At 37.6% G+C, this 57,671-nt stretch carries 52 protein-coding genes and 1 tRNA gene (1 of these 53 running past the window's edge); 28 read left to right on the forward strand and 25 right to left on the reverse strand.

Going from position 1 to position 57,671, the window contains the following annotated elements; translation table 11 throughout:
- Window positions 1–372 precede the first annotated feature (372 nt).
- The gene (locus EHQ70_RS10415) at window positions 373–1,776 is read left to right on the forward strand and encodes an SH3 domain-containing protein (protein WP_244288298.1); all 1,404 of its coding nucleotides are present in this window, start codon (window positions 373–375) and stop codon (window positions 1,774–1,776) included.
- Between the two features lie 60 nt (window positions 1,777–1,836).
- Here the strand turns inward: EHQ70_RS10415 and EHQ70_RS10420 are convergent, their stop codons facing one another.
- Together EHQ70_RS10420 and EHQ70_RS10425 are read right to left on the reverse strand one after the other, a co-directional pair.
- On the reverse strand, window positions 1,837–2,424 hold the full coding sequence (locus tag EHQ70_RS10420) for a DJ-1/PfpI family protein (protein ID WP_135586167.1): 588 nt from the start codon (window positions 2,422–2,424) through the stop codon (window positions 1,837–1,839).
- 104 nt (window positions 2,425–2,528) lie between these two features.
- Window positions 2,529–3,707 carry an acyltransferase family protein gene (locus EHQ70_RS10425; protein WP_135586169.1) on the reverse strand — a complete coding sequence of 393 codons (1,179 nt, stop codon included), beginning with the start codon at window positions 3,705–3,707 and terminating at the stop codon, window positions 2,529–2,531.
- A gap of 240 nt (window positions 3,708–3,947) precedes the next feature.
- On the opposite strand from EHQ70_RS10425, the gene EHQ70_RS10430 reads away from it, so the two are divergent.
- Entirely contained in the window at window positions 3,948–4,247 is a 300-nt protein-coding gene (locus EHQ70_RS10430) for a DUF805 domain-containing protein (protein ID WP_135586171.1), read from the forward strand.
- Between the two features lie 167 nt (window positions 4,248–4,414).
- Here EHQ70_RS10430 and EHQ70_RS10435 read toward each other — a convergent pair whose 3' ends face one another.
- Both EHQ70_RS10435 and EHQ70_RS10440 read right to left on the reverse strand, forming a co-directional pair.
- Window positions 4,415–5,308, reverse strand: coding sequence for a hypothetical protein (locus EHQ70_RS10435; RefSeq protein WP_135586173.1), 894 nt, complete (start codon window positions 5,306–5,308; stop codon window positions 4,415–4,417).
- 147 nt (window positions 5,309–5,455) lie between these two features.
- A complete protein-coding gene (locus EHQ70_RS10440; RefSeq protein WP_135586175.1) occupies window positions 5,456–6,577 on the reverse strand; it encodes a tyrosine-type recombinase/integrase in 1,122 nt (373 codons plus the stop codon).
- Window positions 6,578–6,859: 282 nt separating this feature from the next.
- Here EHQ70_RS10440 and EHQ70_RS10445 point away from each other — a divergent pair, with 282 nt between their 5' ends.
- On the forward strand, window positions 6,860–7,075 hold the full coding sequence (locus EHQ70_RS10445) for a hypothetical protein (RefSeq protein WP_135586177.1): 216 nt from the start codon (window positions 6,860–6,862) through the stop codon (window positions 7,073–7,075).
- 187 nt (window positions 7,076–7,262) lie between these two features.
- On the opposite strand, the gene nadB is transcribed toward EHQ70_RS10445, so the two are convergent.
- Together nadB and EHQ70_RS10455 are read right to left on the reverse strand one after the other, a co-directional pair.
- Window positions 7,263–8,864 carry an L-aspartate oxidase gene (gene nadB, locus EHQ70_RS10450; RefSeq protein ID WP_135587174.1) on the reverse strand — a complete coding sequence of 534 codons (1,602 nt, stop codon included), beginning with the start codon at window positions 8,862–8,864 and terminating at the stop codon, window positions 7,263–7,265.
- A gap of 48 nt (window positions 8,865–8,912) precedes the next feature.
- Complete coding sequence (locus tag EHQ70_RS10455) at window positions 8,913–10,751, reverse strand: S41 family peptidase (protein WP_135586180.1); 1,839 nt, start codon at window positions 10,749–10,751, stop codon at window positions 8,913–8,915.
- A 112-nt stretch (window positions 10,752–10,863) separates the two neighbouring features.
- On the opposite strand from EHQ70_RS10455, the gene EHQ70_RS10460 reads away from it, so the two are divergent.
- The gene (locus EHQ70_RS10460; protein WP_135586182.1) at window positions 10,864–11,871 is read left to right on the forward strand and encodes a tetratricopeptide repeat protein; all 1,008 of its coding nucleotides are present in this window, start codon (window positions 10,864–10,866) and stop codon (window positions 11,869–11,871) included.
- Here EHQ70_RS10460 and EHQ70_RS10465 read toward each other — a convergent pair.
- On the reverse strand, window positions 11,840–12,619 hold the full coding sequence (locus tag EHQ70_RS10465; RefSeq protein ID WP_208729535.1) for a pyridoxine 5'-phosphate synthase: 780 nt from the start codon (window positions 12,617–12,619) through the stop codon (window positions 11,840–11,842). The two genes, EHQ70_RS10460 and EHQ70_RS10465, sit on opposite strands and share 32 nt — an antisense overlap.
- A 104-nt stretch (window positions 12,620–12,723) precedes the next feature.
- Between EHQ70_RS10465 and EHQ70_RS10470 the strand changes: the two genes are divergently transcribed.
- From EHQ70_RS10470 to EHQ70_RS10505, 8 genes are all read left to right on the forward strand, one after another.
- Complete coding sequence (locus tag EHQ70_RS10470; protein WP_135586186.1) at window positions 12,724–13,230, forward strand: FYDLN acid domain-containing protein; 507 nt, start codon at window positions 12,724–12,726, stop codon at window positions 13,228–13,230.
- Entirely contained in the window at window positions 13,227–14,117 is an 891-nt protein-coding gene (gene miaA, locus EHQ70_RS10475; protein WP_135586188.1) for a tRNA (adenosine(37)-N6)-dimethylallyltransferase MiaA, read from the forward strand. Before EHQ70_RS10470 ends, miaA begins: the two co-directional genes overlap by 4 nt.
- Window positions 14,118–14,138: 21 nt before the next feature.
- A complete protein-coding gene (gene hfq / locus EHQ70_RS10480; RefSeq protein WP_135571899.1) occupies window positions 14,139–14,390 on the forward strand; it encodes an RNA chaperone Hfq in 252 nt (83 codons plus the stop codon).
- A 52-nt stretch (window positions 14,391–14,442) separates the two neighbouring features.
- On the forward strand, window positions 14,443–15,513 hold the full coding sequence (locus EHQ70_RS10485) for a mannose-1-phosphate guanylyltransferase (RefSeq protein WP_135586190.1): 1,071 nt from the start codon (window positions 14,443–14,445) through the stop codon (window positions 15,511–15,513).
- A gap of 231 nt (window positions 15,514–15,744) precedes the next feature.
- The gene (locus EHQ70_RS10490; protein ID WP_244288299.1) at window positions 15,745–16,422 is read left to right on the forward strand and encodes a hypothetical protein; all 678 of its coding nucleotides are present in this window, start codon (window positions 15,745–15,747) and stop codon (window positions 16,420–16,422) included.
- A gap of 27 nt (window positions 16,423–16,449) precedes the next feature.
- Window positions 16,450–16,926 carry a chemotaxis protein CheW gene (locus tag EHQ70_RS10495; protein ID WP_135586194.1) on the forward strand — a complete coding sequence of 159 codons (477 nt, stop codon included), beginning with the start codon at window positions 16,450–16,452 and terminating at the stop codon, window positions 16,924–16,926.
- Window positions 16,927–16,959: 33 nt separating this feature from the next.
- The gene (locus tag EHQ70_RS10500; RefSeq protein WP_208729536.1) at window positions 16,960–17,676 is read left to right on the forward strand and encodes a phosphate signaling complex PhoU family protein; all 717 of its coding nucleotides are present in this window, start codon (window positions 16,960–16,962) and stop codon (window positions 17,674–17,676) included.
- Window positions 17,677–17,924: 248 nt separating this feature from the next.
- Window positions 17,925–18,242: a hypothetical protein gene (locus tag EHQ70_RS10505; protein WP_135586198.1), complete on the forward strand. Its 318-nt coding sequence runs from the start codon at window positions 17,925–17,927 to the stop codon at window positions 18,240–18,242.
- Window positions 18,243–18,294: 52 nt separating this feature from the next.
- Here the strand turns inward: EHQ70_RS10505 and EHQ70_RS10510 are convergent, their stop codons facing one another.
- A complete protein-coding gene (locus EHQ70_RS10510) occupies window positions 18,295–20,757 on the reverse strand; it encodes a PAS domain-containing hybrid sensor histidine kinase/response regulator (protein ID WP_135586200.1) in 2,463 nt (820 codons plus the stop codon).
- 163 nt (window positions 20,758–20,920) lie between these two features.
- Complete coding sequence (locus EHQ70_RS10515; protein WP_135586202.1) at window positions 20,921–21,598, reverse strand: hypothetical protein; 678 nt, start codon at window positions 21,596–21,598, stop codon at window positions 20,921–20,923.
- Window positions 21,599–21,770: 172 nt separating this feature from the next.
- Between EHQ70_RS10515 and EHQ70_RS10520 the strand changes: the two genes are divergently transcribed.
- Complete coding sequence (locus EHQ70_RS10520) at window positions 21,771–23,870, forward strand: tetratricopeptide repeat protein (RefSeq protein ID WP_244288300.1); 2,100 nt, start codon at window positions 21,771–21,773, stop codon at window positions 23,868–23,870.
- Here EHQ70_RS10520 and EHQ70_RS10525 read toward each other — a convergent pair.
- The 5 genes from EHQ70_RS10525 to pgsB are packed head-to-tail and all read right to left on the reverse strand — an operon-like array spanning window position 23,854 to window position 27,428.
- Window positions 23,854–24,396 carry an LIC_12238 family plasminogen-binding lipoprotein gene (locus EHQ70_RS10525; protein ID WP_135586206.1) on the reverse strand — a complete coding sequence of 181 codons (543 nt, stop codon included), beginning with the start codon at window positions 24,394–24,396 and terminating at the stop codon, window positions 23,854–23,856. The two genes, EHQ70_RS10520 and EHQ70_RS10525, sit on opposite strands and share 17 nt — an antisense overlap.
- A gap of 53 nt (window positions 24,397–24,449) precedes the next feature.
- Window positions 24,450–24,638 carry a hypothetical protein gene (locus tag EHQ70_RS10530; protein ID WP_135586208.1) on the reverse strand — a complete coding sequence of 63 codons (189 nt, stop codon included), beginning with the start codon at window positions 24,636–24,638 and terminating at the stop codon, window positions 24,450–24,452.
- A gap of 6 nt (window positions 24,639–24,644) precedes the next feature.
- Window positions 24,645–25,775, reverse strand: coding sequence for a poly-gamma-glutamate system protein (pgsW, locus tag EHQ70_RS10535; RefSeq protein WP_135587176.1), 1,131 nt, complete (start codon window positions 25,773–25,775; stop codon window positions 24,645–24,647).
- Window positions 25,775–26,239 (reverse strand): poly-gamma-glutamate biosynthesis protein PgsC, encoded by a 465-nt coding sequence (gene pgsC, locus EHQ70_RS10540; protein WP_135586210.1) that lies wholly within the window; start codon window positions 26,237–26,239, stop codon window positions 25,775–25,777. The genes pgsW and pgsC overlap by 1 nt, the downstream gene beginning before the upstream one ends.
- Complete coding sequence (pgsB, locus tag EHQ70_RS10545; protein ID WP_135586212.1) at window positions 26,232–27,428, reverse strand: poly-gamma-glutamate synthase PgsB; 1,197 nt, start codon at window positions 27,426–27,428, stop codon at window positions 26,232–26,234. Before pgsB ends, pgsC begins: the two co-directional genes overlap by 8 nt.
- A gap of 84 nt (window positions 27,429–27,512) precedes the next feature.
- Here pgsB and EHQ70_RS10550 point away from each other — a divergent pair, with 84 nt between their 5' ends.
- The gene (locus EHQ70_RS10550) at window positions 27,513–29,909 is read left to right on the forward strand and encodes a SpoIIE family protein phosphatase (protein ID WP_135586214.1); all 2,397 of its coding nucleotides are present in this window, start codon (window positions 27,513–27,515) and stop codon (window positions 29,907–29,909) included.
- A 1-nt stretch (window position 29,910) separates the two neighbouring features.
- On the opposite strand, the gene EHQ70_RS10555 is transcribed toward EHQ70_RS10550, so the two are convergent.
- From EHQ70_RS10555 to EHQ70_RS10575, 5 genes are all read right to left on the reverse strand, one after another.
- Complete coding sequence (locus EHQ70_RS10555) at window positions 29,911–30,246, reverse strand: STAS domain-containing protein (RefSeq protein WP_084764875.1); 336 nt, start codon at window positions 30,244–30,246, stop codon at window positions 29,911–29,913.
- Between the two features lie 44 nt (window positions 30,247–30,290).
- Window positions 30,291–32,339: a serine hydrolase domain-containing protein gene (locus tag EHQ70_RS10560; RefSeq protein WP_135586216.1), complete on the reverse strand. Its 2,049-nt coding sequence runs from the start codon at window positions 32,337–32,339 to the stop codon at window positions 30,291–30,293.
- 7 nt (window positions 32,340–32,346) lie between these two features.
- Window positions 32,347–33,999, reverse strand: coding sequence for a 2,3-bisphosphoglycerate-independent phosphoglycerate mutase (gpmI, locus tag EHQ70_RS10565; RefSeq protein WP_135586218.1), 1,653 nt, complete (start codon window positions 33,997–33,999; stop codon window positions 32,347–32,349).
- A gap of 35 nt (window positions 34,000–34,034) precedes the next feature.
- Window positions 34,035–35,195: a hypothetical protein gene (locus EHQ70_RS10570; protein WP_135586220.1), complete on the reverse strand. Its 1,161-nt coding sequence runs from the start codon at window positions 35,193–35,195 to the stop codon at window positions 34,035–34,037.
- Between the two features lie 215 nt (window positions 35,196–35,410).
- Window positions 35,411–37,480 (reverse strand): TonB-dependent receptor, encoded by a 2,070-nt coding sequence (locus EHQ70_RS10575; RefSeq protein WP_135586222.1) that lies wholly within the window; start codon window positions 37,478–37,480, stop codon window positions 35,411–35,413.
- 82 nt (window positions 37,481–37,562) lie between these two features.
- On the opposite strand from EHQ70_RS10575, the gene EHQ70_RS10580 reads away from it, so the two are divergent.
- The gene (locus EHQ70_RS10580) at window positions 37,563–38,564 is read left to right on the forward strand and encodes an adenosine kinase (RefSeq protein WP_135586224.1); all 1,002 of its coding nucleotides are present in this window, start codon (window positions 37,563–37,565) and stop codon (window positions 38,562–38,564) included.
- A gap of 3 nt (window positions 38,565–38,567) precedes the next feature.
- Here EHQ70_RS10580 and EHQ70_RS10585 read toward each other — a convergent pair whose 3' ends face one another.
- Both EHQ70_RS10585 and EHQ70_RS10590 read right to left on the reverse strand, forming a co-directional pair.
- Entirely contained in the window at window positions 38,568–38,966 is a 399-nt protein-coding gene (locus tag EHQ70_RS10585; RefSeq protein ID WP_135586226.1) for a response regulator, read from the reverse strand.
- The gene (locus EHQ70_RS10590; protein ID WP_135586228.1) at window positions 38,963–40,477 is read right to left on the reverse strand and encodes a PAS domain-containing sensor histidine kinase; all 1,515 of its coding nucleotides are present in this window, start codon (window positions 40,475–40,477) and stop codon (window positions 38,963–38,965) included. The genes EHQ70_RS10585 and EHQ70_RS10590 overlap by 4 nt, the downstream gene beginning before the upstream one ends.
- A gap of 32 nt (window positions 40,478–40,509) precedes the next feature.
- Between EHQ70_RS10590 and EHQ70_RS10595 the strand changes: the two genes are divergently transcribed.
- The 7 genes from EHQ70_RS10595 to pheS are packed head-to-tail and all read left to right on the forward strand — an operon-like array spanning window position 40,510 to window position 48,141.
- Window positions 40,510–41,439, forward strand: coding sequence for an ABC transporter ATP-binding protein (locus tag EHQ70_RS10595; protein ID WP_135586230.1), 930 nt, complete (start codon window positions 40,510–40,512; stop codon window positions 41,437–41,439).
- A complete protein-coding gene (locus EHQ70_RS10600) occupies window positions 41,436–42,167 on the forward strand; it encodes an ABC transporter permease (RefSeq protein WP_135586232.1) in 732 nt (243 codons plus the stop codon). Before EHQ70_RS10595 ends, EHQ70_RS10600 begins: the two co-directional genes overlap by 4 nt.
- 3 nt (window positions 42,168–42,170) lie before the next feature.
- Complete coding sequence (locus EHQ70_RS10605; RefSeq protein WP_135586234.1) at window positions 42,171–44,042, forward strand: motility-associated ABC transporter substrate-binding family protein; 1,872 nt, start codon at window positions 42,171–42,173, stop codon at window positions 44,040–44,042.
- On the forward strand, window positions 44,039–45,112 hold the full coding sequence (locus EHQ70_RS10610) for a hypothetical protein (protein ID WP_135586236.1): 1,074 nt from the start codon (window positions 44,039–44,041) through the stop codon (window positions 45,110–45,112). The genes EHQ70_RS10605 and EHQ70_RS10610 overlap by 4 nt, the downstream gene beginning before the upstream one ends.
- Before the next feature lie 37 nt (window positions 45,113–45,149).
- Window positions 45,150–45,728 carry a hypothetical protein gene (locus EHQ70_RS10615; protein ID WP_244288302.1) on the forward strand — a complete coding sequence of 193 codons (579 nt, stop codon included), beginning with the start codon at window positions 45,150–45,152 and terminating at the stop codon, window positions 45,726–45,728.
- Complete coding sequence (locus EHQ70_RS10620; protein ID WP_135586240.1) at window positions 45,725–47,119, forward strand: UDP-N-acetylmuramate--L-alanine ligase; 1,395 nt, start codon at window positions 45,725–45,727, stop codon at window positions 47,117–47,119. Before EHQ70_RS10615 ends, EHQ70_RS10620 begins: the two co-directional genes overlap by 4 nt.
- A complete protein-coding gene (gene pheS / locus EHQ70_RS10625) occupies window positions 47,116–48,141 on the forward strand; it encodes a phenylalanine--tRNA ligase subunit alpha (protein ID WP_135586242.1) in 1,026 nt (341 codons plus the stop codon). Before EHQ70_RS10620 ends, pheS begins: the two co-directional genes overlap by 4 nt.
- Before the next feature lie 81 nt (window positions 48,142–48,222).
- Here pheS and EHQ70_RS10630 read toward each other — a convergent pair whose 3' ends face one another.
- From EHQ70_RS10630 to EHQ70_RS10645, 4 genes are read right to left on the reverse strand one after another with little or no spacing between them, the layout of a single operon-like run.
- Window positions 48,223–49,746: a thiolase C-terminal domain-containing protein gene (locus tag EHQ70_RS10630; protein ID WP_135586244.1), complete on the reverse strand. Its 1,524-nt coding sequence runs from the start codon at window positions 49,744–49,746 to the stop codon at window positions 48,223–48,225.
- Between the two features lie 15 nt (window positions 49,747–49,761).
- A complete protein-coding gene (locus EHQ70_RS10635) occupies window positions 49,762–50,556 on the reverse strand; it encodes a hypothetical protein (protein WP_135586246.1) in 795 nt (264 codons plus the stop codon).
- Window positions 50,553–51,695 carry an LIC_10450 family protein gene (locus EHQ70_RS10640; RefSeq protein WP_135586248.1) on the reverse strand — a complete coding sequence of 381 codons (1,143 nt, stop codon included), beginning with the start codon at window positions 51,693–51,695 and terminating at the stop codon, window positions 50,553–50,555. The genes EHQ70_RS10635 and EHQ70_RS10640 overlap by 4 nt, the downstream gene beginning before the upstream one ends.
- A complete protein-coding gene (locus EHQ70_RS10645) occupies window positions 51,692–51,976 on the reverse strand; it encodes a hypothetical protein (protein WP_135586249.1) in 285 nt (94 codons plus the stop codon). Before EHQ70_RS10645 ends, EHQ70_RS10640 begins: the two co-directional genes overlap by 4 nt.
- 121 nt (window positions 51,977–52,097) lie before the next feature.
- Here EHQ70_RS10645 and rpsT point away from each other — a divergent pair, with 121 nt between their 5' ends.
- The 6 genes from rpsT to EHQ70_RS10675 all read left to right on the forward strand — a co-directional run.
- The gene (gene rpsT, locus EHQ70_RS10650) at window positions 52,098–52,373 is read left to right on the forward strand and encodes a 30S ribosomal protein S20 (protein ID WP_135586250.1); all 276 of its coding nucleotides are present in this window, start codon (window positions 52,098–52,100) and stop codon (window positions 52,371–52,373) included.
- Between the two features lie 104 nt (window positions 52,374–52,477).
- A tRNA-Val gene (locus EHQ70_RS10655) sits at window positions 52,478–52,550 on the forward strand.
- A gap of 105 nt (window positions 52,551–52,655) precedes the next feature.
- Window positions 52,656–54,032, forward strand: a complete 1,377-nt coding sequence (glmM, locus tag EHQ70_RS10660; RefSeq protein WP_167481705.1) for a phosphoglucosamine mutase — start codon at window positions 52,656–52,658, stop codon at window positions 54,030–54,032.
- The gene (gene glmS / locus EHQ70_RS10665) at window positions 54,017–55,852 is read left to right on the forward strand and encodes a glutamine--fructose-6-phosphate transaminase (isomerizing) (protein WP_135586251.1); all 1,836 of its coding nucleotides are present in this window, start codon (window positions 54,017–54,019) and stop codon (window positions 55,850–55,852) included. Before glmM ends, glmS begins: the two co-directional genes overlap by 16 nt.
- A gap of 3 nt (window positions 55,853–55,855) precedes the next feature.
- Entirely contained in the window at window positions 55,856–56,887 is a 1,032-nt protein-coding gene (locus EHQ70_RS10670; RefSeq protein WP_135586252.1) for a GlmU family protein, read from the forward strand.
- Window positions 56,888–56,889: 2 nt separating this feature from the next.
- Window positions 56,890–57,671 carry the 5' portion of an alpha/beta fold hydrolase gene (locus EHQ70_RS10675; protein WP_135586253.1) on the forward strand. 124 nt of this gene lie beyond the right edge of the window, so only the first 782 of its 906 coding nucleotides appear in the window; it begins with the start codon at window positions 56,890–56,892; the stop codon falls past the right edge of the window.

The following is a 57,671-nucleotide window of genomic DNA, read 5'->3' on the forward strand; positions in this document are numbered from 1 at the left end:
TCAATTGGGCAAGACACCTTCCACTTATTATTTCCCATTCAGCGTTAATACTTTCTTCAACATGCCTAGGGCGCCTCGCGTTCGCCTGGCCCTCCGTGGCCAGAGCTCTCGCACGCATACATCCATGTATGCTGTTCGGCGCCCTAGGCATGTTGAAGAAAGAAATCGAATTCATTAGGGAAATTTGGTACAAGTAAAGAGTTTTATAAGACTGAAGTGTATTGGGATTCGAAGTTATAGGGAGTAATGATATGAATTTTATGGATTGTTACTTTGTAAAAATATGTATGAAACCCTAATATATCAAAACTGGTTTCTGTTAAATGATAGGGCCTAATAAGTATAAAGAAGTCCTTAGGCCTGTAAAAATACTTGAATGAGATAAAAGAAACCTTTCTTTTTTACTATATGAAAAAAGCCCTTTGTTTGGTTTTACTTCTTATCATTTCTTTTGAATGCAAAAAAATACAATCTTTCAATGAAGAACAAAACGTAATCAGCGGATTTGCTTTCACAATTCGGAATTCTCCCTTATATAAAAATACTGATGTAAAGAGTGAGATTCTCTTAACCATACCAGAGGGTTCCAAGTTGGATGTAATAGATCATCCAAATCGAAATTTTTGGAAAGTTTCTTTTAATGGTAAAGTAGGTTTTCTTCCTAGAACTTTTAATACTGATATAAAAGATAATTTTATCTCTGTATTCTATAATTTAGAAGAAAGCGATTACAACAGTGTTTACGCGAGGAAAGAAAATCTGAGATTACGAGATAGACCTTTTTTAGATGCAAAGGTTATCACTTTGTTGCCGCAAAATAAGGAAGTTTTTGTCCTTGCTATCGGAAAACTATTTCAGCAGATCGATTCTAGCTTTGATATATGGTATTTAGTCAAAACTGAAAAAGGTGAAAAAGGTTTTATCTATGGGGGTTTTACTTATAAACATTCACATTATATAAATGACCCCATATTAAAAAAAAATAAACTTTGGATGGATATACGTAACCTGGATGGTTTTGTGGCATACCCTGGTGCCGATGAAGATACCGAACGTCTTCCTTCTTATTGTGGCAGCAGAGAAAATGGATATAATTCAAACATTCATGGTGGCATCGAACTCATCTCGGGGATTGCTAATCATAAAGGGATCAATTACTATTTAGTAGATGAACTTTATAATAACATGGAAGGATGCGATGCAATGACTCTTTGGATCTCAGAGAAAGATGTTATATTGGTAGAGAATGTAAAAGCATATACAGAAAAAAAATACGCCAAATTATATGATCCGAAACTATTAAAAATACTAAATGTAGAAAACTACAAAGCCCTTTCCGTGGAAAAGGTGCAAGACAAGGAGAAATATAAATTCAATTTTTTCCAAGTTGAATATGAGACTCGAGAAAATAACCTAGGGCACTCCATTTTTGTTTACCAAAACCAAAATAAAGATTATTTCCACTTAGTAGATGCATCTCAATTGTATTTTGTGGATATAAACAAGGATCAAATCCCTGAAATTTTTGTTTGTTATACGGATGGATTGAATAGTTTTATGGGTGATCTTTTTGTTTATCAAAATGGTGATTATCAGAAAGTATTAAGTTTCTCGCCAAAGGATGATTTTAGCGGGGTAAGATTTATAGACGACAGAGTGGAATTTGCTTTCGATGGAAGCCTTGATGGTTGTCGTATAGATGAAAATTTCTCTCAAAAATCCAAAAAAGTAAGCAAATACAAGTTTATCAACGGAACTTTGCAAAAAACAAAATAATTTGTTAATGTTTGTTTTGCCACGCACGAGTTGACTAATTGGCTTTTCTTTTAATCTATCTCAACTTGGATTCCAATCGTATTCCACACGTTTGGCGGTTCTTAAGGCGACTTCTAGTCCGAACTGTTTTTGGAGGAGATAAAAACTCATGTGGATGCCGGAAGAAATTCCTCCAGAAGTTAGAATTTTTCCATTGTCTGTGTATCGAACGTTTTCTTTTACATTTAACATTGGATAGTTGTTTTTGAGAGTTTCAATGTCCATCCAGTGGGTGGTGACTTCTAATCCATCTAAAACTCCAATTTCTGCCAATAGAAAAGCACCTGTACAGATAGAAGCTAAATGCTTAACTTTTAAGTAATTCGCTTTGATCCAACTAAGTGTTGTTTTGTTTTTGATTTCTAATTCTTCTGCCCCGTATCCACCTGGGACAATGAGAATGTCCATGTCAGGACAGTTTGTATAATTAAAATTGGGTAAAACGAAAAGTCCATTTCTAGCGCGAATGGGAGTTGTTTTTTCCGCGACAAGAAATACATTACATAGTTTTTCGCGGTTGTTTGTTTCTGCGAGTGAAAAGACTTCGAAGGAACCTGCAAAGTCCATCACTTCCACTTCAGGAAATACAAGGATTCCTATTTGTAACATGGGTAAGTTTTCCTCTATTATTTTGAATGGTGATCGGTAGAAGGACTCTGAATTTGTTTTTTATTAAATTTATAATTTGTCGAATGGTTTGGTAGTTAGTATCATCATTTCGTTTCTAATTTGGATTTCCATTTTAAAAACGGATATTCGATCAAAACATATAGAATCATACTAAAAACAAACGTATAAACAAAAAATTGAAGTGTGACCATACCAAATTGAATTGGTGTCACAAAACCATTTTGTTTTAGAGGTTTAGCCAACGATTGAAAAGCAACTGGTGCCAGTAATAAATTCCAAAGATACATAGTGTAACTTAATCTTGCAATAGGACGGAAGAATCCAATACTCATAATTTTTTGAAATTGATTTTTTCCAAGGATGGCAACTACCAGAAAAAGAGCAAAGGAGAGATTGTATAAATTGTAAGAAAAAATAGATTTATAGAATGAATTTTCGGAAACCAATAGAATGAAATTGGATACATAGATTAAAAAAGCAAAACCCAAAAGATGATATTTGAATTCTTCTAGTTTTTTTCGTATTTTTTGATTATTTGTTATTTCCATTACGATGATACCTGCAATCAGGTCATCGATTCTCATATGAAATTGGTGAAAGGCCTCTATGTTTGGACCATACGAAACATAATAAAAAACTCTGAAGACCAAAGGTAATAAATAAAGAAAAAGAAGGGTGAATCCTTGGTTTTTTCCTTTCAAAGAAAAAAGTAATAAACCAGCTACAAATGGAAAAAACAAGTAAAACTTTTCTTCAATAGCAAGAGACCATGTATGTATATTATAACTTGCAAAATAATCAGATAAGTAAATTAAATCATATTTAAAATTTTGATAAGACATCAATAAAGAACTGTTCGGGTCTGATTGGTTGCCACTTAGAGAAAAGTTTTCTCCTCCTTTTTGGAGGATGGCTGTAACCACTAAATAGGTTATGATTAAATAAAAATAATAGGCAGGAAAAATTCTCAAACTACGTTTTATAAAAAATTGTTTATAATCAATCTTTTGGTTGAGCAACCATTCTCTTTTAAGTCCATTTGAAATCAAATAACCACTTAATACAAAAAATAAAGCAACACCAGAATCTAAAGTATGTAAGAATTTTGTGAAATACGTATTTTCCCAACCAATCATTCCGATACTGGGCACTGTGTGGAAAAAAAGAACACTTAGAATCGCAATCGCTCGTAAACCATTTAGGGCTTCGTTTTCTCCATGTTTACGTATCCATGTTGATTGTAGTGCTTTCCATAAAAACATTTGTCTTTTAACCCTTTTGCATATTAGAAAACAAACAACCTCTTCGTCGAGTGGATTTTTTGGATTCTATAACGCTTGGTAGTTGTTTAGAATGGCTTCGTTTTTTGGAATGTTTTTGTATTTAAAGATTCAAAAGAAGAAGGATTTGCCTTTTTTTACTTTACATTATAAATAATTAATTTCTAATTTGCCTCGTTTGTAACGAAACAAAATAAGTGATTCACTGGAAGGTAAAACTATATGTCATTCCAAGATGCGATTAAGGTATGTTTACAAAAGTATGCTGATTTTAGCGGCAAAGCAAAGCGACCAGAGTTCTGGTGGTGGGTTGTTGCCTCTATCATTATCAGTGCTGCTCTCAACATGATCTTTCCTCTTATTGGAGGAATTTTTTCTTTAGCAATCCTGTTGCCAAGTTTGAGTGTGGGTTCAAGACGCTTGCATGATGTAGGAATGAGTGGTTGGTGGCAATTGATTGGACTTACGGGAATTGGACTTCTTGTGCTGATTTTCTTTTGGGCTCAAAAAGGAAAAGGTTAGAAATTTAATTCAAAATTTTGTTTCCCTTCCAGCGTTAGGGAGACAAAGGGCTTGGTCACCTGCTATCGTTAGATGGTGGGTGACGGGAGCGAAAAGCGGACCCCGGAGTGGCCCGACCCTTTACCTTTAAGATCTAAAAATTGTTTGGATTGGGAACGCACCGAATCTTATTTTTCTTTTTCTAAAATGGTAAGATAAGTTTCACGTAATTGTTTGGAGACTTTTCCTGTTTGGTTTGCGAAGGTAAACATTGTTGAGTTTGATTGGTTAGAGATCATGCGAGTGATTTCAGTGGATGCAGGCCAACCGTTACATCCTTGGTGTGACCATTCGTAGATGATTTCATTTGGCGATTCTGTGATGGTGTTAAAAACAAGACTAGGGCAGTTTTCGGAAAGACCATCTTTGACCGCATTCATAAAGTTAGTTCTATTGGATGTACCAATTGTTTTTAAAAGGTTCAATCGATAGATTTCGGTCCATGTTTCTATTTTTGTGCCTTCTGGAATCATTTCAATTAACACCTGTTCGTTGTTTTCACCTGAATTTCCTACATACCAACGCCTGCCATCTAAGTTGCGGAGAAAGGGAACTTTAACAGTTTCTTTTTTGATATTCAGATTTTTTTCCATAAACAGACGAAGGGTTTCTTTACTTTTTTCTGAAAAGTTAATAGGAACATTCAAAGTCTTTTTTTCGCCTTTAGAATTTGTGATTTCGAAGGTAAAGAATAGACTTGTATTTCCTAATTCGTAAATCCACTGGTATTCTTTTTCTAAAAGTGGTTCACTCGATAGAAAAAGATCTCCTGGATTTATTTTATTTGTTTCTGAGATATATTTGGTTTTTTCCGGCCATTTGACTTCATAACCATGGATACTTTCTAAGTTGTCTACTTTGATCTCGGCGATAAAGTTCCAGCGAATGGCGGATTTATCGATAACCGGTCCTAAACTTTTGGATCGAATCCAGTCGTTTTCTAACTCTGGTTTGAGTTGGGCAAAAATTTGAGAAGAAAGAAAAAGTAAAAATAAGGCAGTGGTTAGGTGTCGCTGTTTCATTGTTATGCTCTGGTTTTTGATACAAGGGAGAATGGATTGTAATGTAAAGGAAGATTGGATTTCGTCAACAAATTGTTTGGAAGATCAGTTCTTATCAGGATTAGAAAGTTTATTTATTTTTTATTTGTGAATGTGTTTTTATTAGTTTTACGTTTTATCTCCACTCGGATTGTTTTTATCCGTTGTGGTCGGAATTCGATCTAAGGGACTAACAATATTTTCTAACCGAGTTCTTGCCACTTTTGTATAAATCTGAGTGGTTCGGACACTTGTGTGCCCGAGTAAAGTTTGGATCATTCGTAAATCCGTTCCCAGTTCTAAGAGATGGGTGGCAAAGGCATGTCGCAAACTATGAAAACTCACCTTCTTTTGGATTTTTGCTTTTTTAGCAGCATTTGTGAATATCATTTCCGCCGTACGGATATGAAGTGGTCTATTTTTAGCACCAGGAAACAACCAAGGATTGGCACGTACTTCATTATAACTTTGTCGTAAGAGTAAGTTGTATTCCCTTACTTTTAAATATTCTTTTAGTTCCTCGATTAGTGATGAAGCAAGCACTGTGTATCGATCTTTTTTTCCTTTACCTTGTGTGACTCGAACCATATTTCGTTTCAAATCGATATCGGTTATTTTTAGGTGGATCACTTCGCTGACTCTGAGACCAGAGGAATAACTGATAAGAAGTAATATTTTATGTTTTCTATTGGGAAGTGCATCGAAGATTGCCCTTGTTTCTTCTGCTGATAAAACCTCTGGAAGTTTTGATTCAACTTTCATTCGTGGAAATTTTAAATGAGTGAATTGTTTTCTCACTTCACGAAAATAAAAGATAAATGCTTGTCTCGAGGATCTGATACTTGCGGCTTTTGCTTTGCGTTCTGTTACCAAATAATCTAAATAAGTTTCTAAATCTAACATTCTAATGTTTGAAGGTAATTTTTCTGTGAAAGTTAACAATCGAAGCAGATGAGAATAATATGTTTTGGTCGTACAAAAGGTAAAGTTTCTATCCCTTGTTGCTTTGAAAAAATCTTCTAGAATTCCACATTTTTTTGGAATTTCTTTTGGTAATATTCGGATATCATGAGGTTCAAATGCACTTAGTAATTGTTTTAGGATGATTGGATCGTTGGGATATGACCAAGACTTATCCTTTGGATGGTAACAACCATTAGGAATGGTTTTTGCAATGGTGAAAAAGATTTTTGAAAATCGAAATCGTAAATGAAATCGACTGTCCTCGAGAGAAAAACGAAGTTTGATCATATAGCACCTAACCTTGTGTTGGTAGTTGATTAGGTGGTTTCTTTTCTGTTTGGTTCTTAAATTTTGGGAGGAGCGGAGTTTTTATTCGAATTTCGAGTATTCGCCGGTTGGTGTGTGAGAATCTAGTATCCCCGCCCTGATTAGGGAGGGGTTCTAGACCCGCCACCCAATGCCTTCTCTTTACCACAACCTCACTTCATTTGATACCCAAATCTTCTCCTAACGATTTTTTTTCTTGGAAAGTTCGTATTCTCGCACAAGATACGATAATCAAGGTAACTTATGAACTTAATCACGGTAGGACTCGGTATATTTTTTATCCTTTATGGAACTACAACGTACATCTTACGCATCTACAAACCTGGCATCTTTTGGAAATTAGAACCTATGAAACAAAAATGGGGCGAAAAAAGAGGACACTTCATTCATGTGTTTAGTTATTCGATCCTTCCCATCATTTTTGGAATCGTTTATACCATTCTGGGGCTAAAAGGATAGCGACTGTTTGGTGAAATCCACTGACTTCTTTAGCTTTGAATGCGTCAAATCTAAGTTATGTGGGCGCCTCCAATTTGGTTTTGGATTTGTATTTGATTCTTAAAAGGACCGGGCCCTCCGCTGCAATCTTTCTCTTGCGAGAAAGGATTTTCGCTAGGGTCCCTGGCGCTTAATATTTGTTTGTTGTTTAAAGTTTGTGAGAAAGGATGGTATCTTGTCTAGAAGGCGTTCTGTCTTCTGGATAGTCCGTACTATAGTGAAGGCCACGACTTTCTTTTCTTAGAAGAGCAGAGCGAACAATCAGTTCAGCCACTTTCACCAAGTTACGAAGTTCGAGTAATCCAAGAGATACAGTAGTCCGATTGTAATAGTCTTTCACTTCTTCTGAGATTAGTTTCAATCGTCGGAGGGCTCTTTCTAGTCGCATATCGGAGCGGACAATTCCCACATAATTACTCATAATGGTTCGAATTTCTACCAAATCATGGGAAATCAAAACCCATTCTTCTGTGTTTGTAGTTCCTTCTTTGTTCCAATCAGGAATGAGATCTGTTTCTGCGGAATAACTGAGTTTACCCTGGTCACGAATATCTCCCGCGATTCGGTGTGAAAACACAAGGCATTCGAGTAGGCTATTCGACGCCAATCGGTTACCCCCATGAACTCCTGTACAAGTGGTTTCTCCACAAGCATACAAATCAGCAATATTGGTTCTTCCGAGAAGATCCGTCGCCACACCACCACACATATAGTGAGCCGCAGGCACAACGGGAATGGGATCTGTTGTGATATCTATCCCTAGTTTTTTACAACGTTCATAAATTGATGGGAAGTGGTTGATGATATCGTTTGCAGGTCTATGAGTGATATCGAGAAGGACATGAGGTTCTCCTCTTTTTTTCATCGTATCATCGATGGCACGAGCCACAATGTCACGTGGTGCCAATTCACCCATATCGTGGTAGTCTTTCATAAAAGGTCTACCACCTATCTCTCGTAAGATGCCACCATGACCCCGAACAGCTTCGGATATTAAAAAACTATTTCCTTGTTCGTGAAAAAGGGAAGTTGGATGGAATTGATAGAATTCCATATTTTTTACAATAGCACCTGCACGGTAAGCGCTGGCAACACCGTCGCCAGTTGCAATATTGGGATTGGTAGTATGCAGATAAACTTGGCCCGCCCCACCGGTTGCCAAAATTGTTTTTTTCGCCAAAACAGGGAAAACCTCTCCTGTTTCTGTATCCACAATATAGGCTCCATAACACCTTAAAGGAAGATTGTCTTTGTCCTTTAAATGGTGTTTGGTGATTAGATCCACACAGGCATGGTTCTCTAAAATTTGAATGTTTTTGTTTGCATGAACATGGTCAAGTAGCGACTGTTCTACTGCACTACCGGTTCTATCCAAAGAGTGGATGATTCGATTTTTGCTATGTCCACCTTCACGGGCAAGGTCCAGTTCTCCCGTTTGGTTTCTGGTAAAAGGAACTCCTAAATCAAGAAGTTCCCTCACCCGAGTGGGCCCTTCTTCGACAAGGACTCGCACAGCTTCTAAATCGCAAAGCCCCGCACCGGATTCCAAGGTGTCTTTGATATGTTCTTCAAACTTATCCTTGTCATCAAAAACAGAAGCAATCCCACCTTGTGCATAATTGGTATTGGATTCGTAGTCTGCTTTTTTGGTAACAACCACTACGGATCCAAGCGGAGCCAATTTAAGCGCAGTAAAAAGGCCACTCACTCCGCTTCCAATAATCAAAAAATCCGATTTAATTCGTGTCACTTGTTTTCCAATGATTGTATTCAATCAAAATCCTTCTTAGAAGAAGGATTATTTTGTATTTAACATTCCTTCAATGTAATCCAAACTTCTGATTAACATATAATCTGGTTTGATGGCATCGTTTACATGTGATTTTAAGAAAGCGTCAGCTTTTCCATTTTTCTTTGCATATTCTTTGATACCGTTCACATTAAATTTAGATTTTACAACCCCTTCGTGTGGAATGAGAGGGAGGTGGTTCCACATATCTTCTTCACGGTAACGGAAAGGAAATCCACCATCTGGTTCTTCTGAAACTTCGATGTCAGGAGATACTCCTACTACTTGGATGGTTTTTCCGGATGGGGAATAGTATCTTGCATTTGTGATTTTGAGTAAATAATCAGGATTGTTTTCTAGGTTATTCAAACTTTGAACGGTTGCTTTTCCGAAAGTTCTTTCACCTAACAAAATACCACGACCATGATGTTGGATGGCACTGGCAACAATTTCAGAAGCAGAAGCCGACTTAGAATTGATCAACACAACTAAAGGAAGTTTGGTGATATCTTTATTTTTTGCATATTTTTCTTCATCGCTACGGAATGGAGTTCTTGTGAATACAATCATTCCTTTTTCGATAAACATATCAGCAATATCAATAGCAAGATCCAAATACCCACCAGAATTTCCGCGTAAGTCTAAAATAAGAGCTTTCAGTGGTTTTCCACTTTCTTTGGCTTCTTGTTCCATCTCCACAACTGCGTTGGTAATTTGTGTTTCAATTGCATCTTCACCTGGACCAGGTTTTACGAAACCAGTAAGTTTGATATAACCAACTTGCGGATTTTCTTTTACGATATGATGTGTTACGTTTTTAATCGTAATTTTATCACGGATCACTTCGATATCCGTTTTTCCTGTATTCCCTTTTCTAGTGATGGTAAGAACTACTTTTGTAGCTTTTGGACCTTTGATTTTTTTTACCACTTTGTCGAGTGAAAGGTTTTTGATCACCTTACCATCTACGGCAACAATTGTGTCTCCACTACGAATTCCGGCACGGACTGCTGGACTTCCTTCTAATGGATTTTCTACTACAACTTCACGGCTTCCCCCGCCAGAAAGGATGGCTCCAATTCCTTCAAAGGAACCGTCGCTGATTTTTGCCATGGACTCTTCCCACATTTCTTTTAGGAAAACGTTGGAATGTGGATCAAGAGAATTCAGATAACCATTGGCAGCTGCAAGAAACACTTGTTCCATGCTAAATTCTTTTTTATCTTCCTCTTCTTCTGGAAGTTCTCCGTCAAGTTCTACAAGTCCTTTGAGAACTGGTGTTTTATAAGTTGCTAAATTATCTTGTATATAAGAGATCACTCGATCAAATTCTTTACGTGAAAAATTGATTTCTTCCCATTTGGAAGCGATGACGGATTTTTTCAGTTTTTCTTTTTCGATGAGTTTTTTTAGTTCTGCATCAGAAAGTTTTCTGTTTTCGTTTTTCTTTAATTTTTCTTTTTGAATTTTTTCTACAAGAGTGTAGTCTGGATCAAATAACACGAATTTGTCGGAAGGGGAAATTTTAAAAGTTTTTCCTGGCCAAAGATCTTCTTTGTCATCGTATTTTTCTCTTTCGTTAAAATAACTTTCCGGGTAAATATAAAGTGGGTGAGGCATACTAAGAACGGCAAAGGATGCTGCATCAGTGAAAGCTCGGTTTTTATTGATATTTTTATCAATATAGTATTTATCTACCGATTTGACCACGGTTTCGAAGTCTTGGTATGTAAAATTGGTGACTCGGTTAGGAGCTTTTTTTGCTTCCGGTTCACAGGAAATGAATCCTACCGGGAGGGCAAAACTGAGTAGGGTGAAAAAGGAAAGTAGGTAAACAATTCGTTTCAAGGGATCTCTCGTAAAGTGGATAGATTATCCTAAGAATTTCCGATTTTCCAGTCCATGCAACTCAAAAAAAATCGGGACAAATCTAGGACACACGTATATCATAGACGGTGCAATGCGTCCTTTGGTTGTCCTGATTTTCGCTCTTTCCCTTGGGTTTTGTACTTCCGAACCACAAAAGAACCCAACCCGAGATCCTTATAGTTTGGAGACACTAATTTTCTTAGAAGAAGTGCTTTTGGATGTTTGGGAGTCCTCCGAATCGAGAGAGGGAGCAATGTCCCGACTAAGATACGTTTGCCGAACTCGAGATACCGATGATGGGTATTTATGTTATACTTGGGGATTACTCGAATACCACCGAGGTAATTTCGCTGAAAGTTATACTGCCTTTAGAAAGGCTCTAGAAAAAAATCCAAACGATAGCCTCTACAAAAATATGTTACGAATTTCCGCTGAAAAATCCGGAAATTTACCAGATTTAAAGGCACATTCCAGAGATGGCGAAGTCCTCGCTGTATTTACAGAAACTCAAAAACTCTGTAAGGATAACAAACCGCCAAAATCTGAATCTTTTCTATTTCTTGCCGAACGAGGTGTTCTCACAAAGGAAAGTTTGCGACGAGGGGTTCTTGCCGATTGTTTCCAAAACTTGAGCGAAGCTGACCGCTCACAAATCCAAAAAGAAATTCGCCTCTCTTCTCTTTCTTATAAGGAACGATTGTATGCCGACCAAATGAAGTCCGATCCATTTTCTCGGATTTGGGACACTGCAAGTTATCACAGGGGGGAAACTGGGAAAGAAGCTGTAGGTGCCAGTGCGGGTGTGGTATCTGTTAGTTCTTCTCTTGGAACAGAAGCGGGAGTTCCCTTGCAAGGGACAACCTTCCGACCTGGTGCGCCCATCACAGAGGCTTGGAAAAAAGTAAAACTTGCCGCCTCATCTGGAAACGAATCTCAAGGAAGAGAAGGCATTCGTAGTTTTTTATCTGAAATCCAATCGGCAAAACGAAAGGGAAAACTAGAAGGTCAATTGGCCCTTGCTTTAGAAAGGGCCGCCAAGTTACTTCTAGAACAAGACCCACAGTATTCTAAACTTCGTTTTTTATCGAAAGAACTTTGAGATAATCTCCAATGGTTTTTTCCATTCCATCCACAAGACTTTGGCTTACTAGTCTATGGCCGATGGATACTTCCGCTAAATGAGGGAGTTTGGCAAAAAGTTTTAAATTGTTTGTGTCTAAGTCGTGGCCTGCATTGACACCTAATCCCAGTTTGTGGGCTTCTATTGCTGCCAATTCATAACTTTTAAAACTTTTGGCACCATCTTCAGCTGAATTTTCATAAGCATAAGCAAAAGGTCCAGTATACAGCTCAATCCGCTCCGCCCCGAGTTCCTTTACCAGAGGATACTGTTCAAAATCCGTTTCCATAAACAAAGAGACTCGAATTCCTTCTTTGTTTAACCTTTCCACCATTGGTTTTAAGGTTTGGAACACTGTTTTGTTTTTTAAGTCAAATCCATGATCGGAAGTGATTTCCCCAGGTTTCACCGGCACGAGTGTGGCTTGGTCTGGTTTTGCAGCAAGGACTAGGTCCAAAAACCTATCACTTGGTTCTCCTTCAATATTGAATTCCTTTTTCGGAGATCCGTTTTTTATCATTTTTTCGTTGTAAGATTTTAGAAAATTCTGAATTTCGAATACATCTTGTTTGGTGATATGCCTTTCATCTTCTCTGGGGTGGATGGTAATGCCGTATGCACCAGCATCCAAGATGATTTCTGAGATTAGAATGACACTAGGAATGGATCCACCGCGAGAATTACGGAGAGTGGCGATCTTGTTGACATTGACACTTAATTGGGTCATAGGAAAAAAAAAACTTTTCATTAAATTTCATCCAGGAGAAAACCGTCCAATTTCAAAAAGGTTGTCCCCGAGAGGGGATTTCCAAAACTGTCAAAAGTACGTTTATGGTCGCAAAAAAAGCAGTCAAGAAGCAGGCCCCGCCCAAGAAAAAAGCGGTAGCCAAAGAAAAACCAACCAAGGACGCCAAGTCCTCTTCCCCGAAGGAAGATAAAAAAAAGGCCGTAGCCGGCGCGAAAGCCCCCGCTACCAAGGCGAAAGCCGTACCAGCCCCCAAAACAGCAGTGGTAGCCGCTAAAGACAAACCGGCTCCTGTAGCGAAGGCTCCGGCCGTCAAAATTGATCCGAATAACCCTCTCGGCAAAAAGTTCAATTGTTACTCTTGTGGTACGAAATTTTACGATTTATACAAACCGGAAAAAAAATGCCCTAAATGCGGTGCCGACCAATTGGCAAAACCGGCCATCAAATCTAGAATGGCAGCCATCCGAAGTTCTGAATACGAAGTGGAAGAAGAGGAAGAGCCAGTTTTGGAAGATGATGAACTCATGGAAGAAACGGAAGAATTGGAAGAGTCTGAAGAAGAGGAGGCCGCAACCGAGGAAGAGGAGTGATCCTCCCCGTACTTGGTGGCCCCACTGGGTCTGGAAAGACCTCGCTCACCCAAACTCTCGACCCCAAACGTTTCGAAATTGTTTCTTTTGACTCACGCCAAGTCTACCGGGATCTTCCGGTAGGCACAACGGCCCCCACATTAGCAGAGTCCTCTCACATTCGCCATTGGCTTGTTGGTTTTTTAACTGCAAACGAATCCATCAATGCAAGTCAATTCTCCCTCTGGGCTCGCGAAGCCATCGCAGACATCCAATCCCGAGGAAAAATTCCATTTCTCATTGGCGGTACAGGATTTTACCTTCGTGCTTTTCTTTTGGGGATGTATCCCGTACCAAATGTACCCAAGGAAACCAAAGATTATGTTTTGGAACTTCCTTTAGAGGAAGCAAGGGTACAACTTTTTGACAAAGATCCAAAAGCACTCGCTACTTTGTCGCCGCAAGATGGATACCGAATCAAAAGGGCTTTGGAAGTCGTACTCACTGGCGTTTTGTGGTCAGAGGTTTCAAAGGAAACGGTCGGAGGTTATTTAAGAGATTATCCAAACGTCCAAGTACTTGGGCATTGGTTGGATTGGCCTCGTGAAATCCTCTACCAGAGGATCGATGAACGAGTGAAAGAGATCACCACGGGTATGTTAGCGGAGACAAAAGAAGTGGTTTCCAAGTTTGGACCTGACTGTCCGGGGCTAAGAACCTTAGGTTACAATTTTGCGCTTGCATTCCTAAATGGAACCATCGACAGTAATACATTCATTGAGCAGTTGGCCCAAAGCCATAGAAATTATGCGAAACGACAGATCACTTGGTTCAAAAAAGATCCAATACTTTCGCCCATTTCCTTCGAAGCCGCTGTCCAACTGTATACAAATATAGATAAAATATAGAGAAATCACTCGGGATGTCCAATGTCGGCAAAAAATAATATCCAAGACCAACTTCTAAATACTGCAAGAAAGGAGAAAATAGATCTCACAATTTACTTGTTAAACGGAGTTCCGCTGAAAGGAAAGGTTGTTAGTTTTGACAACTTCACCATCATCTTAGAAAACGATAACAAACAGAATTTGGTGTACAAACACGCGATTTCTACCATCATCCCAGCAAAACCCATCAAACTTCACAGTGAAGAAACACCGAAAGAAGCGGGAGGAGCCTAACTCTTTTCTGGTTTTCCTCTGTTTCGATTACTAAATTCTGGTTCCAAACCCTATGGCAAAATTACCAAAAGAATCCCCGGTTGTCCTCATTATGGCTGGTGGAAAGGGGGAGAGGTTTTGGCCTCGCTCCCGCACCAATTCTCCCAAACAACTTCAGAAAGTTTATTCTAATAAAACTCTTCTTCGTGAGACCATTGATCGTGCTCTCACCATTACAACTCTCGACAGAATTTATATTGGAACCAACGCCAACTTAAAAGCGGAGATTCTCAAAAAAGATCCTAAGTTTCCTTCTACCAATTTCATTTTAGAACCAGAGGGAAAAAATACTGCGCCGATCATCGCTCTTTCGGCCCTTTACTTCCAGAAAAAATTTGGGAATCCAAATCTCATTGTATTGTCAGCAGATGCTTTTATTGATCCCATCAAAGAATTTACTAAAACCATAGAACAAGCTTTATACGAGACGGAAAATGGAATGGTTCTTCTCGGTGTCAAACCGAATCGCCCGGAAGTGGGATACGGTTATATTAGTACCGGAAAACCAACTGATGTAGGTTATACGGTAAAAGCTTTTTTTGAAAAACCTGATTTTAAAACCGCTCTAAAATATATTAAAAAGAAGAATTTTTATTGGAATCCAGGGATTTTTCTATTCAGGACAGAAACCATTCTTTCTGAATTGGAACGTCATGCCCCTCATATTTTAGGTCCTTTAAAAAATGGATTTCCTTTTAAGAGTTTTGGGGATTTAAAAACTGCCTTCCAAATGCTTCCTTCGGAAGCGATTGATACTGCCATTATGGAAAAATCCAATCGGATCCGAATGGTGGAAGCAACCTTCAATTGGGATGATGTAGGGTCTTGGATGTCACTCGAACGAATTTTACCGGGTGATAAAGAAAAGAACCACCACCAAGGAAAAGAAGTGCTATACCATAAGGCTTCCGGAAATATTTCTTCCGTTCAGAAGGAACTCATTGCCTTTCTTGGTGTTAAAGATCTCATCGTTGTGGAAGAACCAGACGTTTTACTTGTCACTTCTCGTGATGGAGTTGGTGATATCAAAGCGATGTTATCCACAATGAGGAAAAATAAAGTTTTACAAAAGTACCTCGACTAGAAATTTGACAGAACAGGCTTGATATAAGGAGGAAGGAATGCCTTCCGGAAAAAAGAGAAAGCGTAGAAAAATCGCAACCCACAAACGTAAGAAAAAACGCAGAGCCAACAGACACAAAAAGAAGAAATAATCTTTCTTCAGTGACTTAATGTTTCCTCCGATAGATTTGTTATGAAACAAGTCTGGAGGAAACAGAAACCCCGCACACCCGGTTTCATTCGAGCATTCACCATGGAAACTCCTCTTGGAGATGTCCTGGAGGCTGAGTTCAACTTTCACGAACGTCTCGTTCGTTTAGCTGTCGAAATCAAAGAAGAGAAGGGTCGGATGTATGGTGCCACTGTCAAAAACGGTACCGTACAAGCTGAGAAGGATATTACTTCTGGCCGTGCCTATCCTGTGTTTCGAAAGCTTTGGCCCTTTCGTGAATATTTTAGTGCCCTCCCCGACAAAGACATGCTTGCATGCATTGGTGGGGCGTACGAAATTTATCCCCCCTTTGTACCTGATGCCCAAGAGAAAGGTCGTTCTTCAAAACTTCCTTTTGAATCTTCACTTTTTCCTTCTACCCGTTATGATTCTATTTTTGGGATTGTTCGCGAAACCCGTTTCCAACGTTGGAGAAGGGAAAGGCGTGCCGCGAGAGAGGCTCGAGGATCGCTCTGGCTGCGTTTTAAGAGACGGGTCTGGGGTGATTTGCAAGATATCTGTATGGGCGTTGGATTCGGATGTTTGGTTTATTACCTCTATTATGATTATGTCGTATTAGGACTGACTTTGGGAATTTTGGGTATGGCCGCTGGGCTCCTGGATTTTCTTGTGAGAAAACGTTCTGTCTTAATGACAAAAGTGTTGTCATTTCTCAGTTTCGGTTCATATTTTTTCTATAATGGCTACGTCTACTTTTAGTGCGTAGGTTACATTGTAGAAAGTTATATGGCAAAAGAAACATCATCGGCAAACCAATTCATTCATGAGCAGTATATAATATTCAATTTGGGCGATGAAGAATATGCGATTCCCATCACCATTGTCGAAGAAATTGTCAAAATCACCAACCTAATCCGTGTTCCACAATCCAAAAGTTTTTTTGCAGGAATTATGGACATTCGTGGAAAAGTAGTTCGGATGATTGACCTTGCCAAACGGCTTAACATCAAAAATATTTCAGAAACCGCAGACAGAGCCATCGTCATCAATGTTTCTGGAAAATCCATTGGTGTGATTGTGGATAAGGTTTCCCATGTGGTTCATTTTCCAGCAAACCAAGTGGATCCACCTCCACCATCAGTGAAAGGAATTTCATCTAGATACATCACGGGTGTGGGTAAAAAAGACAGTCGATTCATTATCCTCATCGACATTGAAAAAATCTTAACCGTGGAAGAAGTTACCGAACTTGCAACCGTCTAACGGTGCAAGGGTTCTCTTTCTGTATTATTAAATATGATCATCTCTAAGTTTTATTATTTAAGAAAAAATTTGTACTCCATGGCAGAACTTGTTTTGGAGCAGGTGATTCTTTTAAGTGAAGCTTTGGAAGATGATGATTATGCCCAAGCAGAACGGATTGTAGAACGAGATGATCTGATTGATGATTTGGAAAAGGAAAATGATAACCTTTCCCAAAATGCCATTTTAGAAGCGGTGAGTAATCGTAACATTCTCGGAATGGGTGATGTAGACAACGATATCGTTTTAAAAAAAGATCCCCTTCGGTTTGCACTCTCTGCCATTCGGATTACCAGAAACATGGAACGGATGGGAGACCAAGTGGTCAATTGTGCCGATGTCTTTCGTCACAAAACCATTCGCAAAGGCCTATTCAAAAACGAAGAACCAATGACTCTCATTTTATCTCGAGTGACTACACTTGCAGGAATGGCCATAGAATCTCTCGTAGAAGAAAAAGAAAGATTTATGGGCAGTGTCAATACCCTGGAAGATGAGTTAAACGCACTTTGTGACCAAGCTTTTCAAAAGTATAGGTCCGTTCCTGATATGGAAAAACAAGAATTTGCTGATGTATACCGAATCATTCTCGCACTTGAGAGGTTAGGTGATTATGCGGTAAACGTTGCGGAAGAACTTGTGCGACTCAATACAGGAAAAGACATCCGCCATTTGGAAAATACTGGCAATAACCGTAATTTATATCAGTAGTCAAATAACGAAACATTAGTTGGGAATAGACTAACAAAGTTCAACTCCACAACTTTCCTGTGTTTTAATGACTTTATATTACCAATAAAACTTCTATTTTCTCCTGATTCTACCCACTCAAATTCAGTTAGATGGGAAGAGGTTGAGTGCCATTAACGGCCTCCGAGTTTGTTTTGTAATCAGTCACTGAAAATTAAAATTCTTGATTCTATCGTTAAATCGAGAGTTATCATTATTTAAGTTATAAAATGATCAGTGCTACTTTTATTTTTAAACAAAAAAAATCAGATTCCGAATTTGAAACTTTGGACAAGTCTATTGAATTGTTTGTAGAAAATCATCCTGAATATCTTGGAAAAGATAGTTGGGTGAATTTAGAACAAGGAACCATGGCAGTTGTATATTATTTTAAATCCTATGTTGGTTTGGAATCTTTAAAGACGTTTACCGATCATAAGTCGGCAAAATCTCAATATAAGAAATGGTATGAGGGTTACCAAGTCGTCATCGCAGAGGTCACAAAAACTTACGGTGATGGTGGGATTGTCCATGTAACTAATTCCTAAATAAATTGGGATTAGTTACATGTATGGATTGGCGGGAATGGATTTGATTCAGTTATGCCATGTCCTTTGTGGTGCTGATTTCATTATAAGTTTGAAATAAAGTTTCTATATAAAATGGTTTGCTTATAAAACCATCCATTCCTACTGCAAAACACTTTTCTTTATGTTCTTTAAGGACATGTGCAGTGACTGCGATAATGATTGTTTTTTCCGATTTGTTTTTTTCGAGTTCCCGAATTTTCGTAGTGGCAACAAATCCATCCATCACAGGCATTTCGCAATCCATAAGAATCAAATCGTATTTGTTTTGTTGGAAAAGTGTTACCGCTTCCTCTCCATTTTCCGCAACATCAAAATTGATATTAAATTTTCGTAAAAGCCCACCCATCACTTTTTGATTGAGGATGTTGTCTTCGACGATTAGAAAGTTTTGATTTACAAACATAGATTCTAACGAATTGAGTTTGTTTGAGTTTTTATCAGATGGTTGATTTACATTTGTCGAATCTTCATTTTCGATAGGAAGAATGCAGTAAAATAAACTTCCGATCCCTAGTTCACTACTGACTCCAATCGTTCCTCCGAGTAAAGATACCAAACGTTCTGAAATGGAAAGTCCAAGTCCCGTGCCACCATATTTTCGTGAGGTGGAAGTATCCGCTTGTGAAAACTTGTGGAATATAGATTCCATTTTATCTTTTGCGATTCCGATCCCTGTATCTTCAACTTCAATTCGAATTTTATCGGATTCTCTTTTGACGCGAAGTACGACGGAACCTTTTTCCGTGAATTTGATTGCGTTACCCAGTAAATTGAATATGATTTGGCGAATTCTACCCGGATCTGAATAAATATATTGAGGAACTTCAGAATCAATTTCCAGTTTTAAATCAATGGATTTCCATTTGGATTCAATGGCTAATAAATCGTAAACTTCAGAAACTAAATGATAAAAATCAAAACTTAGTTTTTCGATTTTCATTTTCCCAACTTCTATTTTTGAAAAATCAAGTATATCGTTGAGAATGATGAGGAGTGATTTTCCAGCAGAAGCAATCGTTGTTACTAAAGATTTTTGTTCTTCATCTAGATTGGTTTTAAAAAGAATTTGTGTGAGGCCAATCACTCCATTCAAAGGAGTTCGAATTTCATGGCTCATGGAAGCTAAAAATTCTGATTTGGCACGGTTGGCGATTTCTGCTGAATCTTTTGCTCTTTCTAATTCATTTTGAATTTCTTTTGTGATACTAATATCGGTTGAGATACCACAGAGCGCGTAGATTTCTCCGTTCTCATTTCTTAAAGGCAGTTTTACAGTAAGATAAGTAGTAACCTTTTCATCTATTAAATTTCGAATGGATTCTTCTGTTCGAAGAGTTTTTCCATCAATAAGAACGGATTTATCATTTGCGATCAGAATCTTGGCAGCATCTTTGTTCAAAAACTTTTCATCAGTTTGGTTTATGATTTCTTCAAATGGATGTCCAAATAAATTACAAACTTCTTTATTTGCAAATATGTATTTCCCGTTTATATCTTTTAAATAGATACAAGCTGAAACATTGTCTAAAATTTCGCGAAGCCTGGATTCACTATTGATTAATCGTTGTTTTGTGGATTCCCCATTTTCGTATAACTCCTGAAGCCTTTTTTGGGTAGTGTTTAACCTACCTAAAATAGAGTTTCTATGATCAACGGGATGGATATCACCATAAAAATTTCCATCTCCCAGTAGAGATATCTTTCGAAACGCTTCGTCTACACTACCTCCGATGATGGAAGTTAGGGATCTATGTGTTAAAAACAAACTAATTGCAAAAAATATACCTGTAGCTATGAGTATTGTCCGCAGAAAAAAAACGATATCTTTTGCATCTTCAATGGCTTTTGTGGTTCGATCATTTAATTGATTGTATAAATCATTGATCGGTTTCATGATTTCTGCTTTTGCATGTAGGTAATTGTCATCGTATAACAATGCGATGGCTTTAGGATTTGGATTTGATCCCTTCCTCATGTCTCTTTCTGCAATGGACATGGCCTCAAATTCAATTTTTGTTAGCTGGTCCGATTTAAGTTTTGATTCTGAAAGTAAAATAAAATCGGATTCATGGAAATTTGCATTTCTCATCGATTCGTAAATGCTGATTGTTTCTCCTTCTTCCGAAGGGGCAGGGAGTTTGTTTGCAATGACAAGATCCCAGTAGGCGTAACTATAATCATTCGGTCTAGGGCGTTTGCCATTCCGAATGTCTAAGATCATTTGGAAGTATGTTTTATACTTTTTGTCTCTTTGGATGACATACAACCTCACTAAGTTTGTGAGTTGGTCTGAAGATTGGCGAAGTTCATTGGCAATTTGTAAGGATTTGTATCTGTTTTCTTCTGCCTCATCAATATTCCTTTCGCTCGCAGTATAAAATAAAAAGGCAGTAGCGACAAAAATAAAGAGGACTATGTTCAATAAAAGGTAGGGAAATAATTTACCTCTTTTTGACCAAATTCGTTCCGGCATGGCAGAAATTTAATGATTCGATTTTAAAGGTAAACAATAATATTATGATCGGATGTAAATACAGAAACAGGGAGACGTTCCTAGTCGACACACCCATCGGAAATGTGACAAGTTGTTCGTAGCTTAAAAAAAATGGATCAAAAACTCGTACACTTACTAGAAATTAGGAGGGTTTTCCCTTTCCTTCCATATACGCTTGTAGTTCTTGTTGTAAACCTTCGGGAAGGTTTAGGCCTCTTGCGCGAATTCTTTCGTTGTATTTGTTAAAAGACATTCTGTGTTGGTTGGTGTTGAGATAACCTTCCAATGCTTCGGCCGCCCAGGACATAATTTCTTTTACAAAGTCGTGGTTTTCTTCCAATTGATCACAGAAAGGAATGAAGAGAGGGCGATTGACCGGCCTACCAATATTTCGATAAAACAAAAGGCAATACAAAGTTTCATCGCCTAAAACCGATTCCGTTCTAATTTTTTCTTCTACATATTTTAGATTGATAGCATCCAGATAATCAATGTTAACTGTTTCGGGTGCCAGTCGTTTCGAAACAAATTTTGAAATTTCAGCTTTTACAAAACTCAAATTCGTACAATGTGCGGGACAACAACTTTGGTCTTTGTGAAGATCACATTCCAACATTAAAATACAATCAACATCCGAGGTTGGATCTACAATACCGAAGTTGATGGAACCTAGTAGTTCCAAGGCAACTTCATACCCTTTTCGTGATAATTCTTGAGTGGCCAGCCGGAAAGCCTGCATACGTTTTAGGGCATATTTGGTATCATAATTTCGGTATTTGTTTTTGAGGACAAGATACCTTTCGACGATGTTTTTTGACATAAGAGATCCAGTTCTGCTGGTGAATTGCCTTACATTGAACGCCAGTCATTCCAATTATACAACACCTTTTGGTTGTCGAAATTTGATTTTTCGCCGATAGTTAAGATCAGGGAACCCAAGCAAATTGAACCAGAAGGAAAAGATCCAGGGAAACTTGGGGAAAAGTAACAGAGTGAAATTGGAAAGTCACTTTCTTTGGAAACTGGGGCAGTTTTGTGAGCTAGTGAAAAAGGTAAGTCAGTTACTTTTTCGCGTGGCTTACCTTCGATATTGCCTTACCTTTTCATTTGGATTTATTTATCTCATCCTCTCTGGAAATGGGAAGATTTGGGCAGGGGAGGAGGACCGAAGGAATCCTTTGTCAGGACTCTATTTATCTCCCTTACAAGTGATCTCAACCGAAGAGATCAAAACATTAGATTCTGAAAAACGAATTCCTATAGACGAAGATTCTGGAATTGCCCTTCGGGAAGAACCAAAGGCAGTGGATCCCAATGCGGCGGATGTTCCGGTAGTTCCTGGGGCAGATACTCCCGTTGAAACCTCGGGTTTGGAAACAGGGCCTAAAAATTTGGAAACTAAGATTCGTGAGGCGGAAGGTCTTCTCAAACGTTACTATAGCCAGTTCATTGAAGAAAAACGAATTTGGGAAGATCGAGAAAAAGGAAACGTTTATAATTCAAGAACAGAGATGAATGACATTCGTCTTTTGTTATGGCAAAGCACTCATAAAAATTCTGAAACTTATATCGTTCGGGATTCTCCATTATTATATAATTTACATATAAGACTTGCTAGGTTGTATGTTGAGTCAGAAAAATTTGCACCTGCGTTACGTCATTACCTTGCAGCGTTTAAATACCATCCTTTAGAAATGACCGAAGAGGGATTTAGAAAAGGGGAATGGCAAAAAGAAGATATTTTGGGTTATGATGCATCATCGGCCAAAGAACATGATCGTTTGTTTAATGAGTGGAAACTATCAGAAGAAAAATTAAAAAAAACTAAAGATGAAATCCATATAAAAGAAAGTAATTGGATTCGCGAAGGGAAAAGTTTATCAACCTTGGCTCCGCAATCAAAAGTATGGAAAGAAGAGATTCGGATTGCAGAAGAAAATAGAAAATCAGCCAAACAGAAGTATGATGAATCAGTTAATCTTAGATATATATCCTATCTTGATAAACGAAAACAAATTGAGTCCAATGATTTATATGCATTTGCTAATGTTATCAGAAAATTAGAAGATGATAACAAGGAACGTTTAAAGATTGTTAACAAACTCGGTACTGCTGGTAAAGGGATTTATGTTTTATTTGATTACAAACGGAACACGGATTTTTTTGCTTATGAATTGATTTTGGAAAGAGCATATCGCATTTGGAATGAAAATCCTTCTGTACTCACGGATATTGCGGAGCAGTATAGACAAGATGGTAAAAAAGAACGAGCCACAGACTTTTATGAAAAAGGTTTAAACGAACTTTTAAAAATTAAAAATCCATCTGCGGAAGAACAAGAAAAAATTACCAAATCGAATTTACGGTTAGCCACCATCAATGCTGACTTGAAGAGAAATATTCTCGCCGGCCAATACTATGAAAAGTATTTCAATTTATCGCCAGATTCTGTTGATAAAACGAGAGTTTCCTATGAAATTGGAGTGTTTTTTAATGCACAAATTGGTGATCCTGATCGAGCCGCGAATTTTTTAGAGTATTGGTTGGAGCGCAATAGTAAGGATTGGAATCCTTCTTTGGATGTTGAGACAGGTCTTACGGAACTCGAATCGATTGCTTATTATTATCTCAGTAAAAAAGATAAAAAACACAAACGAAATGAATTAGAGCGAAATAAACTCAACATTGCTTTTGCCCAGTGGAAGAAATTAGATGAAAAGTTGATTCTTGCTGAAAATGAATTAAAAGATTTAATTGAGAAAAAACAAACTCTTAAAAAAGATCTGATGGTAACTACACTTGATGATATTCTTTCCCAATATCGATTGATGGATTTAAAAATCGAAGACCAGGAAGCTGTCATTCGTGTATTGGAAACAAAAAAAAGTAAAATCCCTCTCATCAAAATTTTGTTTCGATTGGGTGTTCTTGCCGAGGAATCCAGAGATTTTGTCAAAGCAAAAGAATTTTACGAACGTATCATCAATGAAGGTGGCGAAACAGACATTAGAGTGGCGTTAAAAGAATTGGAACGCGTTAGAAAAATTTTAGAAACAGGAAATATAATACCGCCGCTTAGCGAGAGTATTTGATGATTTCATCAGTTTGATCACCAGCTAATTCTTGTTCCAGGTTCTCTTGTGTGTAACCTTCAACTGGTAAAACACGAAATTTTACCTCGTCAACTGTATCACCTTCATGAACAATTTTAATTAAGTATTCACCAGTTCTTAAAAGAGAAAACTCATCTCTAATGGCATGAGAATCTGGTTCCGCTCTTTTCTTTTTGATATCAATTTCGACAAAGTCCAATTCATAACGATTGAGTGAAATATAAAAGTCAGTTTCTGAACCAGGGTTTCTAGAGAACTGGTATACATAGTGAATGGTATCAGTTGGAGAAAAGATAAGATCATCCCGCATCATTTTATAATCGGTGATGGTCTGGATGTGTTTTTCCAAAATATCCATTTCTTCCATTTGAGTTGTGGTCCAACCGAATTCGCCTTTTGGAACTCCACATTGGATGAGAGTGAGAACAAACAGTATGGGAAGGAGCGGAAATATACGTTTGGAAAAATTCTGAATGAGGGGACTTGGCACCGAATTCTGTCTCATCTTAGTTTTATTTTCGACAGAATTATGAATTCACAAGGCAGGAAATCGGAACTTTAGTCTATAATTTTTCCGCGTTCCGAGATATCCTTTTCTTTCGGTGGGAATCCATTTACCTCTCGTGATTCTGTTTCTCTTTGGTTTTTGCCAAATTCTTCCGCGATTTTTGCAGGTAAAATGAGGATGCGGCTCACCCAACGCAAAACCAAAAAAAGGAGAATGGAAAGGACAATGATTTTAGCCATAACACCTCAGCGAGCGCGAAGGGATTTGGGAAGGTGTCGGTCTTCCTCATTTTCTCCCCATCCGAGCTTGGTAACACCATACAATCCCACTAGGAGAAAAAGGAAAACGGAAAGATAAAGAATGGGGCTGTATTCTTCGGAATAAAAAACCTTTCCTTCCCCGGGTTTCGGAACTTTTTTCGGTGTTTGGGGCAATCCGAATTTCCTGGCAAGGGACTCAACCTGGATGAAGTTGATGACGGGAATTTCTTTTTCCAAAAAGGACTTAATGACGGAATTTGGAATATGGACTTCCTCGGGCAAACCGGTGATGAGGCCATTTTTAAAAACTTGTTTCCCAAGGTTTGTTCCAAGGATCGTAGTTCCGCCGCCAACATTCACAAACAGTTTAATTGGTTTTCCAACTGCCAACTCTTCGTATAGTTTCATCCGTTTTTCGATGGAATCATCAAAGTGAATGGGATCAAGGAGTTTGGTTTTGTTTCTTTCTAAAGCGCGGCCAAGAAGTTCTTTTCCTTCTTTTGAAATCCCCATAGCTTTGTCTTGGATGCCTCCAAGAGACGCATAACTCGACTTAAACGAAAAAATTCCAGACTCAACAAGTTCTCTTTCCATATCCAACCAAAGCATTTGTGGATGGTTAGCTCCAAATTGTGATGCAGAAGCACTAGAGATAATGATTGGTTTGAGTTTTAAAGTATCTAATGCTGCAAATAAACAAATATTGATCGCGGGAAAAGAACCTGATATTGCCACTGCGACTGTATCACCTTCTTCTAGTTTTGCTTTTTTTAAAAGCTGGATCATGATAGCAGCGAAGTTTGGATTAATGGATGTTTGTTTTGCGGAAAGAGAACCACTATTACTTGTAACGGGTGTTAGAAAGTCTCCAATGAGTCCAGAGTTTGTTGGATCTAATTCTTTATAATCTGGTTTTTTGTGTTTTAATAGTTCTGGTTTTAAAATTTGAAATCCACGTTCTGCTAATTTTGCTGCATGGAGTTTCTTTTTGAAATAAGATTGTTCTTTTTTTACCTTACAAGTTTCAATTAATAATAAACCTAAAACTCCGAGAACCGCTAAGAGAAATAATGCAATCCTGGAGTGTTTCCAAGGAGACCAATAAATTTTAGTCATCATAATGTTTCTAACTCTGTACCCAAAAGAAAAATAAGAAGTATTTTTACAAATATAGAAGCAAGTATGAGTACAGATGTTGTTTCTAATACACCTTGTCTTTCATACCAAATGGCAATGAGGCCAGGAATGATAAATCCAATCCCTCTTACTTCGGAAAGGTATGTGATATCTAAATCGGGAAGAACCTGGTAGTTTAACAAATATCCAAAAAAATAACCAAATAAGAGAATGAAGACAACTTTTCTTTTTCCAAAAATTAGTAAAAAATTAGACAATATTTCTACACAAAGATAAGAAAGGAAAGCAATCAAAAAGGTAAGAGCTATGTCTTTAGGATGATGAAAGGATAAAGCCAAATAACCTGGAACTACAAGTCCTGTTCCCAGAATACCAAACAGTTCTGAAAAAACCAAACTAACAACTAGGCTTAACCCTATAGATAGAGGAAGAATTTCATTCATTGGTTTGTTCCGACCTGTTTTTTAAGTATAAAGATAAGTCCATCCCTAGACCAACTATATTTCCAATTCCAAAAACCAAAGATTGTTTAGGAAGAATCGAAAGTAAAGATTCAAAAATTCCATCTAAACTTAAATGTTCCCAAACAAATATGGGAATGTCCTTTTGGGAATAAGTTTTTAAATATTTAAAAGCCAAGGAAGTTGATGATCCAATTAAAATGATTGCATCGTATCCTTCCCAATTGGCAAATTCCTTTGTTAGTTGGCGACTTCTTTCGGGTCTGTCCTCTCTTGTATGAAATAAAATGTATCTTTTGTTGTATTGAGGATATCTTTCGATAACAGATGACCAAATATATTTTGTGCTATTGGGATCATTCGCAGCCATCGCATTCACATATAAAAATTCTTTTCCAAAAAAATGGATGGGAGAGACAGAAAGAGCACCAGGATCTGGATTTACTTTCCACATGGATTCTAAAGCTTGATTACGATTTACTCCCAGTAATTTACAAACGGTGAGTGCAACATTTACATTTTCCTTATGTTCCCAATAAGAAAACTTACTCATTTCTTCATCAGTTATGTTTTGTAATGATTCATCTTTGGTTATGATGGCTTTCGAATTTCTATCCAAACAAACATCTAAAACTAAAGATTCAAATTCCGTGGCACCAGTAACTAGAGTTCCATTCACTGGGCAAGCAGATAGCAATGATTTTGCGACATCTAGTAAATTTGGTCCCATAACTTCCAGATGGTCTTCCCTTATATTGGTAATCACACCGATGTCTGATTTTAAAATTTGTCCTTCACTTGCCCATTGGTATCTCGGCTCTAAGGCCATACATTCCAATACAACAATTTCGGCTCCTTTTTGATTGGCCTTTTTTAGTATTTTGATTTGTTCTAAAATGGAAGGTTTTCCAAATCGAGATATAGATTCTTCGGATCCATCAGGAAATATCATTCGTGCCATAGTTCCTGTTGTTTTTGCAAAAACAGACATTCCTGTAGAGGAAAGCCCTGCTCGTATGAGCCTTGTTACACTTGATTTCCCTCTTGTACCGTTGACATGGATTCGGTGTTTGAACTTTTTTAAAGTGCGAGTGTGTAGAAAGTATTCAATAGTATAATAAAGTAACAATATGAGGATAATTATGAAAAAAAGGAAGGCATTCGGTTTCATCTGAAATTTTCTTGATGATACATTTCCTTCAAGGGAATGTCATTTGATTGTAACTCAAAACTGAGAAGATACACGTAGTTTTCTATGAGCATACGTTACAAATTCTTATTAATACTGAGTGTGAGTCAAATTCTTCTTGTAATTGCTCTCACCACTAGTTTTGCCTACCTTCTCCAATCGGTTAAAAATATCCCTCAAACACAAAGGGCCGAGGATCTTTCGCGAAATTTTCAAAGGGAATTGGAATTTAAAGAAGAAAAACTACGTTTGTTATTAGAAGAAATCACTTTTAATTCTCAGACTCGTGGAATTTTAGAAAGGGGTCTTGCAGATCGTTCGGTTTTGTCGAAGGAACTTCCTTATCTACAACAAATTCTAAAAAGATATGGTCTTTCTATTTTTGAAATTGGAGACAATCAAGGAAAGGTTTTGTTTCGTGTGCATCGTCCTAAAGATTTTGGAGATGATAAAAAAAACCAACCCATCATTCGAAATGCGCTGAATGGACAATCTACAGCAGCTTTGGAAGACGGGCATAGTGGACTTGGTTTTCGATTGGCAGCTCCCCTTTTTGGAAGAGGAACACTTCTTATTGGCCAAGTAGTTGATGATAATTTTACAAAAACAATTTCAAAAGACAACCGAATTCATTTAGCAATTTTTCAAGAAGGAAAAGTAAAAACAGTCGGATCAGATATGATTCGTTTGGTGATGAATGAAAAACCTGAATTGCTTATGGAAGAACAAAGATTTCATTTTCAAAACAAACCATATTATATGGTGAAAATTCCTTATGTTGGAAGTTCTCAATCGGTAAAACATTTAGTATTTCACGTGATGATTGATGAAAACGAAGTAGAATCCAAAACTTGGAAAATTTGGTCGTTTTTTGTTATCGCATCACTTGTGTTGTGTGGTGTTATTTTCCTCATTTCATTTTTGTTCTCTCGAGATATGGTAGAAGCAATCAAACTACTCACAACTGCCATGGTGGATTTAGACCAGTGGAAACCGGAAACTTTGCCAACTCATAGAAGTGATGAGATCGGGCAAATGGGAAGAGTTTTTGTGGAAATGAAAGAGGAATTGGCGGAACACCAAAATCATTTAGAAGAAATGGTGGACCAACGAACCAGAGAATTAAACGAAACTTTGTCGGAGATGCAAAAACTCCAGGACAAACAAGATGGAGATTATTTTTTAACATCTTTGCTCATCAAACCTTTACGCGGTTCATTTGCTAAATCAGAAACCGTTTCGATCAAAATCTTTGAACGGCAAATGAAACAATTTAAGTTCAGAAACAAACAATCTGAGATTGGTGGAGACCTTTCCGTATCTGATTCTATTTATTTGATGGGGAAAAAATACACAGTATTTTTGAACGCGGATGCCATGGGTAAGTCCATCCAAGGTGCCGGTGGTGCGCTGGTGATGGGAACAGTTTTTAAATCCATCATCACTAGAACACAAAAGTTACGTTATATGCAAGATAGACATCCTGAACGTTGGTTAAAGGAATGTTTTCAAGAGGTTCATAACGTTTTTATTAGTTTTGATGGACATATGCTTATATCCGCAATACTCGGGTTAGTTGATGAGGAAACGGGGACATTATACTATATCAATGCAGAACATCCTTGGATTGTATTATACCGAGATGGAAATGCAAGTTTTCTCGAAAATGAACATTCACTGAGAAAGATTGGATTCACTGAAATGAGCGGTGATGAAGTGGTGATTCAAATATATCCGCTTCGTCCTGGTGATGTGCTCATTTTGGGATCAGATGGGCGTGATGATTTGTTTGTTGGACAATCTGGCGGGAATCGAGTTATCAATGATGATGAAACTGTTTTTTTAAGGCATGTCAAGGAAGGTAGCGGAGATCTAAATGAAATTTGTAAAGTAATGTCGTTATTTGGTGATTTAACAGATGACTTAAGTTTGATGAGAATTGCATTTTTAGAAGAAGTTGCCTATGCGGCTAAAGAATCTACAAAAACAAATGTCTATTATCAAATGTTGGGTGAGGGGATTCAATCGTATCGTGATAAAGAATGGAACAATGCTATTTTTGCTTTAGAACTTGCTTTGGAATCCGAACCAGATGATCTCTATTGTTTGAGAGAGTTGTCCAAGTTGTATATGAAATCCAAGGACTATGAAAAGGCGATTGAACTTGCGAATCGTTACTTACAGTTAAATCCTGGAGATACTGACTTTTTGTTTTATATTGCTTACGCTCACAAACAAAGAAGAGACTTTGTGTTAGCGACAGACTTTGCAGAAAGACTTCGTTTTAGAGATCCGAAAAATTTTAATAACCTTCTTCTACTTGCTGAAATTCTAATGCACAGAAGAGATATCGAACGTTCGAAAGAGGTTTTATTGGCTTTGCAAGAAATGGCACCCGAAAACCCAAAACTTCTTAAACTAAAAAACTTTTGGAAAAAAATGGTAGCTACTTCTGTAACTTAAGTTATTTGAAAGAATTGATTGCTTCTTCTGTACTCTCAAAAATTTGAATTACGGAAGAAATTTTAGAAATGCGGAAAATTTGACGGATTGTTTTGGAAACATTTACAATTCGTAAACCGCCACCTAACTCCGACAATTTATCGTTGAGTGACATGATGAGTCCAAATCCAGAAGAGTCAATAAAACTGACTCCTTCTAAATCAAAGATAAATCGATGTTCTTCTTGGGATGCAGATTCTTTGATTCGTTCTTTGAGTATGCCGGCATTTAACATATCTAAGTTGCCGAATAATTTCAGAACAACAATGCCGTCGAATTTAGATTCTGTATATTCCATTGAACCGCTTTGAGAATAGCTAATTTTTGGATTTGGTCAATAGATTAATTGACGAACTTATCCCATTTTTCTTCCACCGAAATGGATCTGAGGATTCGCCAAATCAGTTTAGAACCGTTTTCCGAATTGGTCATAATGACCACTCCATATCCTTTTTCTGTGTTGAAAAGGGCAAGCGACTTATGTCCCTTTGTATGGCCGCCATGAAAGAAATATTCTGTTTTGCCAGTGCGATTTAAGAAAAACCCATGCGCGACAAGGGCATGCACCGTGAGGTTTGCTGCACTCATTTTGGGTGAGAGCAAATATTCGGCCGATTCTTTAGAGAGAAAGTTTGATTTTCCTTGTTTTGCCCTCGCCACTTCATGAAATAACAATCCCACTTCTTCAGGTGTTGTCCAAAGCCCGCCGGAGGAAAGTTCAGGAGTGACAAAGGATTTTTGAGGGAGTAGGTTTCCTTGTTCATCGTAACCGTCACAACGATCATCTTCGGCTGTTAGATTTTGTCGGAATGTACTTCTTGTCATTTGTAAGGGTTGGAAAACAACTTCAGACATTAGGTTTTGAAAAGATTTTCCCGTTCGTTCGGCTAAGATTTCTTGTACGATGCTGTATCCACCACCGGAGTATCGAGATTTACTTCCTGGTTTGTAATATAATTTTAAACCATTTCCTTTTGTGGTATAAGTGTCTTTTAATTCGCGTAAATGTTTCTTTCCTGAATTAATGGGATCATCCCAATTTCCTTTTTCCGTTAACCCACTTGTGTGAGATAATAATAAATCAAGATTAACAACGGATCTTCTTTTCCCTTTAGGAACGGACACTTTGTACTGCTTTAGTTTTCCAATCCAATTGGAATATAAATCAAGTTGACCAGATTCAACTAATCGAAGTGTTGCGGTTGCTGTCATTGTTTTAGAGAGAGAACCTGCTCGAAAAAGAGTATGTTGTGTTTTTGTTCCATACATCTTTTTCCAACTTAATCCCCCATTTCTAAAAACGGCAATCCCGAGGGAAGGAACCTTCTCGATTTTCATTAAATCTTCTATATATACTTCGTTTGGAAGATTGGTCTTTTTTTTAAGATTTAATTTTTTAGCATCAAAAATGATTTCTGTTAAAATTGATTTTATCGAAGATAAATCACCTTTGCTGTTTCCGAAAGGACTTACAATTGTGATAAAAATTCTACTCTTTAAGTCATGATAAATAAAGTTAGAAATTCCCTTTTCTTTACCATAAGTCCAATAAAAATAATCTCCAACAAAAGCCCCTTCACCGAAAGCGATCGGGTCTTCCGATATGGAATCGGATAATATAGTTTTTTTGATGAATGTATCTCTAGATACTTTTGAGATTAGTTTTGGTTTTTTAAGTTCCAGGCTAAAAATTACCAAATCTTCTGGTGTAGAATAAATTCCACTATTCCCAATTAAAACTTCCGTAGTATCAACGTTTGTATTTTGGAAACCTAACGGATCAAAAATTTTTTCTTTTAGATAATGCGAATATGAAGAACCCGAAACCTTTTCTATTATATAGGATAATAAAAGATAATCTAGACGACTGTATTTCCAATACTCTCCTGAAGGAAAGACAGGTTTTAGTTTAGATTCTAAAAAATGTCGTTTGATATCATCACGTTTTAGATGAGGTTTCTCTGTATCAAAATTTGGTAAAAATTCGATGATTTTTGGTAATCCGGATGTGTGGCGTAACAAATGTCCAATTGTAATTTTGGAATAAGGGAACCACTTAAGATGTTTTGATACAGGATCAGACAAAGATATTTTTTTTTCTTCTTCTAACATATGAATTGCATAAGAAGTGAAAATCTTTGTAGATTCACCTAACGGGAAATTGTGCTTTTTATAAAGTTGTGAGTTTTTCTTTTTTTTATTTGTTAGAATGGATTCTCTGAATAAAATATTATCATCCTGAGAAATGAGGACAACACCTTGAAATCCTTCTTGTTTGATTCTTTTTCGAAGTTTTTCTTTGGTTTCTTCTGAAAAAGAGCCAATTTCGGATTCTCCACAGTTAGTCAAAAATAAACTGAAAAGAAGACAAATGAAAATCCGAAATTGCATTTTGAAATTAGTCTCTATTAATTAGACTTGGATGGTATCCTTCTGGTGCTTCAAATCCTAAAAGATCCATCATAGTTGCCGCAACATTTGCCAGCCCTTTTTCCTTTAAGTTTTGATTGAGTTGAATTTTTCCAGATGGATCATAGAGTACAAATTGTACAGGATTTAGTGTGTGGCTTGTTTTTGGAACGGGTTTCCCGTCTTTTGATGTTTCTGCTGTTCCCTTTTTTGTTAGTTGATACATTTCGTCTGCATTGCCATGGTCAGCGGTAATACATAAAACTGTCCCAGTTTCGTCACAAATTTTTTTGATTCGATCTAAACAAATATCAAGATACTCTAAACTACGGACGGTCGCATCCATATTTCCAGTATGACCCACCATATCTCCGTTGGCATAATTAACTCGTAAAAATGGAAATTTGTGTGAAGTGAGAGCAAGCACAAGGTTGTCTGTGATTTCTTTTGCTTTCATTTCCGGCTTTTGGTCAAAAGGAATGATGTCGGATTTTACTTCTTCATATGTTTCTAATGTTTGATTAAAATAACCTGACCTGTTTCCATTCCAAAAAAAAGTCACATGCCCGTACTTTTGTGTTTCGGAGAGAGCGTATTGAGCTACACCTTCGTTTGCAAAGTATTCCCCCATAGTTCGATCGATTGCAGGAGGATCCACTAAGTATTGTTTGGGGATAAACAAATCCCCATCATATTGCATCATACCTGCAAATTCAATTTTTGGGAAACGTTTACGATTAAAATTTGTTAATGATTCTTCTGTAAAGGCTCTTGAAATTTCAATGGCACGATCACCACGAAAGTTAAAAAATACTACGGAATCGTTGTCTTCTACTTTACCAACAGGTTTTCCATTGGAATCTCCAATCACAAATCCAGGCAGATATTGATCAATGACTGATGGATTTTCAGTTCGGAAAGTTTCAATGGCTTCCTTCGCAGTAGAAAAAATTCGACCTTCTCCTTCAACGTGATGGTTCCAACCTCTTTCTACCATGGACCAATCGGCATCATAACGATCCATCGTGAGTTCCATCCTTCCCCCACCTGATGCGATTAGGATATCGATTCCTTTTTTTCTATAGGAATCTAAATATTCTTCAAAGGGATTCAAATAGTCTAACGCAGATTTTTCGGGAACATCTCTACCATCTAACAAAATATGGAGACGTATTTTTTTGATCTCTTCTTTGATTGCGTGATCTATTAGTGCTCTTAAATGATCGATATGGCTATGAACATTTCCATCGGAAAACAATCCAAGAAAATGAAATGTAGACTGATTTGATTTACAATTCGAAACAGTTTTTTTCCAAATGGGGCCTGCAAACAAACTTCCGTTCTCAATGGATTGCGATACTAATTTTGCACCTTGATCAAAGATTCTTCCTGAACCTAAAACATTATGACCCACTTCAGAGTTACCCATATCTTCATCACTTGGCATTCCGACAGCGGTTCCATGTGCTTTTAATAGAACAGTAGGTTGTGTTTTCCAAAGCCCTTTTAATACAGGCATATCAGCTTTAGCAACGGCGTTTCCGTTTTCGTATCCTTTTTCTGTAAACCCAACACCATCTAAGATGATTAATAAAACTTGTTTGGCCAATGAACCTTTGGGTTGTTTTTTAAGAGTTAACATAGATTAGATTCCCCTGTCTTTTTCCACTTTGAGATTTATTGAAGATTTTGCAACTGGAAGATATCAAAAGGTGTGAGTTCTACAGAACTTGGTATGGGATTCAAAAGAACATTTCCCAAATTGGAGTCGTAAACATAAATACCTGGTCGATTGAAATCCGTAGATCCAACCAAAAGTTTTCCTTCATTCGTAAGCAATAGACCGGAAAGGCTTATCCCAATATTCCCTGGTATTTGCAAAAGTGTTGCAATTCGTTCGCCCGTTCTTGGTCGAAAAGCTTGGACTGTTTTTGTAAATCCAGAATCAAGAACAGCTGCATATCCAAGTTCTTCATTTTTAATTTGAAAGGCAAGAATGTCGCCACCAGCAGTTTCTTCTGCAAAGAGACGATTGGGATGGAACTGACGAGTGCTTAGACGAAAAGCAATGATTCCCGCATCTATTTGAGAAATAAACCCAACGCGTCCAACGCATGCAAATACCAGATGAGGTTCACCGAACAAATTTACTTTTTGGATTTTGGAACTTGGATTTCTATAAGGAAGAGTATAAACAGCCCTGATTACGTTTAGATCCATATCAATTTCAACTAGATAAGAATCTGAGTTAGGTGGTAAATAACCAGATACATCATTTCGATCCAATCGTTGTAACAATACAAATAAACTAGATCCATCCTGGAGCATATAAGAAGATTCAACTGAACTATCTGGGATTCCTGATGTAGAATAAGTTTCTCGTAGAGAAGTGAAAGAAACTCCTCCAAGTTTTGTTCCGTTGGATCTTGAGTAAATAGCTAATTCATCAGAATTGTATAAACTGATAAAATATTTGTCATTCCAAACGGAAATGTCTTGAGGATTTTTTCCTTGGCCTACACTGAACTCTTGTTCGGTGAGAAATCCTAATTGAGGATTTAATACCTGAATGCTATCACGATTCAAACGATTGACTATAAATACCCTGTCGTTTGTATATCTGCCCACTGCATCGGAATGGATAGGAATGGATGTGGGAAACGTCGTAAACGAATTTGGTTCAAATGTTTTGAATCTCCCGCCACTTGCAAAATCAGAAGTGACAACACCTACAGAAGTGGGCGAAGCCGATAAAAATAAAAACCGAAACAAGTCTGGTTTTTCAATTTCCAATTGAGCGCATTGGAAATGAAAGAAAAGGATGGGAAATAACCGCACTGCGTATATCACCCGGACTCGCTGGGGATTGTATTTGTAGTTCAGAAATCTTGCTGTGAATAACCGCACTGCGTATATCACCCGGACTCGCTGGGGATTGTATCTGTAGTTTAGAAATCTTGCTGTGAATAACCGCACTGCGTATATCACCCGCCAGAATGCGAGAATCCAAATGTAATTTATTTTATCCCGAGAACTATTTTTGGTTTTAGTCATTAGAATCGATAGCTCCCTGTAAAATAATAACTGCGGCCAGGCAATGGATATCCTACCAAATCCTCAACACGTTTGTCTGTTAGATTACGAACCTCAAATCCTAAAATCAATTCGTTTCCTGTTTCTGAATTTTTATAAGGTATGTATTGGATGTAGAGATTCCAAAATTGTCGGGCTGGTAGATAACCTAGGTATTCATTAGTTCTGTCCCGAAAATTGGCACCAATGTATTGGTATTCTAATCCAATTTCTCCGAATTCTTTAAAGAATGCGAGTAGCGCACTGCCTTGGCTTTTGGAACGAAGAGGAAGATACTTTCCATTGAGTGATGGTGATTCGGAATAGTTTCTCGCGTCTTGATACGTATAATTAAAGTTAAATTTAACACCTTTATTCCAAATTAGGTTGTGACTTGTCTCTAATCCGCGAATGAAAGCTTGGTCTACGTTTTCTGGTCTAAGTGTAAACTGTGAATTTGGTAAAAACAAAATCATATCATAAATTCGTTTTTGAAAAATAGATACATCGGATTGTATTTTCCAATTGTTACTTGGTTTTGAATGAAGATAAAACCCAAAATCGCCGTTTCGACTTTGTTCTGGTCGTAATTTAGTATTTCCTACGATACTCCCTCGCTCACCAAATAACTCTAAGAAGGTGGGAATACGAAAATCTTTACTAATGTTTGCCAGTGTTCCAAATTCTAAACTATCTTTTTTGATCCAAATAATTTTGATTCCAAAACTTGGATTGGTGAAAGCTTGTTTTACATAAAAAACATCAGTGAGTGGATCTAGAAGTTGGTTACGAACACTGGTTTCATCTTTGCCGAACCTATCTGTGAATTTCTCAAAACGAACTTGAGGAACTAAAAACAGTCTGTTAGAAAAGAATCTAATTTCATCTTGGAAGGTGGCACTTAAAGAATCCCTTCTTTTTTTAGGTTCTTTCCTTTCAGTTTCATGATTGTACCTTTTTTCATATCGAGTAAAAAACTCTTGTTCCGTTTGGAAAGAAGCACGTAGAACTTGATTGTATTCTAATAAATATAAAGTGGGAGAAAGTTGGAATCCATATTGGTTGGTTTTGGTAAATGAATCGGGAGTTCCGTAACTAAATTCAGATTTAGGATCAAAAAGATCATCCTTGGAAAAGTTACCATAGGTTTTTGTTTCAAGAGTTAGGTTTTGTAAAAGAAATTCATTTGTTTCTGTTGTGATTGCCGAAGAAAGTTTGCTAAAAACTCTTTCTACCGCAACGGTTTGCCTATTGCCTGGACCGGGTAATCCTTGTTTTCTGTGGATATAATCATTTAATAAATTGATTTTTGTTTTTCCAAATTCAAAAGCGATGTTTCCTGTAAAACCCGTTTTCCGAAATTGTGCATTCCTTCGTGTATCAATTGTATCATCGTAAGTATTAAATAAAACAGTTCCTTTATTGTTGAGATAACTAAAGTTTTGGTCTGATGTTTCTTGAAGAGCCTGTATAAAATAAGATCCACCTGAAAACTGATCCATATGAGTCACTGAAGCTTTAGCAGTTTTAAAACTTCCTCCCATCAAATTGATACGTGTGAAAGGTTTTTCAACTTTTGATTTGGAAACTAAATTGATGGAACCTCCAATCGATGATCCTGAAAATCCAGCGGGTGTTCCTGATTTATAAATTTCTATTTTTTCTAAATTGTCAAAGGGTAGATCTGCTAAATTGATTTCGCCACCCATGGAATTATTAATCGGAACACCATTCCAATAAATTTTTGTTTGGTTGGGATTGGTTCCGCGTAAGGAAAGCGTGGAGTAAGAACCAAGTCCACCATATTGCCTCACCCGAACTCCTGCTTCGCGGTTTAATACATCTGGTAAACTCGTGTATCGAGTGTTTGTTGATGTTAAGTCTATTTCTTTTTGGAAACCTGTTGGGTTTTTGGCAAAATTAGAATTTTTTGACTGACTTTCTACATTAGCTCTAATTTCTACTTCTTTCGTTTCTTTGTTCTGAGCATGTAATGTAAGGGCCGAGAAACATAAAAAAAGAATAATAGATAATCGGAAATAGGAAATCATAGAGCCGTATTTTCTCGGTACTTGCCAACCTGGAACATGAAAATTGAGTGTCAATTCCCTAAAGGAAAAAAGCATTGTCCCCATGAAGCATTACGACGTATTCGGCGTAGGGAACGCCCTTGTAGATATCATTGCATTTATTGATCCCAATTTTCTACAAAAACAAAATATCACCAAAGGTGTGATGACTCTTGTAGATGAATCCAGACAAGGCCAAATTCTTGCAGACCTTCACGATGAAAAGAAAGAACTCCGCTCTGGTGGTAGTGCCGCTAACACGATGATTGCCATTGCAAACTCTGGTGGAACTTGCTGTTATACGGGTAAAGTTACCCATGATACGTATGGTGAATTTTATAAAAAAGATATGGAAGATGCAGGTGTGCTGTTTGAAACTACGCCTGATAAAAACGGTCATACTGGAACTTGTGTGGTTTTAACTACACCAGATGCAGAAAGAACCATGTTAACCAATCTTGCCATTTCCACATCACTTGGCCCGGATGATATCGATATAGAAAACCTTAAAAAAAGCAAATTTGTTTATGTAGAAGGTTATTTATGGGATGGAGATTCTACAAAAAAAGCGAGTGAACTTTCTATGAAAGTAGCAAAGGAAAACAATGTAAAAGTTTCTTTTACATACAGTGATCCATTTTGTGTAAATCGTTCCAGAGATGAATTCATCCATCTAACAAAAGAATACGTTGATGTTGTGTTCTGCAATTCAGAAGAAGGGTTGGCTCTTAGTGGCGCAAAAACTGTGGAAGACGCTGTTGAGTTTATTTCCAAACTTTGTCCTTTAGTATTTATGACTGCGGGAAAAGAAGGAGCATACGTTGCAGAAAATGGAAACATCACACTCGTTCCTGGTTTTCCTGTAAAACCAATTGATACAACTGGAGCAGGGGATGCCTTTGCTGCTGGAGTTTTGTATGGACTGACCCAAGGTTATTCCGCACAAAAATCAGCTCGTTGGGGTAACTATGTAGCTTCTCGAATTGTTTGCGAAGTGGGTCCACGTTTGTCCGTACGTCTTATGGGAAGACAAGACGAAATTTTGACCGGGTTCAAAGAAACATAAAATCTATCGAATTTTTTTAGAATCCTCCCAAAGGGTTTGAATTTTATCAGCAATTTCAAGAGGGGCAAAAGGTTTTTCAATCACACCAATGCCCCCTCTTTTTTGATATTCTAATATTTCATTTTTTAAAACACGAGATGTTATAAAGGCGACTGGAATCTCTTTTGTTTCTGGAAAAATTTTCAATTCTTCAATCAATTCCATCCCATTCATTCCTGGCATCAATACATCTAACAAGATTAAATCGGGTTGTAAGATGATGGCTTTTTGTAATCCTTCTGGTCCCGTTTTTGCAAAACTCACTTGGTATGGTGAATTGAATTCCAAGGCGATTCGAAGTATTTCTACAATATCTTCTTCATCTTCTACAATTAACACGTGTTTTAAGGTTTGTTCTGTCATTGATTGTATCCAGATGGAATAGATCCTTCACGTATAATAGGAAATTCAATGGTAAATACGGTGCCTTTATCATCTGAAGTAAAAAATATTTTCCCTTTCATCGCTTCAACAAATCCTTTGGTGATAGAGAGCCCGAGTCCTGAACCACCGACTAATTTATCTTTTGGTGGCGCCCCTTGTGCAAAACGATGGAATAATCTTGGTGCAAAATTGGGATCAATTCCTGGGCCATTGTCTTTAATCAATATTTGTGCATGAGTTGCTGAGGGAACAACAGTAATGTAAACTTCTGAGAACTTTGGTGTATATTTCACAGCATTAGATATTAGATTTGTGATACAATGATTCAATCTATCTTCATCTACAAAAACAGACGTGGAAGGGAAATTTTGATCATAGTTGAGTAAAACATGATATTGTTCAGCAAAGGTTCTCATCCCATCAACAGAACTTTGTAAAATTTCTTCTAAACGATAGGTTCGGAATTTAAAATTAATATTTCCAGAATCCAATGCTTCTATATCCAATAGATCCGTTACAAAACGCACTAGTCTTTGTGTGTTCTTTCGGCAGATATTCAGAAGAGATTTGGTTTGGTTAGAAAGTTCGCCAGCAACACCAGCAAGTAATAAATCGATAGATCCTTTAATCGAAGTTAGAGGAGTTCGTAATTCGTGGCTTACTAAACTAATAAATTCGTTTTTTAAGGCTTCGGCTTTTTTACGTTCTGTGATATTTCGAACAATGGTTAGAACTTCGTCTTCACCTGTTTTGGTGAACCGAGCTTCAAAATACTTTTCACCATCGTAATCTTCGATCGAATATTCGTAAGTTTTTGTCCCACCAATTTCGATAACTTGGTCCAGAATAGAATCAATTTCGCTTAGTTTTCTTTTTGGAAATAGATTTTCAATTCTTGTGAGTCGAACTTCTTTTTCTTCATGAAGGGAATCCCAACCTTTAAAATCAGGGAACTCTTTATGATCAATCACAGATCCATCTTTTCGGATTCCATACAATTTGTCTGGCAGGGAACTTAAGATGGCTTTGTTTTTACTTAGAACTTGACTGTAGTTGTCTTTTGCATTTTTTTCCGAAGTGATTTCTGTCGCAATGAGGATTGTAAAATTTTCCTGAGGATAAACTTGGGTCGCAAACCATCCTTTTGATTCCAAAAAGAATTCATCAGACTGGAATGATTCCTTATTTTTAATGGCATGGGATAATTGTTTGCCAAAATCGGTTTCGTCCAAATTTGGAAATAGGTCCCAAATATTTTGCCCTAACATCTGACTGGCGGATTTTTCCACCATACTCGCTGCAGAGGAGTTCACGTAGGTATAATTTAGGTCGTTATCTAAGACAAAGACGGCATTCGCACGAGTTTCTAGGATTTTGTCGAAGTATTGGGGGACAAATTTGTGCCAATTCTGTTGCAGAAGTTGCTTTGCATCAAAAAAGCTGTCTTCATCCTTGAAAAAGCTTTTGATTTTTTCCAGAAATTCATTCATAGGTGCAGGTATACGAAAACTAAACCAGAGTTATGATTCAAGTCAGCAATTTATCAAAATTTTACGGCGAAAAACGAGCCATCTCAGGGCTTAATTTCAAATTAGAAAAAGGCGAAATTGTGGGTCTTTTGGGCCTCAACGGTGCCGGAAAAACCACTACAATTCGAATCCTTACCGGGTATTTGATTCCTAGTGCGGGTGATGCTTCGATTGATGGAAAGTCCATCTTTGATTTTCCTTTGGAAGCAAAACAGAAAATTGGTTATCTTCCCGAAACTCCTCCTCTCTACGAAGACATGACCATTACAGAGTATCTTCAATTTGTAGGTCGGATTAAAAAAATTGAGGAAACCAAACTTGGTTCTGAGATTGAAAAGGTCCTTACTAAAACAAACCTTACGATTGTTAAGGATAAGTTGATTGGAACTTTATCTTTAGGTTTCCGCAAACGTGTTGGAATTGCTCAAGCAATTCTCGGTGATCCTGAAATTGTCATTATGGATGAACCAATTTCGGGACTAGATCCAAAACAAATTGTTGAGATTCGAAATTTAATTAGGAGTCTTGCCGGTGATCACACGGTTCTGATTTCTAGCCATATCCTCACGGAGATTTATAAAACTTGTGATAAGTTTTTATTTTTACACAAAGGAAGTTTGAAACAGGAACTTTCTCTCGGTCGTTTAGAAGAAGAAATGAATCGACTTGCTGGATGGGAAGTTGGTCTTTCTGGTAAGAGTGCCGATGAACTTCTTAATTTTATGAAATCAGCAATCGGTGATGGTGATAGTTTGTCTGAACTAGGAACCAATAAAGAGGAAATACAATTTTTAGTGCGAACAACAAATCCAAAACGATTCAAAGAATCTTTGTTTTCGAAAGCTTTGGCTAGTGGAATTCAAATTGAATCTTTAAAAAAACAAGAAGTGTCTTTAGAACAAATTTTTATGGAGAAAATATGAACTGGCAAACGGCTGTTTGGATCTATAAAAAAGAATTACGATTATTTTTTGGAACTTATATGGGGCCTTTGGTTCTCGGGGGAACTGCGTTTCTAAATGCACTTTTCGTAATGATCCTAAACTTTAATGGAACTGCAAACTATGAAATTGCAACGTACATCACATTCATTTCCTTTATGACAACCATTCTCATTGCCATGGTGATCATTTCTATGGGATCCATTGTAGAGGAAAGAAACAAAGGAACATTGGAATTACTTTTTACTTCACCAATTACCGATTTGGAAATTGTTTTTGGTAAATTTCTTTTTGGCGTTACCGTTTGTGGAATCATTACTGTCTTTATCAATGGACTTTTTCCATTGTTGTTATACTCCTTTTGGAAAGCTCCGTTTTATATGGTAGCCTCCGGTAGTGTCGGAGTGTTTTTGTTAGGTGTCTTTACCTTTACGATTGGAATGTTTGGGTCAAGTCTCGGCAAAAACCAAATGATATCATTACTCATTTCTGTTCTGATCATTTTGACACTATGGGTAGTGGGATATTTTTCACATCTCTTCCAAGCAACAACAAGAAAGGTTCTTTTCCACTTACATATTTTTTCTCACTTTGCCGCTTTTGCCAAAGGTGTTGTCCCTTTGACTGGGATTGTTTTTTTCTTAAGTGGAACATTTTTGTTCTTATACCTTACCGTAAAGGTCTTGGAATCCAGGAGATGGAGGGGGTAGGCCATGTTTTTAACAGCAGATCGAATTTTACCATTTATTAGTTTACTTTCACTTTTCGCCTACTTCTTGTTCGATGGGATGGTTGTAGATCCTAAAAGAAGAATTATTTTTCTAGGTGTTATTTTTTTATTTTTAGCTTCTGATACCATCATTCGTGCATTTTCCAAAGGTCTACGTAAAGAAGACCAAAACAGATACATTGCTGCCGGATTTGGAATTGGTGCTTTTTTATTGTCAGTTTTGCGGGACTTTTTGGATTTAAAACCAGTTGCGGGTTTTAATGAGGAAGTCAGTGCCATTCCGAAAGTCAGAGAATTTCTTTTACTTTGTGTGGTTCTTTTCTCTATTGTTTTTCTACTCCAAGTCATTTTGCTTGAGATTGGAAAATCATCTTTAGAAGCACAAAGTAATCTCGCAAAATCTAAAAATTCTCTATTACAAAATGCGGTTTTAGGGTTTTTGTTTGTTCTGCCAATTTTAGTGGCAGTCAATTATTTTGCGATCAAACGAAACTATAACTTTGATTTGAGTAGCCAGGGAAAATTTTCCCTTTCGCAAATTTCTAGAAACCTCATCAAACCAATCACAAAAGATGTAACCATCACTGCATTTTATCCACGTCCTTTGGAAGCAGATGGGCCAGCAAACGGTGATAAGTTGGCTGCGTTTGCTCTCACTCGAGTTCGTCCCGACATTGAAATCCTTTTAGACCAAATCAAAGCAGAAAATTCACATATTACGGTTCAGTTTATCAATGCAGATGTGGAAGTGGATTTATTAAAAGAATTTGGACAAGTTTCGAATGGAACCATTTTTGTTCGTTCCCAGAAACAATCTTTGTTATCATCGGGGACTCCTTTTGCGGAAGAGCGAGTGATTGCCAAAGAAACCAAAGATTTGGAAGATCTCGAACGTAAGTTAGTTGGTGCTCTCCTCAACGTAACTACTGAACAGAAAAAGGTTTATTTTACCGTTTCCAATGGAGAACGATTTGGAATTTCTTTTAAAGCACTCCCGAACGAACAAGTAAACCGGTTTGTTTCTTCCTTACAGTTTCTAAATTTCAAAGTGGCGGAACTTGGTTTTGCACAGGGTTGGCCATCAAAATTGCCAGAAGATGCAGAGATGTTGGTGGTCCTTGGACCAACGGTTCCTTTTTCGAAAGAAGCAAAAGAAGAACTTAGAAAATTTGTTTTAGAAAAAAATGGAAAAGTTCTCATCACTATGGAACCGAAAGGGAATGAAGATTTTAGTTGGTTACTTGCTAGTGCTGGCCTTAAATATAACTCTTCTCAGTTGATCGAAAGAGAAGAAAAACCTGGATTTGTTGTTGCGAAACAATTCCCAGACAATCGACTCACCGATTTACTTCAGAAAAAGGAAATGGGAATTTTGTTCCCTTATAGCGGTTATTTGGAAACAGATGCTACTGTCCCATCTCCTTATGCTTTTAAGTCAGAAACTTTATTAGAATCTGGATATGAAGCTTTTTCTGATGAAAACAAAAATGGTAAATTGGATCCAAACGAAAAAAGAGAAAGTAAAATACTTTCTATAGTTCTTACACCTTCTTCTCTTGTGAATGAAAAAACGGGGAAGGTGATTTTACATACAGGAACTTCTTGGATTACTGATCAGTTCATTCCGTACGCTATGAACTCTCAGTTTTCAACGGTTTCCATCACTGGTTTGTTTCAAGATACTGCTGTAGCTGAAATTCCACTCAAAAAAGAAGAACTCGATACTATCTCTCTTTCCGATAATCAAAAGTTAGTTGCCTGGGTGATTGGAGTGTTTTTGTTTCCTGGATTTATTTTGGCAGTAGGATCCTACTTTGTTTATGTTAGAAGAAAAAGTTCAATGATTGAAGTATGAAACAGAAAGTTAGTTTAGTAGGCGTTGCTTTTGTTGGATTGTTTTTACTTTTCTACTGGATGGAAGACCATCCAGAAAATATTTCAGAAACAAATTATTGGAAAGAAGATTGGAAGTCCATTCGTTACACCCCACCCAAAGCAGATTGGTGTGGTGTTTTGGAACCAAAGTTTGCAGAAGAAACTATGGTGTTTCGGAAAATTCCTCGTGGATGGAACCAAACTCCTTTATTCACAGTCACTTCTTCAAAAAATGACAAACTAGTTTCTTATGAAGCCAATTATAATGTGAAAAATAGTTTTTCGGAACTGAGTGTTCTCAAAACAAAGTTAATCGAAAAAACTTCTCCTGAAATTCAAAACTCTTATTGTTTGGGGATGAGTTCCCCTTCCTTATCTTTATCAGAAGAAAACGGACAAGAGATCGAATTTTCGAAAGACAAACAATTGTTTTTTGGTAAAAAAATCGGATCAGACGAAGGTCGTATTTCGGTTTTGGTAAAAGATGAGGTCATTGCTCCTTATAACTATTTGATCGAAAAGTTCCGTGCACCAAACACTAGTTTCCGTGAGAAAATGTATGTTACCTTTAACAATGGTTACATAAAAGAACTTTCGTTTTCAGGCCAGGTTGTGAATGTGAAAGCTGATAACCGTGCCAAAAAAAACCAATACAACGTGTATGTAAATGATTGGAGCCGCTCCACAGGGGAAAGGATTGTTTTACCACCTGACGTAGGAAACCAATGGGAATCGGTTGTTAAGGGATTAAAGGTAGAATTTTATTCCGATGAAGCTGGTGCTCCTTTGTTTCCTGAACTTTCCTCTACACAGCCGCCAGAAGCGGTTTTAGATGTTACCCAATCGGAGGGGATCAAATATCGACTCTCCTTTTTTCCGTTATGGGAATCTGAGTCTGGGAAATGGCGGCCGGTCCGAAGGGAGCTTGTTCCTTATTTTTCGGAAACGACGACTTGGATCAAAGAAGAAACCTTCCAAAATTTGGTGATTGCTGTCATGAAAGTGAAAAATGCTTCCCGTTACGAGCGTCCCAACCAGAAAATCCAATAAGGTGCAAAAAGTTTCTACAGTCGCATCTCGGATAGAAATGATCCGAGATTTATTTTATTCTCCCATGTCCGCCTTCGAATCCTACTATCATAAACCGGATTTAGGTGGTCGTGACTTATGGTTGGCTCATCTCCAACTTTTCCTCCTGGCTCCTGTTGCAAAGTTCCTGGGTAATTTGATCCAAATCCTTTTGTTCAAAGTTTCTACTGTAGATGAAGAAACAAAACTTACTTACACACAAGGGATGGTTACTTTATTCTTTTTCTATTTGGGTTTTTATATTATCGTTCGGCTTGTGGATAGTTTTCGTATGTATCATCAAATGCGTGATCGAACCAAAGATTGGGAAGGCCCAGAACCACATGTGTTTATGATTTCTTTTCTCCCGTTCAGTGCGACGGCAATTTTTTGGATTTTTCCAGCACCAATCCCCTTGTTAATGTTAGGTGTAGGTTTTCTCTATTCTTTGCATTTGGCATATTATTATCTATCTCACAGAAGAGAATGGTCATCGTTTGACTTTTTATTTTTTCTTATGAAAGTGATTTTGTTTTTTTTGGTTCTTGTTTCTGTTCCTTTATTTATTTACAACCTGGTTAGGACGGTACTCTTTTGAAAATCTTTATGGTAGGCATTGGTGGAATTGCTATGGGCAATTTAGCCTATATGTTGAAACAACAAGGACATGATGTGTCAGGTTCAGATCAAAATCTTTACCCACCTATGTCTGATAAGTTGGTCGAATGGGGATTGTCACCTAAATCTGGTTATCGTAAAGAAAATGTAAAGGGTTCCGATTTAGTCATTATTGGAAATGCCATTTCACGAGGAAATCCTGAAGTAGAAGAAGTTCTAAATACAGGAATGGAATACATGAGTATGGCGCAGGCCATCGGAACCTTTTTTTTAAAAGGGAAAAAACCCGTTGTGATTTCAGGAACTCACGGCAAAACTACGACTACTTTTTTAACCCATTGGATTTTGGAATCCATTGGATTGAAACCCGGTCTTTTTGTGGGTGGGATTCGTAAAGACGGATATCCTGGATTTGCCATTGGAGAAGGGGATTATTTTGTTATCGAAGGAGATGAATATGATTCTGCTTTCTTTGATAAAAGTTCTAAATTTTTACACTATAGACCATACTATTTAGCGATGAATGCTTTGGATTTTGATCATGCGGATATTTTTGCAGACCTAAATGCAATTAAAATTATGTTCAAACGTCTGTTAAATCTAGTTCCCGGTAGGGGAAAGGTTTTTTATTGGAAAGGATCCAAAAACCTAGTGGAGATCACCAAAGATTACAAACATGCTCCTGTGGAATCTTTTGATTTAGGGGATAAAAACTCTATTTTTAAATATGAAAAGGGTGTTCTGAGTGAGATCAGAACTAAATCTAAAATTAAACCATCTTTGATTGGGTCGCATAACTATCGCAATGTGGAAGTGGCAACTCGTATCTGTTTGGAAATAGCTCCCCAAAAAAGAAAAGAAATTTTAGAAGCAGTGGAATCATTTCCGGGTGTCAAACGTAGACAAGAAAATCTATTTGTTTCTGACGTAAGTCTCCTTGTTGAAGACTTTGCCCACCATCCAGTGGCCATCCAAGAAACCATCAAAGCCCACAAAGAAGCCTATCCAGGTTATAAAATCATCGCACTTTTTGAACCAAGAAGTGCCACTTCTCATAGGAATGTATTCCAAGATGACTTTGCAAAATGTTTTAAGGGAAGTGATGTGAGTATTGTTACCGAAGTCTATCAAGTGGACAAGGTAAACAAATCGCTTCGTTTGAATGTGAAAAAATTGGTAAAAGACATAGCAAAGAATACAAAGAAAGAAGCTTTGTATGCAAAAGATGCAAAAGAAATTCCTTCCATCCTAAAAAAAATTCTACCGAAATTACAAAAAGAAAAAGTAATCATCCTTGCTATGTCTAATGGTGCTTTTGGTGGAATTTATCCTGAATTAAAATCATTAATAGAATTAAGAGAAACTGTATGAGCCTATCCCAAGAAATTGAAGATTTAGTCAAAGAGGCGGAATCTGTTTTATCTTCTGCAACATCCGAACAGGAATTGGATACTTTCAAAAACCAATTCCTTGGTAAAAAAGGAAAACTCACTTCTGTTTTAAAAGGCCTCGCATCTCTTTCTGTAGAAGAGAAAAAAACAGTTGGTAAACAAGCAAACGAAGCGCAAGTCCGGCTTGAAAGTTTCGTAGAATCAAAAAGAATTTCCTTAAAGGAAAGTTTTTATGAAAACCAACTGGGCCAAGAATTCTTTGATGGTTTACGACCATTGGAAACCAAAGAAAGAGGAAGCCTCCATCCTATTTCTCAAATCCAATATGAAATCGAAGATATCTTTACTTCTATGGGATTTTCTGTGATGGATGGACCAGAAGTTGAAACCGATGAAAACAATTTTGGTGCTCTCAATTTTACGGAAGACCATCCTGCCCGTGATATGCAAGATACATTTTATACGGCTGATGGAAACTTACTCAGAACTCATACTTCTGCCATCCAGGTGCGTGCCCTTCGTAAATTAAAACCACCATTTCGTATCATTGCTCCTGGTCGTGTGTTTCGATACGAAGAGGTGGATGCATCCCACGAAAATACTTTTTACCAAGTCGAAGGTATGGTAGTTGGAGAAAATATTTCAGTAGCTCATTTGATTTACACAATGGAAACACTTCTTTCTCGTGTGTTTCGTAAAGAAATCAAAACAAGACTTCGCCCGGGTTATTTTCCTTTTGTGGAACCAGGTTTTGAATTAGATATCAACTGTTTGGTTTGTAGTGGGGACGGTTGCAGTGTGTGCAAACATTCTGGTTGGTTGGAACTACTGCCTTGTGGACTGGTTCATCCGAACGTTCTTGAATCAGCAGGACTCGATTCTAAAAAATGGACTGGGTTTGCCTTTGGTCTTGGTCTTGATCGTCTCGTGATGATGCGTTACGGAATCCATGACATCCGTTATTTCCAATCAGGGAATTTGAGATTTTTAAAACAGTTTTAGTGTAGTGATGCGATTGTGCTAAATCGTATGATTGGTGAATCAAAAGGCCAAGGACTTCCATCCCTGGCCTTTTTCTTTTCTTTAAAGAAGAACTGCTTGGATTTTTCCGTCTATTTCTTTGAATTCCACTTTTGAATTTCCAAGAGATAAACCTTCTTTGGATACAATTTCCACTCCATCTTTTCCATATAGATTGGTAAGAACCATCTCTCCATTGTCTTTTGTCGAACATACAATGAGGTATGGTGGTTTTTTCTCTCCCCCTGGGTTGAAGTAGATGGTGCTAACCGTGAGGATGGTTGCCTTTTCTCCCACTTTGGGATTTGGAACATTCACTTCCAATGGATTTAAAACCAAGGGTTCTCTTGGCGATTTAGGTTTTTCTTTGGAAAAAATAACCACAGAATTGATACTATCGATTCCGCCGTTTCCTCCCAGTAAACTTACATTAGGTTGGTTTGTTAGTTTTTCTGGAATTGGATCCACGGCGAGACCATATTGACTGACAATGTCAATGAGACCCGTAGCACCAGAGAGTGCCATCGCTGCTTGGTAATTTAAAATTCCCCCACCTAAATTGATCGGAATCTCTTTTGTTCCATTGGATATTTTTCCTTTGCGAAGTGCCGTTGCTGTTTCTTTTGGAGGAACTCCAAAATACAACCCTGCTTCATGGATGATCATTCCTGTAAAACAATCGTAAATCCAAGCGTATTCAATATCAGATCTTTGAAACCCAGAAGAGGCCACAGCTCTCTCACAAGCAAGGGCGGCTGGACTTTTTAAATTCTTTTTTTGGATGAAGTATTCCGCATGGGCACTATGTCCAGAACCTGCTAAATAGATATGTTCGGAGTCTTTTTTGATGATCTTTTTTTCAATTAACTTCTGTTTCATGGTTTCAGAAGTGATAAGAGTGGCAAATCCATGATCGGTGACAATGGCGATCATTGGTGTACTATAAACGCCAGAAAGAGGTTTCTTAAACTGTTTTTCCGTCACTGGTTTCTGGAATTGGAAGGCACGGGGATTTGTTTCCGCCAGTGTTCGAAAGTGTTTTGTGATTTCTTCTAAATCATCACTTGTTACACCAGTATCATACATCATCCGTTCACATAACAGCGAATAAAGACCAATAAGTGTTGCCCCATATGGCATTTCCCATTCTTTATGACAAACCGTAGCTGTGAGTCGTTTTAAATCCGATACTTGTTTAAAGACAGATTTGGGAACATCTGCGGCCGCAACAAGGACAACTGCATAAGGATTGGCTTTGACTATCGTATGAGCTTGCCCAAGCGCTCCGCCCACACTTGCCCCACCTAAATCCACTGTATGGCAAGCAAGGCCTCCAAATCCCATATCATTGGAATCTTTTACCGTGAATCCATATCCTTCGCGGCCAAGAGATTGGGCTTCGATAGAAACAAAGTCAGTCAAGTATGGCGCGATTTTGGAACGATCCGTTCCAAGAAAACCAAAGAGTTTGTCTACGGAACGGAAAAGTAGAGAGTGATATTTTTCTAAAGGAGAAAGGTTTTTATAAACTTCCGAATCAAATTCAGATTCGATTGTGTCTGCGGCACCTAGTAGAATTGGGTTCATGATGGCTCATTAGAATTATCCTTCCATATTCATCAACGCATTCATTCGAAAATCTTGTATGATTTGTTTGCAGCGTTCAGTAATCCGAGTGAGGCTTTCTCCAAATTTTTTTCCGTTGAAGGCATTGAAAGCGTTGGGATAATCCTTTTCATTTACTTGTACAATCATCTCAGGATTGATTCTGTTTTTACTGACCAAATCTAACACGGAAACCGTGATATTTTTAAGAGCAATACATCCATCTTTCAAAAGATTTTGGGAAGCTTTTTCAATAACGATATTGTTTCCATTGGCATCGAGTAATGTTTTGATGAACTCTTGCATTTTCATGGATGGAAGGCCACGTCTTGTCATTCCAATCCTTTCCACTTGCAAAACAGCATCTTGTAAAAAGGAATATTCGGGAGTTCCTTTAAAGATATAAATGAGAACAGGAAGTTCTGTTTCTGTAAAATCCAACATCGCTCCATAGAAATATCTCGTTTCTATTTTGGCGAGTGGATGGAAATCTACTTTTTTATAATTGGATAACTTCTCAATGGATTCATCCATGATACGATTTAAAGTTTGTGCCTTGGCAGCTTCTTTTTTTGCCGCTAGTTCTTGGAATTTTGATTTTAGTTGTTCGAGGAATGTGACTTCTTCAGTCAAAAATTTTGTGATATTACCACGGAGTTTGAGTATTTGTAAATATCGTTGTTCGAATCCTGTTTGGTCAAATGCCTTGGGATTCAGTTTTCCGTGTTCTTGGTATTCCGCTCTGATTTTTTCTAATATTGCTTTTGTTTCTGCTTCCGACAGTTCTTTCATTTCGATTGTTTCCAGTTCTCAATATCAAGTATGGTTTTATCCAAATCTTGTGCAAAATAAAGAGATGCATTTTTAGCATCAACATACATCAACTGGTTTGCATATTGTAATTGTTTGACCTGAATTTCATTCTTTAGGTTTAAAATATTCAATAATTGCAAACTAAGTTTTTTGAAGTCTTTGACTATAGTATCGGTATGTCTTTGCATTTCAAACAGATGGAGTCTGTTTAATTTTTCTTTATCCGATTCAATAAATTTCATTTCTTCTCTTTTTTCTGCGGGTGCTTTTGAGATATAATACGTAATAGGACGAGGATATGATGTCATTTCTTTGTGAAGATCGATCATTTTATCAAGGGATTCAAATACTTGTGATTCCATTTCACGAGCAAAATTTCCAACAATGTTTTTGTTTTCCGAAGGATCACCTGTCAGTTCGAAGATCCGAGAAGATTGTAAGTTGCGGATGATGGCTGTGACTCGTTCTCTATAAGTGGATAATAATTTAATAAAGTCCTCTATACTTTGAAACGCAGTTTTGTCTCCAGAATCTTCTCCCACTTGTAAGTTTGGTTCTGCATTTGCAGATTCATCTTCTTCTTCAGGTTTTGGTAAATCCGGAGTGTTGAGAAGGCCATCATGAGAGAGCGCTTCCTTAATGGGGGTAAGGGGTGGTGGTGTTTCTCCATCAAAAATATCTAAATCTACATCTTCTCGCATTAGATTTTCTTCTGGATTCGTTGGAGCCGAACTAGAGGGAGATTCTAAGGGTTTTTCCGTAGGATTGGGTTGAGATTGTGGAAGGGCTCCCACTAACTTCCCTAATATGGGATTTGATTTTAAACCCTCCGAGATTTGTGTTGTAGGAGGGGGAGTGTTGGGGGTATTTTGGTTTGTAGTAGGTTTTGGTGTATCCGACGAAGTGGCACTGCGAGATTGCGGAACCACTTCAAAATGGTTGCCAATAAGTTTTAAAATCTCAATTCTACGGGTGTCTTTATTAAAACGTAGAGCATAACGATTGTTATCTTTGTCGATATACCTTTGTTGGATCTGGGAAACTGATAATTTGATAGGATCAATTTCCGAAATGGATTCAATTTTTATGTAATGGTATTTTGATTTATCGGGAGTCACAGTCGTAAAATTTCCAACAAAGCTTCTGTGAAAGCATACGAGAGTAATACGTTCGGGTCAACTTCCTTCTCCCGAGAAATCAAAGTTAAGGTAAAAAAATCATACCGACTGAGTTCCATTCGTTCGTAATGGCCAGATTCTCGTTTCTCAAAGTTTCCAGGTTCCAATCCCTCTACTTTCAGGGACAAAATAGCCATTTTTATGACAAGAGCCAGATCCAAATGTTTTTGTTTTAGAATCTCAAAGAGTTCGGAATCGATCCAAAGTAGAATGGGGAACATGGTTTTCTCCTATTGGGAGAGGTTTCAAAGAACCTATTTGGTACCCATTTTTTTCTCTTTCGCCTTGACCGGCAGGGTGGTACTCAAAAGATAAGTAAAAATTCCTCGTAGGGGACATTCCTTGGCTAATTTAAAATCATCTAAAAAAGACATTCGTAGAACTGCTCGTAGAAAAGAGCGAAATGGTGAAGATCGCACTGAATTGCGTACATACGCACGCCTTCTTCTCAAAGCAATCAAAGCTGGAGACAAAACAGAAGCTCTTTCTGTATTCTCAAAACTTGCTTCCAAGTTAGACAGAGCTGCAAAAACCAAACTCATTCATAAGAAAAATGCGGATCGTAAAAAATCACGTATGGCACTTCGTATCAACTCCATCGAGACAAAAGCCGCATAACATTCGCTTTTAGCTAGAAGGAATGAGGCCACCTACTGGTGGCCTTTTTTATTTCTAAATCTTATTTACAAAAATCTCCACCTTAGTTTACTGGTCATACTAACGGGCGATTAGCTCAGCTGGGAGAGCAGCTGCCTTACAAGCAGCGGGTCGGCAGTTCAATCCTGTCATCGCCCAAACCGTTTTTCTTTTTATCTTCACGTTAATTCCACCTCACTGACACATTCCAAAAAGCAAAAAGATAGACTTGCAGTGTGAATCCACCAGCTTTGATAGTATTGTATGCGATTTACGAAAGAGTATGATCTGTCCTCACTGATGATTTCTATCTCCGGTGTTCGGGGGAAAATTGGGTTAGGATTTGGTTTGGAGGAAGCCTTAGCGTTTTCCAAATCTTTTGCTTCTATGATGAATGGTGGAGCTGCGGTGATTGGGCGAGACTCAAGGCCAAGTGGACCTTACTTAGAATCACTTCTCACGTCTGCATTGTTAGCTTCTGGAAATTCTGTTTTAACATTGGGACTCGTTCCTACACCAACCACAAAAGCGGTTGTGAATCTTTCGAAAGCCAATGGCGGAATCATGATCTCCGCCTCTCACAATCCAATGGATTGGAACGCATTTAAATTCATTTCTAAAAAAGGTTTTTTCTTTTCGGCAGAGGAAAACAAAAAACTACTTTCCATCATTCAAAATGGATCTTATCCGAAGGAACAAATTTCACCAAAGGGTTATATCGATTCCGGTGAAGATTACATTGACCTGCATTTGTCTTCTGTTTTGAAGCGAGTGAATGTAACCAAAATCAAAAAGAAAAAATTTACCGTCTTTGTGGATGCCGTTGGTGGCGCCGGTTCCTATGTTGTGCCAAAGTTTTTACAGATGTTAGGTTGTAAGGTTGTGGCTCATAATTGTAATCCAGATGGAACTTTCCCAAGACCTCCTGAACCGACAGCAGCGGCTTTGAAATCTGTAGAACCTTATTTTAAAAAATCTAAAGCAGACATAGGTTTTGCTCTGGATCCTGATGCAGACAGGCTTGTTTTATTTTCTCCCAAACGTGGTGCTGTTTCTGAGGAATACACTTTGCCATTGGCACTTATGAATGTTCTCTCTACAGCAAAGAAAAAAGCAAAGGTAGTTGTGAACTTATCTACTTCCTTTTTAAACGAAGAAGTTGGATCAAGATTTGGTGCCGAAGTCATTCGTAGCAAAGTGGGTGAAGCAAACGTAGTGGAAGAAATGCTGAAAACCAAAGCAGTGTTTGGTGGGGAAGGGAATGGCGGTGTGATCGATCCAACCATTCCCTCTTTTGGAAGGGACACTTTGTCCGGAATTGCTCATATTTTAAATCTTATGGCAGAAACTGGTAAATCTGCCGATGATCTTTTGGATGAACTGCCATCACTTTATATGGACAAACAATCCTTTCCTTTGGCATCGGGAATGTCTTTAGAAAGTCTTTATGAAAAATTTAAGTCAGAGTTTTCTCCGAAAGTGATTTCAGAGAAAGACGGACTTTGGATGTATGTATCGGATTCTTGGATCCATATACGCCCTTCGAATACAGAACCAATCTTTCGTGTCATTACGGAAACTAAATCCAAAGTTGATTTGGAAACTACCTTAAAGAGGGTAAAACAATGTGTGGAATCGTAGGTTATTTAGGAAAAAGAGAGGCACTCCCTCTCATCATCAAAGGTCTCAAACGTCTTGAATACCGTGGATATGATAGTGCCGGCGTTGCGTTGTTAAATGGTGGACTTGATATCGTCAAAAAGAAAGGGAAAGTTGCCGATTTAGAAAATGAAATTGGGAATCGTAAATTGGTTGCGACTCTTGGGATTGGTCACACTCGTTGGGCCACTCATGGCGAACCGAACGATCGTAACGCCCACCCACATACAAGTTCTGACGGAAAATTGGCAATCATCCACAACGGAATCATTGAAAACTATGCATCCATCAAAAAAGAATTAGAAGGGAACGGGCATACTTTTAAATCAGATACCGATTCAGAAGTTCTCATCCACTTAATTGAAGAAATCAAAAAACAAAATAATTGTTCTATTGAAGAAGCGGTTCGCCTGGCTCTCAACGAAGTTGTTGGTGCTTACGCCATTGTTATCTTATCGAAAGAAAACGAAAGATTGATGATTGCAGCAAGAAAAGGTTCTCCTCTTGTGATAGGGATAGGTGAGGATGAATACTTTGTTGCTTCTGACGCAACACCTATCATTGAGTATACGAACAATGTGACTTATCTCAATGACCAAGAAATGGCCATAATCAAAGATGGAAGTCTTGTGGTTAAAAACTTAGAAAACGTAACCAAGACTCCATTCATTCAAAAATTAGAATTAGATTTGGAAGACATAGAAAAGGGTGGATACCCTCACTTTATGTTAAAAGAAATTTTTGAACAACCTAAATCTGTGCGTGATGCTATGCGAGGTCGTTTGGTTTCCCGTGAACATCACTTGTTTCTTAGTGGGATTGACCAATACTTAAATCGTTTTTTAAATGCTGACCGTTTGATCCTTGTGGGTTGTGGTACTTCTTGGCATGCAGGTCTTATCGGTGAATATTTATTTGAAGACCTAGCTCGGATCCCTACAGAAGTAGAATATGCATCCGAGTTCCGTTACCGCAATCCTATCGTGACAGAAAGAGATGTGATCATTGCGGTTTCACAATCGGGCGAAACAGCGGACACTCTTGCTGCCATTGAACTTGCAAAGTCAAAAGGTGCTTTGATTTTTGGAGTTTGTAATGTGGTGGGTTCTTCTATCGCGCGTGCTTCTCATGCAGGGGCTTATCTTCACGCAGGCCCTGAAATTGGAGTGGCTTCTACCAAAGCATTCACTTCACAAGTCAGTATCCTTACGATGATGGCATTGTATCTTGGTTTGAAAAAAGGATCTATTTCTTTATCGGATTACCAAACACTTCTTCTCGAGTTAGATTCGATTCCTGATAAGGTGGCAAAAATTCTAACCAAAGATGAAGAGATCGTAAAAATTGCAGAAAAATATTACCGTGCGTCTAACTTTCTTTATTTGGGACGAGGTTTTAACTTTCCTGTGGCTCTCGAAGGTGCTTTGAAGTTAAAAGAAATTTCTTATATCCATGCAGAAGGATATCCAGCAGCGGAAATGAAACATGGACCGATTGCTCTTATTGATGAAGATATGCCCGTTGTGTTCATTGCTACAAAAGATGGATCTTATGAAAAAGTGATTTCCAATATCCAAGAAGTCAAAGCTAGAAAAGGAAAAGTCATTGCGATCGTAACGGAAGGGGATACAGATATAAAATCTATGGCGGATTATACATTTGAAATTCCAAAAACTGCGGATGCGCTCGTTCCTTTACTTGCCGTCATTCCTTTGCAGCTTTTGTCTTACCATGTAGCAATCCTTAGGGGATGCAATGTGGACCAACCCAGAAACTTAGCGAAATCTGTAACTGTGGAGTAAACAGTGAATCTCCTACTTGATGATTCTCAGAGAAATCCGTCTCTCCAACCTTTATCTAGATTTCATTCTTTTTTTGAATGGAATCTAGGTGGAATCACCTTACTTGAAAAACTAGAACGTAAATACCCTGGGGCAAAAATTTATTACAAAGGCCCTAACTTAGAATTTGAAAAACTGATCTTTCATAGATACCCACATGTTTTGCCTGCAAACTTAGAAACCTATGATTCGATTTATAGTTCTGATTCCTATTTGCCTTGGGAACTACTGGGCACGGTCACTTCTATCATTGAAGACACACTCAATTTAGAAAAAGATTGGAAACGGTTTCGCCAAAAATACAAAGCAAAACAATCTGGGTTTTCTATTGTTGGAAAAGAAAAACATCTCTACATCCATCCGGGGGCAACGGTGTATCCTGGTGTTGTTTTTGATACAACTCACGGCCCTATTCTCATCGAAGATGGAGCCAAAATTTCTTCGTTTAGTTTTTTAGAAGGCCCGCTTTTTGTAGGAAAAAATACCCAAATTGATAATGCTCGGATCACGGGTGGTTGTCTTATTGGAAACCAATGTCGGATTGGTGGGGAAGTAGAAAATTCTATTATTTTGGATTACACCAACAAACACCATGAAGGTTTTCTTGGTCATAGTTTTGTTTCTGCTTGGGTCAACTTGGGAGCACTGTCTACCACCAGTGATTTAAAAAACAATTATGGAATCGTAAAACTAAATATAGGTGACTCAATAGTTAATACTGGTACCATTAAGTTTGGATCTCTTATTGGTCCCTTTACAAAACTAGCAATTGGTGTGATGTCGAATACAGGAACCGTGTTTGATATCGCAAGTAATATCGTTGAATCCAGAATCCAAGGTTATGTTCCTGCATTCACTTGGATCAAACCCGGTGGGCGTTACCGGTTAGAAGAGTTCCTTTTTGATACAAAAAAAATTATGGCTCGTCGTGGTATGAATCTTTTTGAATTTGAAGATGAATATTTGAGAAAGTTATATGGAAGTTTTGCGGAGTAAACATGACACCCAGTTTGTTAGAACATATCAATTCTGGAAAAACAGTAGAAATTGATGAATTACGTTTTTTCTATTTAGATGAAGGGAAGGGAGAAGAAATCATTCTTCTTTTGCCAGGTTTTTTGACTACATCGTATAACTATCGAAAGTTGGTAGATTTATTATCCACTCATTATCGAGTGATTGCCCTTGATTTTTTAGGAACGGGATTTAGCACAAGACCCGATGGTCCTCTCTCTCATAGACTCCAAGCTCATTATTTGGCTCCATTTTTAGAGAAAGTTGTTGGAGATAAAAAAGTCCATGTTGTGGCTTTTGATTATGCACTTCCTATTCTTTGTTTCACTTTCAAAGAACATGCAATTCAGTATAAATCCCTATCCATTTTGGGTGGATTTATGAACTTACCTAAGTTTCGATTTTATTTTCCCTTACATTTTTTACGTTTGCCGTTAGTTGGTGAAATTTTTTCGTTTTTGTTTCGTCCGCCACTGCTTAGATTGTTTTTTAAATTATTTTTGGTTAAAAAAACTCACCTATTAACTTACGAATGGGAAAAGACAATGTATCATTTGTTATTCGAAGGTAAGGCGCGAAAAAACACTTTGGAGTTCGTTCGTAATGTGGATCGTTCCACACATGCTCTCAGAGAAATTGAAGAAGGTGCCAAAAACTTTGTGGGCCTACGTCAAATTTATTTAGGAGAAGAAGATTTTCGAATTTCTCCATCGCAAACAGAGTATATGAAGGAAACCCTTCGAACTAGTAGCCTTGTTTTCCTTCC

It is taken from the genome of Leptospira congkakensis, from assembly GCF_004770265.1.
GTDB classification, from domain to species: Bacteria; Spirochaetota; Leptospiria; order Leptospirales; family Leptospiraceae; genus Leptospira_A; species Leptospira_A congkakensis.

Excerpts from the sequence above, each read along its gene's own strand:
- EHQ70_RS10420 (WP_135586167.1), bottom strand. The coding sequence starts at position 2,424 with ATGTTACAAATAGGAATCCTTGTATTTCCTGAAGTGGAAGTGATGGAC.
- EHQ70_RS10425 (WP_135586169.1), bottom strand. The coding sequence starts at position 3,707 with ATGTTTTTATGGAAAGCACTACAATCAACATGGATACGTAAACATGGA.
- EHQ70_RS10430 (WP_135586171.1), top strand. The coding sequence starts at position 3,948 with ATGTCATTCCAAGATGCGATTAAGGTATGTTTACAAAAGTATGCTGAT.
- EHQ70_RS10435 (WP_135586173.1), bottom strand. The coding sequence starts at position 5,308 with ATGAAACAGCGACACCTAACCACTGCCTTATTTTTACTTTTTCTTTCT.
- EHQ70_RS10440 (WP_135586175.1), bottom strand. The coding sequence starts at position 6,577 with ATGATCAAACTTCGTTTTTCTCTCGAGGACAGTCGATTTCATTTACGA.
- EHQ70_RS10445 (WP_135586177.1), top strand. The coding sequence starts at position 6,860 with ATGAACTTAATCACGGTAGGACTCGGTATATTTTTTATCCTTTATGGA.
- EHQ70_RS10460 (WP_135586182.1), top strand. The coding sequence starts at position 10,864 with ATGCGTCCTTTGGTTGTCCTGATTTTCGCTCTTTCCCTTGGGTTTTGT.
- EHQ70_RS10465 (WP_208729535.1), bottom strand. The coding sequence starts at position 12,619 with ATGACCCAATTAAGTGTCAATGTCAACAAGATCGCCACTCTCCGTAAT.
- EHQ70_RS10470 (WP_135586186.1), top strand. The coding sequence starts at position 12,724 with ATGGTCGCAAAAAAAGCAGTCAAGAAGCAGGCCCCGCCCAAGAAAAAA.
- hfq (WP_135571899.1), top strand. The coding sequence starts at position 14,139 with ATGTCGGCAAAAAATAATATCCAAGACCAACTTCTAAATACTGCAAGA.
- EHQ70_RS10485 (WP_135586190.1), top strand. The coding sequence starts at position 14,443 with ATGGCAAAATTACCAAAAGAATCCCCGGTTGTCCTCATTATGGCTGGT.
- EHQ70_RS10490 (WP_244288299.1), top strand. The coding sequence starts at position 15,745 with ATGGAAACTCCTCTTGGAGATGTCCTGGAGGCTGAGTTCAACTTTCAC.
- EHQ70_RS10495 (WP_135586194.1), top strand. The coding sequence starts at position 16,450 with ATGGCAAAAGAAACATCATCGGCAAACCAATTCATTCATGAGCAGTAT.
- EHQ70_RS10500 (WP_208729536.1), top strand. The coding sequence starts at position 16,960 with ATGATCATCTCTAAGTTTTATTATTTAAGAAAAAATTTGTACTCCATG.
- EHQ70_RS10505 (WP_135586198.1), top strand. The coding sequence starts at position 17,925 with ATGATCAGTGCTACTTTTATTTTTAAACAAAAAAAATCAGATTCCGAA.
- EHQ70_RS10510 (WP_135586200.1), bottom strand. The coding sequence starts at position 20,757 with ATGCCGGAACGAATTTGGTCAAAAAGAGGTAAATTATTTCCCTACCTT.
- EHQ70_RS10515 (WP_135586202.1), bottom strand. The coding sequence starts at position 21,598 with ATGTCAAAAAACATCGTCGAAAGGTATCTTGTCCTCAAAAACAAATAC.
- EHQ70_RS10525 (WP_135586206.1), bottom strand. The coding sequence starts at position 24,396 with ATGAGACAGAATTCGGTGCCAAGTCCCCTCATTCAGAATTTTTCCAAA.
- EHQ70_RS10530 (WP_135586208.1), bottom strand. The coding sequence starts at position 24,638 with ATGGCTAAAATCATTGTCCTTTCCATTCTCCTTTTTTTGGTTTTGCGT.
- pgsW (WP_135587176.1), bottom strand. The coding sequence starts at position 25,775 with ATGACTAAAATTTATTGGTCTCCTTGGAAACACTCCAGGATTGCATTA.
- pgsC (WP_135586210.1), bottom strand. The coding sequence starts at position 26,239 with ATGAATGAAATTCTTCCTCTATCTATAGGGTTAAGCCTAGTTGTTAGT.
- pgsB (WP_135586212.1), bottom strand. The coding sequence starts at position 27,428 with ATGAAACCGAATGCCTTCCTTTTTTTCATAATTATCCTCATATTGTTA.
- EHQ70_RS10550 (WP_135586214.1), top strand. The coding sequence starts at position 27,513 with ATGAGCATACGTTACAAATTCTTATTAATACTGAGTGTGAGTCAAATT.
- EHQ70_RS10555 (WP_084764875.1), bottom strand. The coding sequence starts at position 30,246 with ATGGAATATACAGAATCTAAATTCGACGGCATTGTTGTTCTGAAATTA.
- EHQ70_RS10560 (WP_135586216.1), bottom strand. The coding sequence starts at position 32,339 with ATGCAATTTCGGATTTTCATTTGTCTTCTTTTCAGTTTATTTTTGACT.
- gpmI (WP_135586218.1), bottom strand. The coding sequence starts at position 33,999 with ATGTTAACTCTTAAAAAACAACCCAAAGGTTCATTGGCCAAACAAGTT.
- EHQ70_RS10575 (WP_135586222.1), bottom strand. The coding sequence starts at position 37,480 with ATGATTTCCTATTTCCGATTATCTATTATTCTTTTTTTATGTTTCTCG.
- EHQ70_RS10580 (WP_135586224.1), top strand. The coding sequence starts at position 37,563 with ATGAAGCATTACGACGTATTCGGCGTAGGGAACGCCCTTGTAGATATC.
- EHQ70_RS10585 (WP_135586226.1), bottom strand. The coding sequence starts at position 38,966 with ATGACAGAACAAACCTTAAAACACGTGTTAATTGTAGAAGATGAAGAA.
- EHQ70_RS10590 (WP_135586228.1), bottom strand. The coding sequence starts at position 40,477 with ATGAATGAATTTCTGGAAAAAATCAAAAGCTTTTTCAAGGATGAAGAC.
- EHQ70_RS10595 (WP_135586230.1), top strand. The coding sequence starts at position 40,510 with ATGATTCAAGTCAGCAATTTATCAAAATTTTACGGCGAAAAACGAGCC.
- EHQ70_RS10600 (WP_135586232.1), top strand. The coding sequence starts at position 41,436 with ATGAACTGGCAAACGGCTGTTTGGATCTATAAAAAAGAATTACGATTA.
- EHQ70_RS10605 (WP_135586234.1), top strand. The coding sequence starts at position 42,171 with ATGTTTTTAACAGCAGATCGAATTTTACCATTTATTAGTTTACTTTCA.
- EHQ70_RS10610 (WP_135586236.1), top strand. The coding sequence starts at position 44,039 with ATGAAACAGAAAGTTAGTTTAGTAGGCGTTGCTTTTGTTGGATTGTTT.
- EHQ70_RS10615 (WP_244288302.1), top strand. The coding sequence starts at position 45,150 with ATGATCCGAGATTTATTTTATTCTCCCATGTCCGCCTTCGAATCCTAC.
- pheS (WP_135586242.1), top strand. The coding sequence starts at position 47,116 with ATGAGCCTATCCCAAGAAATTGAAGATTTAGTCAAAGAGGCGGAATCT.
- EHQ70_RS10630 (WP_135586244.1), bottom strand. The coding sequence starts at position 49,746 with ATGAACCCAATTCTACTAGGTGCCGCAGACACAATCGAATCTGAATTT.
- EHQ70_RS10635 (WP_135586246.1), bottom strand. The coding sequence starts at position 50,556 with ATGAAAGAACTGTCGGAAGCAGAAACAAAAGCAATATTAGAAAAAATC.
- EHQ70_RS10645 (WP_135586249.1), bottom strand. The coding sequence starts at position 51,976 with ATGTTCCCCATTCTACTTTGGATCGATTCCGAACTCTTTGAGATTCTA.
- glmM (WP_167481705.1), top strand. The coding sequence starts at position 52,656 with ATGCGATTTACGAAAGAGTATGATCTGTCCTCACTGATGATTTCTATC.
- glmS (WP_135586251.1), top strand. The coding sequence starts at position 54,017 with ATGTGTGGAATCGTAGGTTATTTAGGAAAAAGAGAGGCACTCCCTCTC.